This window comes from Streptomyces sp. NPDC058663 (assembly GCF_042716745.1).
Taxonomy (GTDB): domain Bacteria; phylum Actinomycetota; class Actinomycetes; order Streptomycetales; family Streptomycetaceae; genus Streptomyces.
On sequence record NZ_JBHXRV010000004.1, the window covers coordinates 1 to 57671 of the forward strand.

Sequence of the window (57671 nt, forward strand, 5' to 3'; positions counted from 1 at the left end):
GGGGAGGAGACGGGGGCCAGGGAGGAGACAGGGGCCGGGGAGGAGACGGAGGCCGGGGAGGAGGCGGAGGCATCGGAGGGTCGCGGGGGGGGGGCCGCCCGCGCGCGCCCCCCCCGCCTCACCACGCCGCCCCCCCCCCCCCGCGGCGGGGTATGGGGTGCCCCGGCCGGCGGGGGCCGCCGGGGGGAGACCCCGGCCGGCCACCGCCGTCTCCGTTCCCCGTGGCCCCGTTCCCTGCGGCCCCGCACATCCCGCACATCCCGCACAGGCCGCACCCCGCCTCCTGCGGACGTGCCCTGCATCCCGAGCCCCGTTCCCTGCACCCCGCGCCCCCACGCCCCACCCCGCGCCATCCCCACCCCTCGCCCCCGGCCCGCACCCCACATCCCGCCTCCTGCGGACCGTGCCCTGCATCCCGAGCTCCGAGCCCTGCGCCCTGCATCCCGAGCTCCGAGCCCTGCACCTCACCCCCGGCCACCCCACCCCTCACCCACCCACGTCCGCGATCGCCCATATCAGTCCGGCAACAACCAGCCCCGCCCCCGCGCCCCGCAGTACCACTTTCGGGTCGAGATCGTTGACCATTCCGGACACCCGCCGCCTGCCCCGTACACCCTGGTGTGTCGCCCCCGCGCCCGCACCTGCGAAGGACCCCGCATGAGCACCCCACCCCCAGTCCCGGGTCCGGACGCCCTCTCCGCCCCCGCACGCGGTACCGGCACGGGCCCCCTCCCGCCCGTCTCCGGCGGCGGAACGGGAGCAGCCCGTCTTCGTCCCCTCACCATCCCCGCCCCTACCGAAAGGTTCCTGCGATGACCGTCCCACCGCCTCCTCAGCCCCCACCGCCCCCGCAGGCCCCCCAGCCCGCACCGCACGACCTCGTCGGCATCGGCATCGGCCCCTTCAACCTCTCCCTCGCCGCCCTCGCCGACGGCATCCACGGCGGCCTCAAGACCGCCTTCTACGAACAGCGCCCCGCCTTCCACTGGCACCCCGGCCTCCTCATCGAAGGCGCCACCCTCCAAGTCCCCTTCCTCGCCGACCTCGTCACCCTCGCCGACCCCTCCAGCCCCTGGACCTTCCTCAACTACCTCCGCGACAGCGAACGCCTCTTCCCCTTCTACTTCGCCGAGCGCTTCCACATCCAGCGTTCCGAATACGACGCCTACTGCCGCTGGGTCAGCGGCCGCCTCACCGGACTCCACTTCGGCCACCAGGTCGACGCCGTCCGCTGGAACCCCGAACGCATCGCCTTCGAAGTCGACTTCACCCAGCTCGACCCCGAAGGCGAGGCCGAAGCCCTCGGCCGCACCTACACCCGCAACCTCGTCCTCGGCATCGGCACCGCCCCCTACATCCCCGAACCCCTCAAGCCCCTCGCCGAAGCCCCCGCCGTCCCCGTCATCCACTCCGCCGACTACCTCCACCACCGCGCCAACCTGCTCAAGGCGGACCACGTCACCGTCATCGGCAGCGGCCAGTCCGGCGCCGAGGTCTTCCTCGACCTCCTCCGCGCCCGCCCCACCGGCCGCGAGAAGCTCACCTGGCTCGCCCGCACCGAAGCCATCGCCCCCATGGAGTACTCCAAGCTCGGCCTGGAACACTTCACACCCGACTACACCCGCTATTTCCACGCCCTCCCCGAAGGCGTACGCGACGAACTCCTGCCCCGCCAGTGGCAACTGCACAAGGGCATCGACGCCGACACCATCGCCGCCATCCACGACGAGCTCTACCGCCGCACCCTCGACGGCGGCTGGCCCGACGTCACCATCACCCCCGGCGTCCACGTCCGCACCGCGGGCCGCGTCGCCACCACCAAGGTCGAACTCCACCTCGAACACACCCAGCAGGGCACCCGCTCCCGCCTCACCACCGACGCCGTCGTCCTCGCCACCGGCTACCGCGAACGCCCCGTCGACCGGCTGCTCGCCGCCCTCGACCCGTACATGAAGCGCGACTCCTCCCAGCGCCCCCGCATCGACGCACACCAACGCCTCCTCCTGGACCCCGTCGTCCAGGGCTCCGTGTACGTCCAGAACGCCGAACGCCACACCCACGGCGTCGGCGCCCCCGACCTCGGACTCGCCGCCTGGCGCAGCGCCGTCATCCTCAACTCCCTCACCGGCACGGACGCCTACCCCCTCCCCGCCCGCACCGCCTTCACCACCTTCGGCCTCGGCACCCCCACCCGCCCCCACCTCCCCACCCCGCGCGAAGACCTCGTACAGCTCAAGGTCTGACCAAGGCCCGGCGGCACAGCACAACGGGGTGACGCAAGCGGAACCCCGCCCACGCCACCCCGCACCACACACCGGCCACCGGATCACGACGGCCCACCCGATCACACCGGCCACCGGATCACGACGGCCCACCCGATCACGACGCCCACGGACCCGCTAGAACACCGGCTTACCGTCCCTGGTCAGCTTCCAGTCCACCGACGCGAACGCCTTCGGGTCCACCGTCCCCTTCGCCCGCACCCACGTGATGATCGTGTTCCGGATCTCCTCCGAATTCGCCCACAGCTGCCTGGCCCCCGCGATGTGCGGGAACGCCCCACCGCCCGACGCCCGGTAGTTGTTCACCGCGAACACGAACTGCGCCTTCGCCTCGACCGGCTTCCCCTCGAAAGCCAGGTTCACGATCCGCGCACCCTTCGGCTTCGCGATGTCCACCTCGTACGTCAGCCCCGACACCACGTCGTAGTTGTAGTCGGGGGTGCTCTCCGCGTTCGTCAGCTTCGCCGGGTCCACCGGGGCACCCGCCGGCGTCTGCACGTAGTACTTCGCGGAGTACTCCAGGTACTCCTTGAGCTGCGCGCCCGTGAGCAGCCGCGCCTCCAGGGTGTTCTCGAACGGGTACAGCCCCGCCGCGTCCTTGATCGTGATCTGCCCCGCCGGAACCTTCGCCGTCCGCGAGAAACAGGACGCCTGCGACAGCACCGGCAGCGCCGCGTACTCCCCGCCCGCCAGCGCCGCCTTCACCGTCTCCGTCTGCACCAGATTGATCAGGTCGATCAGCGGCTCGTCCTTCCACGCCGCCTCCGCCGTCGTCATCGCCGTCGTCGAGGTACCGATGACCTGGTTGACGTACGCCACGACCTTCTTGTGCTCATCACCCAGCATCCGCGTGATCCGCGGGTCCTCCGCCACCGTGTTCGAGTTCAGCACCCGCGACGACGCCTTCTCCACCGACCAGCGGCCCTTCGCCCACACCAGCTCGAAGTCGAACAGCGTCAGCCGCTGCCCCCACTTCAGCGGTTCCGACAGCAGGACCTTCTTCCCGGTCTGCTTGTTCTCGACGAAGTACTCCGGGATCTCCGTGTGCGCGTGCCCCACCAGAATCGCGTCGATGCCCGGCACCTGCTCGGCCACCAGCCCCGCCGCGTTCTCCACGTACGGAAGCTGGTCACCGTACGAAGACGTCCCACTGGAACCCGAGTGCGCCGACACCAGCACGACATCCGCACCCATCGACCGCAGCTTCGGCACCCACTTCGCCGCCTGCTCCTCAAGCCCCGGGAACACCATCTTCCCCTGCACATTCTGCTTGTCCCACAGCGCGATACCGGGATTCGTCAGCCCCAGCACCGCCACCTTCACATCCCGCCCGTGCGGGGTACGCAGCCGGTGCATGCTGTACGGACGGAACGCCGGCCGCAGCGTCTTCGCATCCAGCGCATTCGCACCCAGCAGCGGGAAATCGCACTGCTCCTCGAACTTCCGCAGCACCGGAATTCCGTAATTGAACTCGTGATTGCCGAGCGCCGCCGCGTCGTAGCCGATCCGGTTCATCGCCTGCGCCATCGGGTGCACCGGACCACGCTTCGCGGTGATCGGGTCGACCTTCGCGTAGTAGTACGAAAGCTGGGTGCCCTGAATCGTGTCACCCGCGTCTATCAGCAGGGTATTGCCGCGGCCCTTCTCCTTGCGCACCGCATTCACCAAAGTGGAGATCTTCGCCAGACCGACGTCGTTGTGGTCCTTGTCGTCGAACTCCTTGTCGGTGAAATAGTCCCAGTTGAAGACATTCCCGTGCAGATCGGTCGTCCCCATCACCGTGAACGCGTACCGCTTCGGGCCCCGCCCCTTCGCGACGCCCAGCTCCACGGCCTCCGCGGACCCCGCGACCCCGCCCACCAGCGCCGCACCGGCACCAGTAGCAGCCGCACTGCCCAGGAACTTCCGTCGATTCAGCGGCATTTGCACTCCTTCGTCCCCGCGCTGCCCTGCACAACGCGCGTAGATTCTGACCCAGTACCGCCCACCACGACACCCCCTACAGGTTTCGATCCGATGACTCCCCGATGTCGGACGCGGATGCCACAGTGGTCCGTACGGCACCCCACCGCACCCGCACACCACCCGCGCCCACATCCACACCCGCATGCCACCCAAGGAGCCCCACCCATGATCACCCCCACCACCCCCGCCCCCTACGGCACCCCCGACGCCCCCCGCGTCGCCGTCCGCGGCGTGGCCCGCCTCGAAGTCGACCCCGAAATCGCCCGCATCGGCATCACCGTCAGCGCCCGCGGCACCGATCGCCGCACCGCCCTCGAAGACCTCACCCGGCGCAACGCCGCCGCCCTCGAAATCGTCAAGACCTACGGCGACGCCGTCGAAAAACTCGAAACCGGCTCCTTCTCCATCAACCCCGAACTCACCCGCAAAGGCCGAGGCGAACACATCCGCGCCTACCACGGCCGCGTCCACCTCACCGCCGAACTCGCCGACTTCACCGCCCTCGGCGAACTCACCACGCGCCTCTCCGACCTCGAACTCACCCGCGTCGACGGCCCCTGGTGGGCACTGCGCCCCACCTCACCCGTCTACGGCCAGGCCCGCACCCAGGCAGTCCGCGAAGCCGTCGTCCGCGCCCGCGAATACGCCGAAGCCCTCGGCACCCACCTCGTCGCCCTCCTCGAACTCGCCGACGAAGGCAGCGAGAACACCGCCTCCTACGACTACCCCGCCGCCGCCGGATTCGGCGGCATGGCCCGCGGCGCCGCAGCCCCCGAATCCGCCCCCGCCCTCGACCTCGAACCCCAGCGCCAGACCGTCCACGCCCACGTCAACGCACGCTTCACGATGGCCCCGCCCACCCTCTGAACCCTCGGTCCACCCTCAGTCGAATTGCTCATCAGAGCACCCCCGCGCACAATTCAACACTTGTCAATAACCTTTCACCCAAAGGTTGTTGAGTAGTCATGCCCAGCCAATTACCTACCCATCGGTAAGCCCTAGGCTCGAACCATGCGCCGAGCAAAGATCGTTTGTACCCTGGGCCCCGCCACCGACACATACGACCAGATCAAGGCCCTGGTCGAAGCCGGAATGGACATCGCCCGCTTCAACCTCAGCCACGGCACCTACACCGAACACGAGGAGCGGTACGCCCACGTCCGCAAAGCCTCCGAAGAGACCGGCCGCAGCGTCGGCATCCTCGCCGACCTTCAAGGCCCGAAGATCCGCCTCGGACGCTTCCGCGAAGGCCCCGTACTCCTTGAACGCGGCGACGACTTCACCATCACCGCCGAACCCACCGAGGGCGACCGCCAGACCTGCGGCACCACCTACGAAGGACTCCCCACCGACGTCACCACCGGCGAACGCATCCTCGTCGACGACGGCAAGGTCACCCTCGAAGTCACCTCCGTCGACGGCCCCCGCGTCCACACCACCGTCATCGAAGGCGGCATGGTCTCCGACCACAAGGGCCTCAACCTCCCCGGCGTCGCCGTCTCCGTCCCCGCACTCTCGGAAAAGGACATCGAAGACCTCCGCTGGGCCCTGGGCATCGGGGCGGACATCATCGCCCTCTCCTTCGTCCGCAGCGGCCGCGACATCGAAGACGTCCACCGCATCATGAAGGAAGAGGGCCGCCGCCTCCCCGTCATCGCCAAGGTCGAAAAACCCCAGGCCGTCGACAACATCGACGACATCGTCGCCGCCTTCGACGGCATCATGGTCGCCCGCGGCGACCTCGGCGTCGAAATGCCGCTGGAGCAGGTCCCGATCGTCCAGAAGCGCGCCATCAAACTCGCCAAGCGCAACGCCAAGCCGGTCATCGTCGCCACCCAGATGCTCGACTCCATGATCGAGAACAGCCGGCCCACCCGCGCCGAAGCCTCCGACGTCGCCAACGCCGTCATCGACGGCACGGACGCCGTGATGCTCTCCGGCGAAACGAGCGTCGGCAAGTACCCCGTCGAAACGGTACGCACGATGTCCCGCATCGTCGAAGCGGCCGAGGAGGACATCCTCGCCAAGGGCCTGCCCCCGCTCACCGAACGCAACAAGCCCCGCACCCAGGGCGGAGCGGTAGCCAGGGCAGCCGCCGAAATGGGCGACTTCCTCGGCGCCAAGTTCCTGGTCGCCTTCACCCAGTCCGGCGACACCGTCAAGCGCCTCTCGCGCTACCGCTCGCCCATCCCGCTCCTGGCCTTCACCCCCGAGGAGTCCACCCGCTCCCAGCTGAACCTCACCTGGGGCGTGGAAACCTTCCTCGGCCCCAAGGTCGACTCCACGGACGAGATGGTCGCCCAGGTGGACGAGGAACTGCTCCGCATCGGCCGCTGCCAGAAGGGCGACGTGGTCGTCATCACGGCCGGCTCCCCGCCGGGAGTCGCGGGCTCCACGAACCTGGTCCGCATCCACCACATCGGCGAGGACGACAGCCCGAAGTAGGTTGTGCTGACTAGTACTTCGGCCCGACGTGGGCGTCCATGAGAGCTACGGACGCCCGTCGGGCCACGGAGATGTTGAACGGGTCGCTGCCTCGGGCGAGGGTCGTCCATTCCACGCCGACTCGTGTGAGGGCATCGGCGAAGAGCTTGCGGATGTCGTCCGACTTGTTGCTGAAGAAGTAGCGGGGGTACTCGTAGCGCTTGCGCTCGCCGGACACCATTTTGGTCGTCCAGTTGGTGATCCGGCATCCGTCGGAGTGGTAGAGGCCTCTGATGAATTCCCATGGGTACTCGTCCACGATGCCCTGCTGCCACGGCGCCAGGACGATGGACCGATCGTGCTTCCTGCCTGGACCGTGCTGCGGGAACAGGTGGGGCCAACTTTGGCTGTAGCTGGTTACGTTGACGCACCCCTGCCGCTGGAGGACGTACACCTTACTCTCGGGGTGAACTTCCAGGATTGCGGCCCGGCATGCCTTGATGAGGCCGGGCCAGGCGTCGGCGCATGCGATGCGTAGGTAGTAGCCCTTGCCACGCGGGTGCTCGCTGAGGCATCCGTCGCCCAGGTAGAGGCCGAGAAGGTATGAGTACGCAGCTGGGTCCGCCGGTGTGTGGCGAATCAGCGCACCCGTAATGCGCGGAAGGGGCTCGATGCGGGTTTGCCAGGAGCGGATGGCGTAACGGGATATCCCGGTTTCCTGGCTCACGGAGTTCAAGCTGCGCCCTTGGGCGACGAGGGAAAGTGCTCGCTTACGCGTTGCCATGTCGTACACGAGAGCGATGTTGCGAGTGATCCCGCCGCAGTGCATAAGAATGGCGACACGCTCACACGTTTGCGTGAAGTGTCGCCGAAATCACGTGACCTTGGAATCCAAGGAAAAGTGCCCCGAGTCGGATTCGAACCGACACTGTATGGGTTTTGAATCCATTGCCTGCTGCCAATTGGGCTACCGGGGCCTAACGAATCGAAGGTTTCCCTCGACCCGCTGCATGACCACCATACCGTAGCTAGGTACGCTCTTGGCAGCTGTATCTGCCCCGTATCAAGGAGCCCCGTGACCACCCCCGAGTCGCCCCAGCCGTCCGTCGCCGACGACGACAAGTCGCACGTTCCGCCGCTGACGACCCGCGTCGTCATCGCCGAGGACGAAGCCCTCATCCGGCTCGACCTCAAGGAGATGCTGGAGGAAGAGGGCTACTCGGTCGTGGGTGAGGCCGGGGACGGGCAGAAGGCCGTCGAGCTGGCCCGGGAGCACAAGCCGGACCTGGTGATCCTCGATGTGAAGATGCCGGTCCTCGACGGCATCTCCGCCGCCGAGCAGATCGCCGCCGAGTCCATCGCCCCGGTCCTGATGCTGACCGCGTTCTCGCAGCGTGACCTGGTCGAGCGGGCGCGGGACGCGGGGGCCATGGCGTACCTGGTGAAGCCGTTCAGTAAGAGCGACGTCGTCCCGGCCATCGAGATGGCCGTCTCACGGTTTGCCGAGCTGAAGACGCTGGAGAACGAGGTCGCTGACCTCACGCAGCGACTGGAGACGCGGAAGCTGGTGGACAGGGCGAAGTCGATCCTTCAGACGCAGTACGGGCTGACTGAGCCGGCCGCGTTCCGGTGGATCCAGAAGACGTCGATGGACCGCAGGCTGTCGATGCAGCAGGTGGCGGAGGCGGTCATCGAGGACGCCGAGGAGAAGAAGGCGGCGGCCAAGGAGCAGTAGGCCCGAGGTCTACGACAAGGGGCCCGGTCCGCGTGGTGAACGCGGGCCGGGCCCCTTCGTGTGCGTACGGGAGGGTCAGTCCTCGCCGAGGTAGGCCTTGCGGACGGATTCGTCGTGCAGGAGGTCCTGGCCGGTGCCGGAGAGGACGATCTTGCCGATTTCCATGACGTGGCCGTGGTCGGCGAGGGAGAGCGCCGCCTGGGCGTTCTGCTCGACGAGGAGGATCGTCGTGCCGCTGGAGCGGAGTTCGACGATGGTCTCCATGATCTTCTGCATCATGATCGGGGAGAGGCCCATGGAGGGTTCGTCGAGCATGAGGAGTTTGGGCTGGGACATCAGGGCGCGACCCATGGCGAGCATTTGCTGTTCGCCGCCGGAGAGGGTGCCCGCGGCCTGCTTCCGGCGTTCCCCGAGGATGGGGAAGAGGTCGTAGGCGCGCTGGATGTCCTTCTGGATGCCGTCTTTGTCGCTGCGGAGGAATGCTCCGAGCTGGAGGTTCTCGGTGATCGAGAGCCGGGGGAAGATGTGGCGTCCCTCGGGGGAGTGGGCGAGGCCGAGGGCGACGATCTTGTGGGCGGGGACTCCGTCGAGGGGTTTGCCGTCGAAGGTGATGCGGCCGCCGGAGGGCTTGAGGAGTCCGGAGAGGGTGCGCAGGGTGGTGGTTTTGCCGGCGCCGTTGGTGCCGATGAGGGTGACGACCTGTCCCTCTTCGACGCTGAAGGAGATGCCCTTGACGGCTTCGATCTTGCCGTAGGCGACGCGGAGGTCCTCCACCTCCAGGAGGGCGGTCACTGGGTGTCTCCTTCGGTGCGGTCCGTGCGGGTGGTGCTGGGTGCGTCGGCCTGGGGCTCGGAGGCTTGGCTCCCGGAGGCTTGGCCCTCGGCGGCGTGTGCCTCTGCCGCTTCGACTTCGGCGGCTTCTTCGGCGCCGGGGGCGCCTTCGAAGGGGGTGCCGAGGTAGGCGGCGACGACGCGTTCGTCGCTCTGGACCACGTCGGGGGTGCCTTCGACGAGTTTTTCGCCCTGGACGAGGCAGGCGACGCGGTCGCAGAGGTTGAAGATGAACCGCATGTCGTGCTCGATGACGAGTACGGCGATGCCCTGGTCGCGGATGGCGAAGATGAGCTCTTCGGCGGCGCGGGTTTCCTGGGGGTTCATGCCGGCGGTGGGCTCGTCGAGGAGGAGCAGGCCGGGGTCGCTCGCGAGGGCCCGGGCGATTTCGAGCTTGCGCTGCTCGCCGTAGGGGAGGTTGCGGGCGAGGTGGTCGGCCTTGGCTTCGAGGCCGATGAACTCCAGTAGTTCCATGGCGCGTTCGTGGGAGGCCTTTTCGGCTTTCTTGAAGCCGGGGCCGCGCAGGAGGGCGGACCAGAGGCCTTCTTTGGTGCGGGTGTGGCGGCCGACGAGGACGTTCTCCAGGACGGTCATGTTGGAGAAGAGCCGGATGTTCTGGAAGGTGCGGGCGATGCCTGCCTGGGTGACGAGGTGGGGCTTGGGCGGCAGGACGGTGCCCTTGTAGGTGACCTTGCCCTCGGTGGGGATGTAGAGGCCGGTGAGGCAGTTGAAGAAGGTGGTCTTTCCGGCACCGTTGGGGCCGATGAGGCCGACGATTTCGCCTGCGTTGACGGTGAGGTTCACGTTGCGGACGGCGGTGAGGCCGCCGAAGCGCATGGTGACGCCGCTCGCGTCGAGGACGGCCTGGCCGGTCGCTGCGGTGTCGGTGGTGGCTGTGGGAGTTGCCATGGGGTTCACGCCCCCGCCTTCGTGATGCCGACGCCGCCGGTGCCGACGGTGGGCTGGTCGGGTACGTCGAGTTGGTCGGTTTCGTGGTACTCGAGCTGGGCGCGCCGGTTGGCGATGAGGCCTTCGGGGCGGAAGCGCATCAGCAGGATGAGGGCGATGCCGAAGCCGAGGAGTTGGTATTCGGCGAGGAATTGCAGTTTGGCGGGGATGAGGTAGAGCAGTGAGGCGCCGAGGAGGGGGCCGCTGATGGTGCCCATGCCGCCGAGGATGACTGCGGCGAGGAGGAATGCGGAGTTGGGCGGAACGGGGCCGGCGAACTGGTAGCTCTCGGGTACGACGGTGGTGGTGACGTGCGCCTGGACGGAGCCGGCGAGGCCGGCGAGGGCTGCGCCGAGTGCGAAGGCGATGAGTTTGACGCGGAAGCCGTTGATGCCCATGGCGGTGGCGGCGGTTTCGTCTTCGCGGATGGCGACCCAGGCGCGGCCGATGCGGGAGTCTCCTGCCCTGCGGAAGACGAGGACGACGATGATGGTGGCGAGGAGCATCAGCAGGAAGTAGTTGGTGAATTTGCTGATCTCGATGCCGAAGACGGTGTGTGCTTCGCCGAAGTTGTAGCCGAGGATTTCGATCGGCGGGACGTTGGAGACACCGTTGGGGCCGTTGGTGACGCGGGGGCCCGATGTGCCGTCGAGGTTGTTGACGGTGATCCGGAAGATCTCGCCGAAGCCGAGGGTGACGATGGCGAGGTAGTCGCCGCGCAGCCGCAGGGTGGGGGCGCCGATGAGGACGCCGAAGATCAGCGAGACGAGTGCGCCCAGGAGTGCGGCGGCCCAGAAGGGGAACTGGATCTTGAAGACGGAGGAGCCGGCGCCGGAAACCAGGGCGGCGGTGTAGGCGCCGACGCCGAGGAAGGCGACGTATCCGAGGTCGAGGAGTCCGGCGAGGCCGACGACGATGTTCAGGCCCAGGGCGACGGTGGCGAAGATGAGGATGTTGACGCCGATGAGCGTGAAGGTGTCGGTGCTCTGGGTGAACGGGAATGCGGCGGCGGCGGCGAACGCGCCGGCCATGGTGACGTTGCGGTGCTTGTAGGTGAGTTCGGTGAGGCGTGCGAGGAGTCCGGCCTTGCCGATGGCGGCTGCGGCGAAGCCCGCGGTGATGAGGAAGCCGATGAAGAGTTCGGAGTAGTCGGTGTCGATGCCGTAGGCGATGACGCCAAGGCCGACTGCGAACACGGCGATGATGATGAGGATCTCTGCCCAGGAGGGGAGTTCCTTGGGGCGCTTGGCCTGGCGGGTGTCTTCGGGGAGTTTGAATGCCAGGAGCGGGAGCGCGGAGGCGACCGCGGCGATGAATCCGCCGGGGTCGAGGTGGTTGATGCCGCCGAGTTGTACGGCGATGGCGACGGCGGTGAACCAGGTGGTGCCGAACAGGCCGAGGGCCAGGAGGCGCAGGGCTTTGGTGGTGCCGGTGGGGGCGAGCCAGGTGAGGCCCTTGATGCCGAGTGCGCTCAGTGCGTAGAGCAGGACGAGCAGTCCGGCGACGAGGGTGAGGATCTGGAGGCCGCCGGGGTAGCCGGTGACGGTGAGGTTGCCGGGGAACTCGTCGGTGTAGGTCCAGTTGAGGAAGGTGCTGGCGATGCTGAGGGCGCCGCCTGCGGCGATGACGCGCCGGAACAGGGTGGCCTGGGCTCCGGCGGGTGCCTGGGAGGTGTTGGCGTTCTTCGTGAGGTCTGTGGTCATGGTGTTCACGCCCTGTCCGCGACGCGTTCGCCCAGCAGGCCTTGGGGCCTGAAGAGGAGGACGAGGATGAGGAGGGCGAAGGCCCAGACGTCTTTCCAGCTTCCTCCGCCGAGCAGCTGCATGCCGGGGATGTCGGCGATGTAGGCGGTGGCGAGGGATTCGGCGACGCCGAGGACGAGGCCGCCGACCATGGCTCCGTAGATGTTGCCGATGCCGCCGAGGACGGCCGCGGTGAAGGCCTTGAGGCCGAGGATGAAGCCCATGTTGAAGGTGAGCTGGCCCTTGCTGAGGCCGTCGGCGGTGGCTGCGACGGCGGCGAAGGCGGCTCCGATCGCGAAGGCCATCACGATGATGCGGTCGGTGTTGATTCCCATGAGTTTCGCGGTGTCGCGGTCCTGGGAGGTGGCCTGCATGGCGCGTCCGCTGCGGCTCTTGGAGACGAAGAGGCCGAGGATGAACATGCAGACGGGGGCTGCGATGAAGACGAAGAGGTCGGCCCGTTCGATGGCCAGGTTGTCGAAGATCTTGATGTTGGCGCCGGTGAACTCGGGGAAGTTCACCGCGGCCTTGGCGCCGGGGAAGAAGCCCCAGACGAGTTGCTGGAGGACGATCGAGAGTCCGATCGCGGTGATGAGGGGTGCGAGTCGCGGGGCGCCGCGCAGGGGTCGGTATGCGAAGCGTTCCGCGGCTGTGGCGACAGCCACGGAGACTATCGCTCCGCCTATGAGCATGAGGGGCAGGGCCACCACGAGAGATGTCCCGTCAGGGAGTATCTGGTACGTGGTGAGGGCGCCGAAGCCCCCGACCATGAAGATCTCGCCATGGGCGAAGTTGATGAGCTGGACGATGCCGTAGACCATGGTGTACCCGATGGCGATGAGGCCATACAGGGCACCGAGGGCCAGACCGTCGACCAGCTGTTGCGGCAGTTCGTGCACCGCAGGGCCTCCGATGAGCGTGTCGGATATGACACCGCGCGAGGGCGCTGTTTGCGCCCTCGCGCGGTTTGTTCGGTCAGTGCGGGGAGTGCTGGTGGGTCAGTCGTTGAACGTGTCGCTCTTGACGTCGGTCCAGGCGCCGTTCTTGACCGCGTACACGGTGAGCTGCTTGTTCGTGGTGTCGCCGTACTGGTCGAAGGCGACCTTGCCGGTCACACCGTCGAAGGAGACCTTGGACATGGCTTCGACGACCTTGGCGCGGGCGTCCTCGGGCAGCTTGCCGTTGTTGCCCTGCACGACTGCCTTGACGGCCTGGATGATGGCCCAGGCGGCGTCGTAGGAGTAGCCGCCGTAGGCCGCGTACGGGTCCTTGTAACCCTCGGCCTTGTAGTTGTCGATGAAGGTCTTGGCGGTGGGCAGCTTCTCGACGGGGAATCCGACGGAGGTCGCGAGGTCGCCGTCGTTGGCCTGGGCGGAGGCCTTGATGAAGGCGGGGTCGTAGATGCCGTCGCCGCCCATGAGTGGGATGTTGGCTCCGGCCTTTTTGACCTGGTCGGAGAGGAGGCCGCCCTCGGGGTACTGGCCGCCGAAGTAGACCGAGTCGGCGCCGGATCCCTTGATCTTGTTGGCGGTGGAGGAGAAGTCCTTCTCGTCCTTGGTGACGTGGTCGGTGTCGACGACCTGGCCGCCCAGGCGCTTGAATTCCGCGGAGAAGATGGCGGCGAGGCCGGCGCCGTAGGTCTGCTTGTCGTCGACGACGAAGACCTTCTTCTTCTTGGCGTCGTTGAACAGGTACTGGGCGGCGAACTTGCCCTGGATGACGTCGGTGGTGGCGGTGCGGAAGTAGGTCTTGAAGCCGCGCTTCTTCTCGCCCTTGCCCCAGTTGTCGCCCTGGCTGAGGGAGGGGTTGGTGTTGGCGGGGGAGACCTGGAGGAGGCCGCCGGACTCGAAGACGCCCTGCATGGACTGGGCGACGCCCGAGTTCAGCGGGCCGACGGCGCCGAGGACGTCCTTGTTGCCGACGAGCTTGGTGGCGTTGGCCTGGCCGGAGGCGGGGATCGCCTGGTCGTCGAGGGCTTCGATCTTGAACTCGACGCCGGGGACTTCCTTGTTCTTGTTGGCCGTCTTGGCCGCCAGGTCCACGGAGTTCTTGATGCCCTGGCCGAGGGCGGAGAGAGATCCGGTGAGCGGGGCATCGACACCGATGACAACGGTGGTGGTCTTGCCCGATCCGCCGTTGCTGCTGCCCTTGCCGCCTTCGTCGCGAGAGGAACAGGCGGTGAGGGTGAGTGCTCCGGTGGTGAGCACGGTGGTGAGTATGAGCAAGGAACGGTGTCGCACGGTGAATCCTTTCCCTGGCGCGGCCTCCTCTGCTGAGGTGCCGTGGCACTGGCCGGGCCGAACTGGGGCGTGGTGTTGGGGCGCTGAAATGACTGTTCCTGCCAGGTGCTGGCAGTCGCTTGCAGTCGTGCCCGACGGCGCGGTGACTGGCCGTGACTCTAAGCGCAGGTGAAGGACTCGGGGAGTCGGTAGAGGCAGGATGTGACTGTCTTGTTATGCCGTGGCGAGAGCTTGGTGCCCAAGTCGGGACAGAACGGCCTTTTGGGCCGGGTGTCTTTTTCTCGCATGCTGAGAACTGGCAGTTCCGCTAAGGGGCTTGAAGTGATCTTGGTGCTGACGCGGCGCGTGGTGCGGTTTGTGTGCGTTCGAGGTGTGCGGGCAGGCGGTGCGGAGAGCATGGGCGGCCGACCTTCCCGCTCGACCATTACTCAGCGTTACGTCGAGGCGTGGCGGGGAGGGGCCGGGTGCCGTCCAGGTGCGTAGCGGTGGTCGGTGCTTACGCGTAATGGCGTGCCCGTTCCGGGCCTCCGCTGCCGCTACGCGGGATCGCGCCAGTTCTCGGAGCTTCCGGTGGCACCGTTGGAGGCCTTGCACTCCTCACGGACCCTGCGGTCCGCGAGCTGTTCGGCGGCGGCCTTCCCGTTCCTCTTCTGCTCGGCGCGCGCCTCGGTGAGCACCTTCTCGTGTACGCCGAACTGCTCGTTGGAAAGGCCCTTCTGCTCCCAGTCGATGCCGGCCCACTTGTTGCCCCGCAGGGCTTCCTTCACCCAGTATCCGACGAGGGAGGTGCACACGTCGACGGGCGTGGTGGAGGCGGGGGCGGCTGAACTTGTGCTGGTCGGCGTGGGTGCCTTCGCGCTGCTGCACGCGGAGGTGCACAGGAGTGCGGCGACCAGCGCGAGGGTGCTCCTGGGCGTGGTCCGGTGAAGTAATGCACGACCTGAACTCACTGTGCCAGTCTACGTGTTGGGGCTTTCCCGGCTACCGGACGGTGGCCGGAACCGGGGGCTTGATTACCTGTGGTGCCGTTGCGGGTGGCGGGCTGTAATGGGCGCGCCGAGCGTAGACATTCGGCCGTGACCCCGCCTCTCTGGGGGCGGCCTGCCAGGGAGGAATCGCGAAGTGCGTATGCGTGCAGCAGTAGTGAGTGCGGGGGCGGCAGTCCTGGTGATCTGTGGAGCGAGCGTGCCCGCACAGGCGGCGGGCTCACTGTCCGGCGCGGCCAGTTCGCAGGTGAGCGCGGCCGCGTGGAAGTACATCGGTGATTACACATGGCAGCGGTGCGTCGACCTGGGACAACAGTACGTGCGCGAAGGCTTCCGTGAGTACAGGTGTCGCGCCAACAACACCGGCATGTACCCGCCCTACACCTTGTGGGTGAGGTAGCTGGCGCGCAGAGGGTGCGGTTCTCGGCTGCCTTAAAGAAGGCGCCTTCCCCCTGGTGCATCGGGGACCGGAGCGGTGGAATGTGCCGTGTGCTTTGCGTGTGACCGGCACATCCCCCGCGCCCCCGGAGGCAGGCACGATGACGAGAGCGAACGCACCACGTACGGCGCAACGGACGAGGGCATTACGCACGTGGGGGGTCGTGGCACTCGCCGCGTCCCTCCTTGTCGCGCTGCCTGCCCCGGCCGTCGCGCAGGATCCGCGGCCCGCACTGAAGATCGTCGGCAACGAGACGCAGCCGGTGTTCTCCCGCGCCGACGCCGTGTCCCAGCAGGTCGACGTCGAGACCGAGACGGACAGCGACCGCGACGGCAAGCGCGACACGGTACGGATGCGGATCCTGCGACCCAAGGAGACCGACGCCGGGCTGAAGGTGGCCACGATCATCGAGGCGAGCCCGTACTGGGGCGGTGGGCCCGACGTCCCGTTCCACAACGTCGACCTGGACGGCGACGGCCTGCCGCTGGGCAAGCGCCTGGGTGCGAGCCGGCAGCCGGCCCTCGCGGCGGCGGGCCCGGTGACGTACGGCGGCTACTACGACAATTACTACCTGCCGCGCGGTTACGCGGTCGCGGAGGTCGACAATGTCGGCTCCGGCAAGGCCACCGGCTGTTCGACCTCCGGCGGGCGCAATGAGACCCTCGGCGCGAAGGCCGCTGTGGACTGGCTGGCCGGGCGGGCCAGGGGCTGGGACGTGGACGGCAAGCCGGTCGAGGCGACCTGGTCGACGGGCAATTCGGCGATGATGGGCATCTCGTACAACGGGACCTTGCCCACCGCCGTCGCCTCGACCGGGGTGAAGGGCCTCAAGGCGATCGTGCCGATCTCGGGGATCTCGTCCTGGTACGACTACTACCGGGCGAACGGCGGTGTCGTCGCGCCGGGCGGTTACCAGGGCGAGGACACCGACATCCTGGCCAAGGGTGTCAACAGCCGCAGCAATCCGGAGGTGTGCGCCGCGGTTCATGACGAGCTGACGGCGGCGCAGGACCGGGAGACCGGTGACTACGGGCCGTTCTGGAAGGAGCGGGACTATCTGCCGGACGTCGGGAAGATCAAGGCCGGGGTCTTCGTCGTGCACGGTTTCAACGACTGGAACGTGAAGACCAAGCACTCCGTGCAGCTGTGGGACGCCCTGAGGAAGCACGGTGTGCCGCGCAAGATGTGGCTGCACCAGGCCGGGCACAGCAATCCGATGCCGTTGCGGATGGAGGAGTGGCTGCGGCAGACCCACCAGTGGTTCGACCACTGGCTGTACGGGCTGAAGAACGGTGCCCTGGACGAGCCGAAGGTGGACGTCGAGCAGGCGGACTTCACGTGGAAGCGGCAGTCGGAGTGGCCGGCGCGCGGCACACGGGAGCAGTCCCTGCGGCTGAATTCCGGGGGGCGGCTGGGGGCGTGGCCGGGGCTGCCCGTGAAGGAGACGCTGACGGACGCGGGCCGCACGGTGAAGGCGGAGCAGCTGGTGGCCTTGCCGGAGGCGGACAATCCGAACCGGCTGGCGTACACGACCGACGCCCTGAAGCGGGACGTGCGCATCAACGGGGTGCCGAAGCTGTCGGTGGTGGCGTCACTGAAGGGCACCTCGCCGTATGTGACGGCGCTCCTGGTGGACTACGGGAAGGATATGAGGGCGACGGCGGGCACGGCGGCCGACACTTCGCAGCCCCAGGTCTGCTACGGCCAGGGCATCCCGGGGGACACCGGTTGTGCCTACCGGACCCGGCACCGTACCGAGAGCGCCGACTTCAAAATCGTGTCGCGGGGCTGGCTGGACGTGCGCAACCGGAACTCCCTCTCCAGCCAGGACAAGGTCGTGGAGGGGCGGGAGTACGGCCTGAGGTGGGGTATGGAGCCGCAGGAGTATGTCTTCAAGAAGGGGCACCGGCTCGGTGTGGTGCTGGTGTCGACGGACTTCGACTACACCCTGCGCCACCCGGCCGGGACGAGGATGACGGTCCGGGCCGGGGTGAGCAGTGTGACGCTGCCGGTCAGCCCTTGACCGCGCCCGGGTCGACTTCGCGCAGCATGCAGGTCAGGCGGGCCGTGCAGACCCGCTTGTCCTGCTCGTCGGTGATGACGATCTCGTAGGTGGCGGTGGAGCGTCCGCGGTGGACGGGGGTGGCCACACCGGTCACCAGTCCGCTGCGGACGCCCCGGTGGTGGGTGCAGTTGAGGTCGACGCCGACGGCGAGCTTCTTGCTGCCGCCGTGCATCATCGCGCCGATCGAGCCGAGGGTCTCGGCGAGGACGGCCGAGGCGCCGCCGTGCAGCAGTCCGTACGGCTGGGTGTTGCCCTCGACGGGCATCGTGCCGACCACGCGGTCGGTGGACGCCTCGACGATCTCCACACCCATCCGCGTGCCGAGGTGTCCGGCGGAGAGGAGCGCGGGCAGGTCGACGCCGAGTGCGGCGTACTCGTCGACGACTTCCTGCGGGAACTTCGCGGGGGTCTGCTCACCCATGGGCCAGGCTCCGTTCGATGTACACGACCGTCGGTTTGCTAAGCGAACGCTCAGACGGTCGGTGATTGTTCCAGACGTACGATCACGGACTTGCTGGCGGGGGTGTTGCTGGTGTCGGCGGTGGCGTCGAGGGGGACCAGGACGTTGGTCTCCGGGTAGTAGGCGGCGGCGCAGCCGCGGGCGGTCGGGTAGTGGACGACGCGGAAGCCGGGGGCGCGCCGCTCGACGCCGTCCTTCCACTCGCTGACCAGGTCGGTGTACGTGCCGTCGGCCAGCCCGAGGGAGCGGGCGTCGTCCGGGTTGACGAGGACGACGCGGCGGCCGTCCTTGATGCCGCGGTAGCGGTCGTCGAGGCCGTAGATGGTGGTGTTGTACTGGTCGTGCGAGCGCAGGGTCTGCAACAGCAGCCGCCCGGGCGGGAGTTCGGGGTACTCGACGGGTGCGGCGGTGAAGTTGGCCTTGCCGGTGGCGGTGGGGAAGCGGCGTTCGTCGCGCGGGCCGTGCGGGAGGGTGAAGCCGCCGGGTGCGGCGACGCGGGCGTTGAAGTCCTCGAAGCCGGGGACGACGCGGGAGATCCGGTCGCGGATGGTGGAGTAGTCCCGCTCGAAGTCCTCCCAGGGGGTGGCGGACTCCTTGCCGAGGGTGGCACGGGCCAGGCGGGCGACGATGGCCGGCTCGGAGAGCAGGTGCTTGCTCGCGGGGGCGAGGTTGCCGCGGGAGGCGTGCACCATGCTCATGGAGTCCTCGACCGTCACGAACTGCTTTCCGCTCCTCTGGACGTCCTTGTCGGTGCGTCCGAGGGTGGGCAGGATCAGGGCGCGGGTGCCGGTGACGACGTGCGAGCGGTTGAGTTTGGTCGACACGTGGACGGTGAGGCGGGCCTTGCGCATGGCGGCCTCGGTGACGTGGGTGTCGGGGGTGGCGGAGACGAAGTTGCCGCCCATGGCGAAGAACACCTTGGCGTCGCCGTCGCGCAGGGCCCGGATGGCGCGGACCACGTCGTACCCGTGGTGGCGGGGCGAGGTGATGCCGAATTCCTTGTCGAGGGCGTCGAGGAAGGCGGGTGCGGGCCGCTCGAAGATGCCCATGGTGCGGTCGCCCTGGACGTTGGAGTGGCCGCGGACGGGGCAGACTCCGGCGCCGGTGCGGCCGATGTTGCCGCGCAGCAGGAGGAAGTTGACGACTTCGCGGATGGTCGGCACGGAGTGTTTGTGCTGGGTGAGGCCCATGGCCCAGCACACGATGACGCGCCGGGACTGAAGCACCATGCGCAGGGCGCGCTCGATGTCGGTGCGGTCCAGGCCGGTGGCGGTCAGCGTCTCGTCCCAGTCGGCGGCCTTCGCGGCGGCCGTGAACTCCTCGTACCCGTGGGTGTGTTCGCGGACGAACAGCTCGTCGACCGCGCCCGGGGTTTGAAGGATGAGCTTGTTGAGGAGGCGGAAGAGCGCCTGGTCGCCGCCGAGCCGGATCTGCAGGAAGAGGTCGGTGAGGGCGGTGCCCTTGAGCATGCCCAGGGGGGTCTGCGGATTCTTGAACTTCTCCAGGCCGGCCTCGGGCAGCGGATTCACCGAGATGATCTTCGCGCCGGCCTGTTTGGCCTTCTCCAGTGCGCTCAGCATGCGCGGGTGGTTGGTGCCCGGGTTCTGCCCGGCGACGATGATCAGGTCGGCCCGGTGCAGGTCTTCCAGCGAGACGCTGCCCTTGCCGATGCCGATGGTCTCCGTCAGCGCGGAGCCCGACGACTCGTGGCACATGTTGGAGCAGTCGGGCAGGTTGTTGGTGCCGAACTCGCGGGCGAAGAGCTGGAGCAGGAACGCCGCTTCGTTGCTGGTGCGGCCCGAGGTGTAGAAGACGGCCTCGTCGGGGGAGCCGAGCGCCTTCAGCTCGGCGGCGATCAGGGCGAAGGCGCGCTCCCAGGTCACCGGTTCGTACCGGTCGGAGCCCTCGGCCAGGTACATCGGCTCGGTGATCCGGCCCTGCTGCCCCAGCCAGTACCCGCTGCGTCCGGTGAGCTCGGAGACCGGGTGGGCGGCGAAGAACGCGGGGGTGACGCGGCGCAGGGTGGCTTCCTCGGCGACGGCCTTCGCGCCGTTCTCGCAGAACTCGGCGGTGTGCCGCTTGTCCTCCTCGGGCCAGGCGCAGCCGGGGCAGTCGAAGCCGTCCTTCTGGTTGACCTTGAGGAGGGTGCGCGCGGTGCGGGCCGTGCCCATCTGCTGGTGTGCGGCGCGCAGGGTGTGGGCGATGGCGGGCAGTCCGGCGGCGGCGTGCTGCGGGGAGGCGACCTGCGGCGCGTCCTGGACCGGGTCCCCTGCGGGCGGCTTCGCTGCCATGGCGCTCCCCTTCGAGCGGTGGTGGTGCTGCGGGCGTCTACTTCGGGTACGTGTCCGATCCTGTCACGGAGCACTGACAGTGAGTCTTCGGGGGAGGGACGGGATGCGGCGGGACGAGGATTGTCAGTGCGGCGGCCTAGGATCGGGGGCGTGGCAAAGACAGCAGCGAAGAAGACAGACAAGCCGACCGCCGAGACCTCGGGCGGACGTCCCCGCCTGCTCCTCATGGACGGGCACTCCCTGGCGTACCGGGCGTTCTTCGCGCTGCCCGCGGAGAACTTCACGACGGCGAGCGGCCAGCCGACCAACGCCATCTACGGTTTCGCGTCGATGCTGGCGAACACCCTGCGTGACGAGGCGCCCACGCATCTCGCCGTGGCGTTCGACGTGTCGCGCAAGACCTGGCGCTCGACGGAGTTCCCCGAGTACAAGGCGAACCGGTCCAAGACCCCCGACGAGTTCAAGGGGCAGGTCGAGCTGATCGGCGAGCTGCTCGACGCGATGCACGTCGACCGGTTCGCGATCGACGGGTTCGAGGCGGACGACGTGATCGCGACGCTCGCCACCCAGGCCGAGGAGGCCGGGTTCGACGTGCTGATCGTGACCGGCGACCGGGATTCCTTCCAGCTGATCACCGAGCACGTCACGGTGCTCTACCCGACCAAGGGCGTCTCCGAGCTGACCCGATTCACCCCGGAAAAGGTGGAGGAGAAGTACGGGCTGACTCCGCAGCAGTACCCGGACTTCGCGGCGCTGCGCGGCGACCCGTCCGACAACCTGCCCGGCATTCCCGGTGTCGGGGAGAAGACCGCCGCGAAGTGGATCAACCAGTTCGGTTCGTTCGCCGAGCTGGTGGAGCGCGCCGAGGAGGTCAAGGGCAAGGCCGGGCAGAACTTCCGGGACCACCTGGACGCGGTGAAGCTGAACCGCAAGCTCACCGAGATGGTGCGCGACGTGGAGCTGGCCAAGGGGCCCGCGGACCTGGCGCGCGCCCCCTACGACCGGGAGGCGGTGGCCGGCGTCCTGGACGTGCTGGAGATCCGCAACCCGTCGCTGCGTGAGCGGCTGTACGCGGTGGACCCCGGTGCCGCCGAGCAGGAGACGGCGGCCCCGGCCGCCGGTATCGCGCTGGACGGGACGGTGCTCGCGGCCGGTGAGCTCGCACCGTGGCTGGCCGAGCACGGGGCGCGGCCGCTGGGTGTGGCCACCGTCGACACCTGGGCGCTGGGCACCGGCAATGTCACCGAGGTCGCCCTCGCGGCCGCCGACGGGAAGGCGGCCTGGTTCGACCCGGCCGAGATCGACGAGGCCGACGAGAAGGCGTTCGCCGGCTGGATCGCGGACCCGGAGCGCTCCAAGGTGCTGCACAACGCCAAGGGCGTGATGCGGGTCTTCCCCGAGCACGGCTGGCAGGTCGACGGGGTCTCCATGGACACCGCCCTGGCCGCTTACCTGGTGAAGCCGGGCCGCCGCTCCTTCGCGCTGGACGCGCTGTCGGTGGAGTACCTGGGCCGTGAGCTCGCCCCGGCGGCGGTCGCCGACGGACAGCTGGCGTTCGGGTCCGAGGACGACGACCATGCGGGCGCGGACGCGCTGATGACGCAGGCGCGCGCCGTCCTCGACCTCGGCGACGCCCTCGGCACGAAGCTGGAGGAGGTCGGCGCGCACGGGCTGCTGCACGACGTGGAGCTGCCCACCTCGATCCTGCTCGCCCGCCTGGAACGGCACGGGATCGCGGCCGACCAGGCCCACCTGCAGTCCATGGAGCAGCAGTTCGCGGGCGCGGTGCAGCAGGCGGTCGGCGAGGCGCACGACGCGGCGGGCCGCGAGTTCAACCTCGGCTCGCCCAAGCAGCTCCAGGAGATCCTCTTCGGCGAGCTGGCCCTGCCCAAGACGAAGAAGACCAAGACCGGGTACACCACGGACGCGGACGCGCTGGCCTGGCTGGCGGCGCAGACCGAGCACGAACTGCCGGTGATCATGCTGCGCCACCGGGAGCAGGCCAAGCTGCGCGTCACCGTCGAGGGCCTGATCAAGACGGTGGGCGCCGACGGCCGGATCCACACCACCTTCAACCAGACGGTGGCGGCCACCGGACGCCTGTCCTCCACCGACCCCAACCTGCAGAACATTCCGGTCCGCACCGACGAGGGGCGTGCCATCCGCCGCGGGTTCGTCGTTGGCGAGGGCTACGAATGCCTGATGACGGCCGACTACAGCCAGATCGAACTGCGGGTGATGGCCCACCTCTCCGAGGACGCGGGCCTGATCGAGGCGTTCAAGTCCGGCGAGGACCTGCACACGACCGTCGCCTCCCAGGTGTTCGGGGTGGAGCGCTCCGCGGTCGACCCGGAGATGCGCCGCAAGATCAAGGCGATGTCGTACGGGCTGGCCTACGGGCTCTCCGCGTTCGGCCTCTCCCAGCAGCTGAACATCGACGCGGGCGAGGCCCGCGGTCTGATGAACACCTTCTTCGAGCGGTTCGGCGGGGTGCAGGACTACCTCCAGCGCGCCGTGGAGGAGGCCAGGGCGACCGGGTACACGGAGACGATGCTCGGCCGCCGCCGCTACCTGCCCGACCTCAACAGCGACAACCGGCAGCGCCGCGAGATGGCCGAGCGGATGGCACTCAACGCCCCCATCCAGGGCACCGCCGCCGACATCGTCAAGGTGGCGATGCTGAACGTGGACGCCGCGCTGGAGAAGGCCGGGATGACCTCGCGGATGCTGCTCCAGGTGCACGACGAAATCGTGCTGGAGATCGCGAAGGGCGAGCGGAAGCAGGTCGAGGAGATCGTCCGCCACGAGATGGCCTCGGCGGTCGAACTGCGGGCGCCACTGGACGTGTCGGTGGGCGTCGGCGCGGACTGGGAGTCGGCCGCGCACTGAGCGGGACAGGGGCGGGGGCCGGAGAGCGGCCCCCGCCGCCCGTGGGGCGCCGGCGCCACGGGGGACGCCTCTACGGGTGAGCCCCGGGGGCCTTGCGGGACGGGGACGCCTCTGCGGGACGGGGCCCGGGGTTCTGCGGGACGGTAACCCCTCTGCGGGACGGGGGCCCGGGGTTGCGCGGGACGGCAATCCCGCTACGGGACGGGGACCCGGGGTGCTTCCGCTGCGGACCGCCGCCACCGGTCCACCAGTACCGCGTACAGCACCAGCGCCACCAGCAGCCCGGCGCCCGCACCGAAGCAGATCGTCGGGATGTAGTCGAAGGGGCGCAGCGGCACGGTCTGATGGGCGGCCCAGCGCACGCACCGCTGCACCGCGCCGAGCACCGCACACCCCAGGAGCAGCGCGCCACCTGCCACCCGCTGCCCCCTCGACAGCGGCGGCACCTCGCCCGGGGCGGCGACCGGGCCGCTCTGCCGCCGCAGTGCCGTCACCAGGAACCAGCCGAGGCCGGCGGCGGCCAGTGCCGAAGTCCCGTACTGCGCATAGGTGTAGAGGGGGAATCCCGCGTACACCTGGCCGAGCACGGGGAACAGTTCCATGCCGAGCCGCCCGGGGTGGGTGAAGAGGTCCCATCCCACATGGGTCAGCGCCCCCACCACCGCCGACAGCACGAACCTGCCCGCCAGCGACGCGGACACGCCCTCCCAGCGGGCCCCGCGCACGACCCCGTACACCCGCCCCTGCCAGCGGCGGGGCAGCAGCGCCACCAGGGGAGCGCGCACCAGCAGCCACAGCCCCACCAGCAGTGCCGTGCACAGGACGTCGACGGTGAGGATGCCGGGCAGGGAGTGGGTGAGGCCGCCGAACTCCATGCCGCCGGGGACGCCGGACGCGAGGTAGTACGTCAGGTCGGGGGCGAAGGACCCGGCGACCAGTGCCGAGGCGAGGAAGGGGCCGCGTGCGGTGCCGTCCCGGCGGATCGCAGGCAGGACGGCTGCGGCATGGCTGAGTGTGAACGGCACCCTTGGCCCCCAGGTGAGGTCTGCTGAACTCTTGACCGTCTGTGATCAATAACGCTCAGTATGCGGGACCTTCGAGCCTCGTCTCTCAGGAGTTTCTCAGGTGTCGAACTGGTGAAAACCACCCAGAACCCTGTGCCCGGACGTCGAGAGGTGTCGTAGTGTCACGTGGGTCGTCGCGCTGGGGAGCGCGCACTGCCGCCAATGGGGAGGGACCAGTCGCATGGCTGCACAGTTCGGTCGTCGTTTGCGCAAGGGGGCGACCACGACAGCGGTCGCGGCGATAGCCGTGGCCGCCCTGTCCGCGTCGCAGGCCCCCGGAGCCACGGGAACCCCGTACGACGGTCAGGCGGCCGGCGCGAAGCCGGGGTCCGGGTCCGCGGCCACGGGCAACTCCCCCTACTACACCGACCTCCCGCCGCTGACCACCCCCGCCCCGGCCACCGGCGCCCCCGGCACCGGGGACGGCACCGTCGCCGCGGGCGCGGCGGAAGCGGGCCTTCCGGCGACCGTCCTGGACGCGTACAAGAAGGCGCAGGCGGCCGTCGAGGCGGCCGACCCGTCCTGCCGGCTGCCGTGGCAACTCCTGGCCGCGATAGGCAAGGTGGAGTCCGGCCAGGCGCGCGGCGGGCAGGTCGACGCCCAGGGCACCACCCTCAAGCCGATCCGCGGACCGGAGCTCAACGGTGTCGGCTTCGCGCACATAGCGGACACCGACAAGGGTGAGTTCGACGGCGACGCCACGTACGACCGGGCGATAGGCCCGATGCAGTTCATCCCGTCGACCTGGGCCAACAGCGGCAAGGACGGCAACGGCGACGGCCGCAAGGACCCGAACAACATCTACGACGCCGCCCTCGCCGCCGGTCACTACCTCTGCGCCGGTTCCCGCGACATGACGGACGCGAACGACCGCGAGAAGGCGATCCTCAGCTACAACCAGTCGCGGGAGTACCTGCGGACGGTCCTGTCCTGGTACGAGTTCTACAACCGCGGCACCCACCAGGTCCCGGACGGCAGCGGAGTCCAGCCGTCCGCCCCCGAGCCCAACAGCCCGCCCACCACCGGGCCCGGCGCGGGCGGCGGAGCCATCACACCGACCGCCCCGGCACTCCCGGCCCCGACCACCCCGGCCCCGGGCCCCACCCCGCCCGCCACCAAGCCGGCCACCCCCACCACCAAGCCGCCCACCACTCCGGCCAAGCCGCCGACGACGACTCCGGCGGGGGTCGGCCGACTGGCGGTGACGGCCGGGCAGAAGCTCACCGCCGTCGCGGGCAAGAACTTCGCCGGCCGCCCCGCGGTGCGGGCCCTGTCCGCGACGGGCAAGCCGGTGGCCGGGGCCGAGGTCGGCTTCACCGTGGTCGGTGCCACCGGTGCCCGCTTCCCGGGCAACGCGCTGCGCGCCACCGTGACCACAGGCAAGGACGGCATCGCGACCGCGCCGGTCCTCGCGGCGGGCGAGAAGGCGGGCTCCTTCGTGATCCGGGCGACCGCGCCCGGCGCGCCCGCCGCCGAGTTCTGGGCGTCCGTCACCGCCCGCCCCGCTCCGGCACCGAAGGCCGACGCGCTCGTGCGCACGACGGACACCGTGCTCAAGGCCGAGACCGGGGACGCCTTCGAGGAGCGGGTCGAGGTCAAGGCCACCGACGGAGGCAAGGCCCTGGCCGGGGCGAAGGTCTCCGCCGTGGTCGTCGGCACCAAGGGCCCGTACTTCAAGGCCGAGGACGGCACGGCGGTACGCACCGCGAGCGGGCTCGTCACGGGCGCCGACGGCACGGTGAAGCTGCCGGAGCTGTACGCGGACGGCCCGGCGGGCACCTACGTCCTGCGCATCGTCGCGGACGGCGTCGTACTGAACGTGCAGCTGACGGTCACCGCGGCGCCGACCACCCCGCCCACCACTCCGCCGACGACCCCGACGACCCCGACGAAGCCGCCCACGACGACACCGACCACACCGTCGAGCCCCTCGGGCACCGCGTCGCCGACGGGGACGGCGAAGCCCTAGCGGCCGGCCCACGGCGGGCGGCACACACACGGCACGGGCCGGGGACTGGATCCCCGGCCCGTGCCGTGTGTGCGCCGCGTCCGTGCCGCGTTCGTGCCGCGCGATCTGTTCCCCTCTCGTGTCCCCGTTGCTACCGTGCCCCATCTCTGACGGGACGTCAGAAACCGTACAACGGGAGGGAGTCGGCCCATGCGCGCAGTCATCGCCGCAGCCGTCGGACTGGCCGCGGCGTTCGCCCTGGTCCTCGCCGTCACGGCCGTCGGCACACCGCCCGGCGAGACCTCGCCGAAGCCCCTGCTGACCACCGTCCCCGGCCCGAAGAAGTAGGGGGGCGAGCCCGCACATGCGACGCAAAGCCAGCCTGGTCCTGCTCGCCCTCGCGGTCTTCTTCGCCGCGCTCTCCCCGCTGCTGCGCTGGTACGCGTTCCCGAGGCTGGCCAAGGTCCCGCCGGGCCAGTACCAGGAAGCAGTCCTGGAGGCCAAGCCCGCCATCCTCGTCGACTACAGCACCATGCAGCCCAAGAAGGTCGAGAAGCTGACCGTCGTGCAGACCCTCAAGGGCAACGTCGAGGAGTCCGAGAAGATCGAGGCAACGGCCGGCCGCGACGTCGTCGTGTGGGACACCCTCTCCTACGTCGTGGGCCCCGACGGCAAGATGGTCTCCGCCATTCCCGAGCGGTACGTCTTCGACGCCCACACCCAGGACCCGGTGCACGCCACCGGCGAAATGGTCGACGGCGACCCGGTGCGGCGCAGCGGCATCGAGTACAAATGGCCCTTCCTCACCGAGAAGCGGGACTACGACTACTACGACTACCGCGCGCTGAAGGCCGCTCCCATCCGTTACCGGGGCACCCGGACCTTCCACGGCCTGGAGGTCTACTACTTCGAGCAGACCATCCCCTGGACCAAGGTGCGCTACCCCAAGAAGATGCCGATGCCGGGCATCGACTCCACCCGGCTGGAGAAGCAGACCGGTACGAGCATGTGGTACACGACCAAGCGGATGTTCTGGGTCGACCCCGTGACCGGAGCCCCCGTCAACGGCGAGGAGATCCACCAGGAAGAGATGCGCGGCGGCAGCCTGCTGGGAGGCCGCGACAAGGTCACCGCGTTCTCCGGCCACGTCAAGATGCGCGCCGACTACGTCGACTCGACCGTCGCCCTCGTCAAGTCCCAGCGCACCCTGATCCTCCTGCTCACCTCCTACCTCCCCTGGGGCTTCCTCACCCTGGGCGTGGCCCTGCTGGCGCTCTCCCTGTGGCTGGAGGGAAGGAGCCGGAGGCAGGGGGCGGGCAGGCGGGCGGCACGGGAGCGTGAGGCGGCGGTGACGACACCGGCGTAGGCGTGCCCGGCCGGGCGGTTCGTACCGCCGCGGTCCGGAGCGGCTGGGTGAGGGGCCGCATCGCAGTGATGCGGTGTGCCTGGGCGCGGGCAGGACGGGCACAGGCGTGGGTGGCGGACGCGGGAGTACCGACCCGGGCCGGGTGCCGGGCGTGCCGACCCGGGCCTGGCGTCGGGCCGTCGCGGACCGTACCGCTGCGCGTCTGCGGCCCCGTGCCGGGCGCCGGGCCGTACCGCTCAGGGCGGGGTGCCGGGCCGTACGGCCCCGTGCCGCCGTTCTCCGGCTGGCGTAGCCCCTGCCGGGCGTCGGGCCGTACCGCCCCGGCCTGGGTGTCGGGCCGTACCGCCCCGAGCCGCCGCTCGACCGCTACCGCAGCCTCGCGTTCGTGCGGCGGGTCGCTGCCGTCGCCCCGGGGTCCTCCGGCCAGGGGTGCTTCGGATAGCGGCCCCGCAGTTCCGCGCGGACCGCCCGGTACCCCTCCCGCCAGAACGACGCCAGATCCGCGGTCACCGCCGCGGGCCGGCCCGCCGGCGACAGCAGGTGCACCAGCACGGGCACCCCGGGCTCCCCGCCCACCCGGGGCGTCCGCGCCAGGCCGAACATCTCCTGCAGCTTCACCGCCAGCACCGGCTGCGGGCCCCCGTAGTCCACCCGGATCCGCGACCCGCTCGGCACCTCGATCCGCTCCGGCGCCAGCTCGTCCAGCCGGGCCGCGTCCCCGGTCGTCCACGGCAGCAGCCGCCGCAGTGCCTGCCCGGCGTCGATCCGCCCCAGGTCGGCCTTCCGCCGGGCCCGCGACAGTTCGGGCTCCAGCCACTCCTCCGCCCGCCCGGCCAGCGCCTCGTCCGAGACGTCGGGCCAGGGCGCTCCGAGCTCACGGTGCAGGAAGGCCAGCCGCTCCCGCAGCGCCGCCCCGTCCGCCGTCCAGCGCAGCAGCCCGAGCCCCTCCCGCCGGAGCCCCTCGCGCAGCGCCTCCCGCACCCGCGCACGGGGCGGGTCCTTCAGCGGCCGTACGGTCAACTCGACGGCGCCCAGCCGCTCCACCCGCCGGGCGACGACGTCCCCGCCCTCCCAGCGCACCTCCTCACCCGAGGCGTGCAGATGCGCGGCCGCCAGGCGCGCGGTGCCCTCGTCGATCTCGGCGGCCAGCCGTACGCGCGCGGACGCCGAGTGCGAGGGCCGGTCCGCGACGGCCACCGCCAGCCACCCCGCACCGCGCAGCCGCGACCCGTCCGACACCTCCGCCCCCGTGCCCGACACCATCAGGAACGCCCCGCCGCCCCGTGCCCCGGCCACCCGCTCGGGGAACGCCAGCGCGGCCACCAGCCCCGCGGCCGCATCGTCGGACCGGCCACCGGCCGCCCCGCCCCCAGCATCCGCCGACCTCCCGCCCCCGCCGGGCCCCGGACCGGAACCGGCCGCACCGGACCCGTCGCGTGCGTCCGCCTGCGAGGCCAGCCGCCGTGCCTCCTGCTTCCAGCGGGCCCCGTACCCGTCGGTGCCGCGACGGGCCGCCCGCCAGGCCGCCGCCAGGTCGTCGCCGTACTCCCGCGGCGGTTCCTCGCTCAGCAGCGCCACCACCTCGGCCGCCCGCCGCGCACCCACCTCGCGGGCACCGTCCAGCAGGGCGCGTCCCAGCCGCGGGTGCAGGCCGAGCCGGGACAGGCGTACACCGCGCCCGGTCGCCCGGCCGTCCGCATCCACCGCGCCGACCGCCCTCAGCACCTCCCGCGTCGCCGCCATCGCCCCGGCCGGGGGCGCGTCGAGCAGCGCCAGCCCCGAGGCGTCAGGATCGCCCCAGCAGGCAGCCTGGAGGGCGAAGGCGGTGAGGTCGGCAACCTTGATCTCCGGGTTCGGGAAGGCCGGCAGCCGCACCTCCTCCGCCTCGTCCCAGCAGCGGTACGCCGCTCCCGGGGCCTCGCGCCCGGCCCGGCCCGCCCGCTGCCGGGCCGCCGCCCGGGACGCCCGTACCGTCGTCAGCGCGCTCAGTCCGCGCGCGTGGTCGGTGCGCGGTTCGCGCGCGAGCCCCGAGTCCACGACCACCCGCACACCCGGCACCGTCAGGCTCGACTCGGCGACCGACGTCGTCAGGACCACCCGGCGGCCCGTCGAGGAGCCCGCGAGCACCGCGTCCTGGACCGCGGCGGGCGCGCGCCCGTGCACCTGCAGCACCTCCGCGTCCACGCCGCCCAGCTGCCCCGCCACGCGGGAGATCTCCCCCACCCCGGGCAGGAAGCACAGCACGTCGCCCGACCGCTCCGACAGCGCCCGGCGCACCACCGACGCCACATGCGTGAGCTGGGCCGGATCCACCCGCATCCCGTGCGGCGGGCGGACCGGGCGGGCCGGCGGCGCCCACACCGTCTCCACCGGGTACGAGACCCCCTGGGCCTCCACCACCGGTGCGCCGCCCAGCAGCGCCGCCCAGCCGGCCGCGTCCGTCGTCGCCGACGCCGCGACCAGGTGCAGCTCGGGCCGCAGGGTCTCCCGTACGTCGACGAGGAAGGCCGCCGCGGTGTCCGCGTCCAGGTGCCGCTCGTGGCACTCGTCGAGCACGACGGTGTCGACGCCGGCCAGCTCCTGGTCGCGCTGGAGGCGCTGGAGCAGTACGCCCGTGGTGACGACCTCGACGACCGTCCGGGGGCCCACCCGGCGCTCACCGCGCACGGTGAACCCGACGCGGTCGCCGACCTGCTCGCCCAGCAGCCAGGCCATCCGGTGGGCGGCGGCGCGGGCGGCGATCCTGCGCGGCTCTGCCACCACCACCCGGCGGGCCGGACCCCCGCCCACGAGTCCGGCGAGGACCAGCGGCACCAGGGTCGTCTTGCCGGTGCCGGGCGGCGCGCAGAGCACGGCGGTGCCGTGCGAGGCGAGGGCGGCGGTGAGGTGGGGGAGGGCGGTGCGGACGGGGAGCCGGTCGAGGGCGTCGGTGCGGATCACGGGTTCAGTGTCGTACGGGTGGGGGCCGGGTCGGGCGGTGGTGCGGGGGTGGGGGCTCGGGTGAGGCGGGGTGCAGGGGTTCGGCTCCGCCGGGGGGCCGCCCCCTTGCCGGCCCGTTCCGCCCCCGGGGGCGGCCCCGCAGCCCAAGGGGGCTGGGGGCGGGGAGGGGCAGGGCGGCCCCGCCGCCCAAGGGGGCGGAACGGGGGGAGATGAGGGGCGGGGTCAGGGGCGTTGGCAGAGGAAGATGGCGGTGCCGGGGATGAGGTTGCCGCGGAGGGGGGACCAGCCGCCCCATTCCGCGTGGTTCCAGGCGGGCCACTCCGGCTCCACCAGGTCCAGCAGGTGGAAACCGCCCGCGACCACGTCACGGACGCGGTCGCCGAGGGTGCGGTGGTGCTCGACGTACACCGCGTTCCCCTGCTCGTCCTGTTCCACGTAGGGCACGCGGTCGAAGTAGGAGGCGGAGACGGAGAGGCCCTCGGGGCCCGGCTCGTCCGGGAACGCCCAGCGGATCGGGTGGGTCACCGAGAACACCCAGCGCCCGCCGGGCCGCAGCACCCGGTGCACCTCGCGGAACACCTTCACCGGGTCCGCGACGAACGGCACCGCGCCGTACGCGGAGCACGCCAGGTCGAAGGAGCCGTCCGCGAACGGCAGCGCCCCCGCGTCCGCCTGCACCAGGCCCACTCCGTCCTCGCCACCGCCGATCCGCAGCGCGTGCTGGAGCTGGCGGTGCGAGAGGTCCAGGGCGACCGGGCGGGCGCCCTGTGCGGCCAGCCAGCGGGCGCACTGCGCGGCACCCGCGCCGATCTCCAGTACGTCCAGCCCCCTGAGGGAGGCGGCGGGGCCCAGCAGCTCCGCCTCCGCCTCGTCGAGCCCCTCGGGCCCCCACACGAAGCGGTCGTCGCCCAGGAAGGTGCCGTGGTCCTGCTGGTACTCGTCCGCGTTGCGGTCCCACCAGCCCCTGCTGGCCCGGCTGCTCTCGTCGTCTCCGGCCTCGCGCCGGGTCGCCGCCGGTTCGGAGTCGTCCGGCTCGGCGGAGTCACCGAACACGTCAAGGGCCTCGAAAGCGTCGTCCTCGTGGATCATTGCGCCCGTCTGAATCGTCTGAGTAGGCTCCGCCCGCGGCGTCCGCGGGCGGCTTCGCCGCGGTCACGGAAGTGGGCGGAAGGGCCACGGTGGCCTCGCCGAACCTGAGTTGTGCCGGGTATGGGGCGTTCCGCCCCTGGTGTGTGGCTTCGCGCATTGACCCTGCCCGGCAGCCCCCGTATGCTACAAGTTGCGCTGCGAGCCTGCGCGCCTCAGACCTAGCAGGCCGCGCTCGTATCTGTATGTATGTCCCCTCGGTTTTCGAGGCGCCTCCGGCAAAATTTTCGGTGGTGCTTCTTCGGCTGTCCGGTCGCTGCAGAACGAAGGGCTCACGGCGTAGCAGTACCTACGACTTCTGTCCGTACCGGAGCCCTTTCCCACATGACGAGCAGCACCGAGACCACCGCCACCACGCCGCAGGTTGCGGTCAACGACATCGGCGACGCGGACGCGTTCCTCGCGGCGATCGACGAGACGATCAAGTACTTCAACGATGGCGACATCGTTGACGGCGTCATCGTCAAGGTCGACCGCGACGAGGTTCTCCTCGACATCGGCTACAAGACCGAAGGCGTGATCCCGAGCCGCGAGCTCTCGATCAAGCACGACGTCGACCCGAACGAGGTCGTCAAGGTCGGCGACGAGATCGAGGCCCTGGTTCTCCAGAAGGAGGACAAGGAAGGCCGCCTGATCCTCTCGAAGAAGCGCGCACAGTACGAGCGCGCCTGGGGCACGATCGAGAAGATCAAGGAAGAGGACGGGATCGTCACCGGCACCGTCATCGAGGTCGTCAAGGGTGGTCTCATCCTCGACATCGGCCTCCGTGGCTTCCTGCCTGCCTCCCTCGTCGAGATGCGCCGCGTCCGCGACCTCCAGCCCTACGTGGGCAAGGAGCTCGAGGCCAAGATCATCGAGCTGGACAAGAACCGCAACAACGTGGTCCTGTCCCGCCGTGCCTGGCTCGAGCAGACCCAGTCCGAGGTGCGTCAGACGTTCCTCACGACCCTCCAGAAGGGTCAGGTCCGCTCCGGCGTCGTTTCCTCGATCGTCAACTTCGGTGCCTTCGTGGACCTGGGTGGCGTCGACGGTCTCGTGCACGTCTCCGAGCTGTCCTGGAAGCACATCGACCACCCGTCCGAGGTTGTCGAGGTCGGCCAGGAAGTCACCGTCGAGGTTCTCGACGTCGACATGGACCGCGAGCGTGTCTCCCTGTCGCTGAAGGCGACGCAGGAAGACCCGTGGCAGCAGTTCGCCCGTACGCACCAGATCGGCCAGGTCGTTCCCGGCAAGGTCACGAAGCTGGTTCCGTTCGGTGCGTTCGTGCGCGTCGACGAGGGCATCGAGGGCCTGGTCCACATCTCCGAGCTGGCCGAGCGCCACGTGGAGATCCCGGAGCAGGTCGTCCAGGTCAACGACGAGATCTTCGTCAAGGTCATCGACATCGACCTCGAGCGTCGCCGGATCTCGCTGTCGCTGAAGCAGGCCAACGAGTCCTTCGGCTCCGACCCGGCCTCGGTCGAGTTCGACCCGACCCTCTACGGCATGGCCGCGTCGTACGACGACCAGGGCAACTACATCTACCCCGAGGGCTTCGACCCCGAGACGAACGACTGGCTCGAGGGCTTCGAGACCCAGCGTGAGGCTTGGGAGGGTCAGTACGCCGAGGCGCAGCAGCGCTTCGAGCAGCACCAGGCCCAGGTCATCAAGTCCCGCGAGGCCGACGAGGCCGCCGCTGCCGAGGGCGCTGCCGCTCCGGCCGCCACCGGTGGCAACGCCGGCGCGAGCATCTCGGGTGGTTCGTACTCCTCGGAGTCGGACGACAACTCCGGCGCCCTGGCGTCGGACGAGGCCCTGGCTGCCCTGCGCGAGAAGCTGGCGGGCGGCCAGAGCTGAAGCTCCGACCCCCTCCGGTCCGCGCGACCGTGACCGCCCGATGACGGCGGTCGGCAGCTGAACCGGCTGTAGAGCGAGGCCCGCTCCCCCTCGGGGGAGCGGGCCTCGCCGCGTGTCGGGGCCACCTGCCCGAGCGAAGGAGGGCGCGGCGGGAATGCCCGGGCCGCCGAGCACGTTCTTCCCTGTGAACCACGAGGAGGTAGCGGTAATCGTGCTTGATCCGCAGGGTTTGTACGCATGGGAGCCGAAGGGGCTGGCAGTCGTCGACATGGCGCTCGCCCAGGAGTCGGCCGGACTTGTCATGCTCTACCACTTCGACGGGTATATCGACGCGGGGGAGACCGGCGACCAGATCGTCGAGAAGCTGCTGGACACCCTGCCGCACCAGGTCGTGGCGCGCTTCGACCACGACCGGCTGGTGGACTACCGGGCCCGCAGGCCCCTGCTGACGTTCCGTCGCGACAAGTGGACGGACTACGAGACCCCGTCCCTGGAAGTGCACCTGGTGCAGGACGCCACGGGCGCCCCGTTCCTGCTGCTCGCCGGGCCGGAGCCGGACGTCGAATGGGAGCGGTTCTCCGCGGCGGTCCGGCAGATCGTGGAGCGCCTCGGCGTGCGGCTGGCGGTGAACTTCCACGGCATACCGATGGGTGTCCCGCACACCCGTCCGGTCGGGCTGACCCCGCACGGCAACCGTACGGACCTGGTGCCCGGGCACCGCAGCCCGTTCGACGAGGCGCAGGTACCCGGCTCGGCGGCATCGCTGCTGGAGTTCCGGCTGGTGGAGTCGGGGCACGACGTGCTCGGCGTCGCCGCCCACGTACCGCACTACGTGGCGCGCTCCGCCTACCCCGACTCGGCGCTGACCGTGCTGGAGGCGATCACCGCGGCGACCGGTCTGGTCCTGCCCTCGGTGGCGCACTCCCTGCGCTCGGAGGCGCGGCGCACCCAGGATGAGATCGATCGGCAGGTCGGCGAGGGCGACGAGGAACTGGTCGCACTGGTCCAGGGACTTGAGCACCAGTACGACGCGATGGCCGGCGCGGAGACCCGCGGCAGCCTCGTCGCCGAGGCCAAGGACCTGCCCTCGGCGGACGAGATCGGCCTGGAATTCGAGAAGTTCCTCGCCGAGCGGGAGGGCGACCTGTAGGGCCGTGCCGTGCAGGGCCGGCCTACCGGCCGGGAGCGGCCAGGGCTCCGGGACGGGGCGGCAAGGGTTCCGGGACGGGAGCGGCAAGGATTCCAGGAGGGGACGATTCCGGGACGGGACGGGACGCACCGCTTAGGCTGCGGGGCATGCTGAAAGTGGGCCTGACCGGCGGTATCGGCGCCGGCAAGAGTGAAGTGTCGCGGCTGCTCGCGTCGTACGGCGCGGTCGTCGTCGACGCGGACAAGATCGCACGTGAGGTCGTCGAGCCCGGGACTCCCGGGCTCGACGCCGTGGTGGCGGAGTTCGGCGAGGGCGTCCTCACGGCGGACGGCACGCTGGACCGGCCCGCGCTGGGCGCGATCGTCTTCGCCGATCCCGGGAAGCTCAAGAGGCTCAACGGGATCGTGCACCCGCTGGTCGGGGCGCGGTCGGCCGAACTGGAGCGGGCAGCGGACGACGACGCGGTCGTCGTCCACGACGTACCGCTGCTCACCGAGAACGCGCTGGCCCCGCTCTACGACCTCGTCGTGGTCGTGGACGCCTCGCCCGCGACACAGCTGGACCGGCTGGTCCGGCTGCGCGGCACGACCGAGGCGGATGCGCGCGGGCGGATGGCGGCCCAGGCCACCCGGGAGCAGCGGCTCGCCGTCGCGGACCTGGTGATCGACAACGACGGACCGCTGGAAGCGCTGGAGCCCCAGGTGCGCAAGGTGTGGCACGAGCTGCGGGAGCGGGCGGGACTGGTGACCTAGGGCCGGTGCGGCGGGCGGCGGAGCGGTGGCCTGAAACCACGGCGGCGGGCAGTGGGGCCGGTGGCCTGAAACCGGTCCGGGGGGCAGTGAGGCCGGTGGCCTGAAACCGGTCCGGTGGGCGTGGGGAGCCTACGCGGTGCGAGGAAGATGGGGACTCCGGGCAGCGACGACGAGGGGTGGCGCGCATGGTGGCCGTACGGGAAGTGCTCCGGGCGGACGCGGAGTTGGCGAAGTGGCTGACGGAACTGGAGGGGCTGGAGGGGCCCGAGCCGGATGCCGTACTGCCGACGGCCGACGAACTCCCCGCCGTACTGCTGGATCTCGCGGTGCCGCACGAGGACATCAACCCACTGGCCGCCCTGCTGGCCCGGGTGGCGGACGATCCGCAGTGGGGGCTCCTGCGGGAGCAGTGCGTCCGGGGGCTGATGCAGGACATCGGTATCCCGGGTGGCGGGGTGCGGATTCCGCAGCTGCCCGCGGAACTCGGCGAGGCCGGGCGCTATTTCGCGGTCACCGTGTTCCTCGCGCTGCTTCCCCGGGTGCGGGCCCAGCACCGTGCACTCGGCATTCCTCAGGAGGTCTCCCGGCGGACCCTCGCCGATCTGGGCCGCAACATGGCGGTGTGCCGCAGGCAGACGGGGAGGGGCGGTCTTGTGGCGCCCCAGTGGCTCGGCCTGCACTTCCGGGGGGAGATCTACCAGTTGGGCCGGCTCCAGTTCCAGCTGGGCCGGGTGCAGGAGGCGGACGTGGCCTCCCTGACTGAGGCGGGGTGGCCCGAGCGGGCGGGAGACCCCTGCCTGAACATCCACATTCCGGACTTCTCCGGTCCGCTCACCGCGCGTGCGTGCGCGGACTCCCTGGCCCGGGCGCGCGACTTCTTCCCGCGCCACTTCCCCGGGGTGCGGTTCGCGGTGGCGCTGTGCGAGTCCTGGCTGCTCGACCCGCAGCTGCGGGAGCACCTTCCCGCACACTCCCGCATCCTCGGCTTCCAGGACCTCTTCGAGCGGATCACCGCAGGCAAGGAGGAGTACGACAAGGACACCGTCCGCTTCGTCTACGGCGACCCCGATCTCCCGGTCGCGCAACTGCCCCGCCGCACCTCCTTGGAGCGCGCGGTCGCGGGACACCTGCGGGCAGGCGGGCACTGGTACGGCGGAGTGGGCTGGCTCGCCCTCTGAGACGGCCGTGGGCGGGGGCCGCCGTGTGGGTGAAGCCGGTGAACGGGGTGCTCCGGGGCCGAGGCGGATCTACGGTGGTCGACAGGGGGCGGGCCCGTTCGCGGACATCCGCCCGAATCCGACGAAGGGGGCCCGGTGGAACCGGAATTGATTGCGCTGGCCACGGCGGGAGCGACCACGCTGGTGACGCAGATGACGACCGACGGCTGGGCGCAGGCACGCTCCCGGCTCGGCCGGTTCTTCGCGCGTGGGAACGGACCGGACGAGCTGGAGACGGTCGAGGCCGAACTGGAGGTCTCCCGGGCCGAACTCACCGAGGCCCAGGCAGCCGCGGACCACGAGATGGAGGCGGCGCTGCGGGGAGAGTGGCTGATGCGCATCCGCCGCGTGCTGACGTCGGATCCGCAGGCGGCCGGGCAACTCCGCTCGCTCGTCGCGGAACTGAGGCCGCCGGAGGACGCGGGCGGGGTGCACGTGCGCGACGTGCACAACGAGATGTCAGGAACGGTGAATGGCGGAACGACGCTCCAGGTGGGGGTGGTGGGGCGCATGAGCAACAGGGATGTGGGGCGCGGCTGAGGCAGAGGCTCGGGTGCGGGTGCGGGCCCCGGTGCGGGCGCGGGGGGGGGGGGGGGGGGGCCGCCCCCCCCCGCCCCCCCGGGGGGGGGTGGGGCTATCGTCCAAGTGGGTGGGGGGGCGCGGCTGTGCCCGTGGCTGGGGTGGGGGGGGGGGCCCGGGGGGGGCGGGGGGCGCGGGGCGGGCGCGCGCACGCCCTGCGCCCGGGGGTGTGTGCGTCAGCGTGGCTGTACGGCGCGTGGTGGTACGGCCGTACGGGCGCGCGCCCCGGCGGCTCCGGCGCCCGAGCCGTCCGGACAGATGGCTGTGCGCTGTATGGCCACACCTCCGGCGGTCCCCGCGGCCGAGCCGCGACAGCCCACGGCCCCGCCCGGACGCCGGTCCGCACCGCGGTCGTCCGCTCGGGCGGGGCGCCGACCCGGTGAGGCGGGTGGCTGCCCCGGCCGATGAGAGCTACGACGGCCCCGTTCCGCTCCCGCCTGCCTCGCCACCTCCCCCGGCCCCGGCCTGCCCGCCTCGGCTTTCCTCACCCTGGCCCGCCCCGACCCCGCCCCGGCCTGCGCCACCCCGACCCCGCCCCACCCCTTCCGCCCTCGCGTCGGTCCGGGTTGTCAGACCTCGGCCGTAGACTTTCAGGTCCAGTAAGCATCCCTGCGCTCACCTGCGCAGATCCGGACCCCGAAGGGAGGTGTGGGCGCGATGGCCTTGGCGCGGGCACCGCATGCGACGCAGTACCGGCTGCCCTCGGGCGCGGCCGTCCTCTACCTTCCCGCCGCACTGCCCCGCGACGCCCGCATCGCCCTCTGGAGCCCCGACGGGGATCCGCTCCAGGGCGGCGGCGCGCCCGGCACCGACGGTGAGGTGACCGTCGTGCGACAGCACGGGGCGGTCCTGCGGTCCCGTACCGTCCCCGCCCGGCTCCTGTCCCTGCCCGAGGCACTGCCCCTCCTCGCCGCCGCCGGGCACGACCCTGCCGCGCACCCGGCCGCCCGCTGCTGGGGCGCCGCCGCCCTGCACGCCCTGCATCTCGTCGCGCGCGGCCTGCTGCTGCCCGGACTCACCGCAACCGACCACGACGCCTGGCGGGCCGGGCCGCCGGACGCCGCCGACATCGCGCAGCTGCGGGCCATCGCCGCCGCTCTGCCCGTCGAGGCGTACGCCGTCCCGGTCCCGGACCGCACCCCGCTCCAGGTCCCCGACCCGGCGCACCTGGTGCGGTCGTTCGTCGACGCCGTCGCCGACACCCTGCCCCGTACGCCCGCCGCCGCCCTCGCACTCGGTGCGCCGTTCGCCGCGCGCGAGGCACAGCAGCTGCCGGGGCTGCGCGAGTGGGCCGCCGAAGTGGCGGCGGGCGCGGACGCCGGAGTGCGGGTCTCCCTGCGGCTGGACCTGCCCGTGTACGGACTCTTCGACAGCCGGGAGGACGAGGACGGCGGAGGTGAAGGCCCGCGCAGGGCGGGGGCCGCCGTCGTGCAGGTGCACAGCCTCGCCGACCCGACCCATCTGGTGGACGTGGCCGACCTCTGGGCAGGCGACGGCGGCGAGCACTTCGGGCCGCGGGCCCGCATCGACACCGTGCTGGCGCTGCGCCGCGCGGGCCGGGTCTGGCCGCCGCTCAGCCGGCTCCTGGAGCAACCGGTCCCCGACGTACTGCCGCTCTCCGACGAGGAGTTGTACGACCTGCTGGGTGCCGCGGCGCACCGGCTGGAAGCGGCCGGGGTGCGCGTGCACTGGCCGCGCGACCTCGCCCGCTCGCTCACCGCCACCGCCGTGGTCCGCCCCGCACCCGGCTCGGCGACCGACGGCACCCCGTTCTTCGAGGCGGACCAGCTCTTCGACTTCAGCTGGCAGCTGGCGCTCGGCGGCGAGGAGCTGACCGAGGCCGAGATGGACGCCCTGGTGGCGGAACACCGCCCGGTGGTCCGGCTGCGCGACCAGTGGGTGGTGGTCGACCCCGCACTCGTGCGCAAGGCACGCAAGCGGCAGCTGGGGCTGCTGGATCCCGCCGACGCGCTCACCGTCGCGCTGACCGGGACGGCGGAGATCGACGGCGAACAGGTCGAAGCGGTGCCTGCCGGTGCGCTGGCCGCTCTGCGGGACCGGCTCGCCCAGGGCGGTGCCGACGCCGTACCGCAGCCCGCCGCGCTGCAGGCCACCCTGCGCGACTACCAGCTGCGCGGACTCGCCTGGCTCGACCTGATGACCTCGCTCGGCCTCGGCGGCTGCCTCGCCGATGACATGGGCCTCGGCAAGACCATCACCGTCATCGCCCTGCACCTGCACCGTGCCCGCCCGGCCCCCACACTGGTGGTCTGCCCCGCCTCGCTCCTGGGCAACTGGCAGCGCGAGATCGAGAGGTTCGCACCCGGGGTGCCCGTCCGCCGCTTCCACGGCGCCGGCCGCCACCTCGAGGGACTGGACGGCGGCTTCGTCCTCACCACGTACGGCACCATGCGCACCAGCGCCCCCGAACTCGCCACGTACGACTGGAACATGATCGTCGCCGACGAGGCCCAGCACCTGAAGAACCCCCGCTCCACCACCGCCAGGGCCCTGCGCACCCTCCCCGCCCCCGCCCGGGTCGCCCTCACCGGCACCCCCGTCGAGAACAACCTCTCCGAGCTGTGGGCCCTCCTGGACTGGACCACCCCCGGGCTCCTCGGGCCGCTCACCACCTTCCGCGCCCGGCACGCCCGCGCCGTCGAGGGCGGCGAGGACCCGGAAGCGGTGGAGCGGCTGTCACGTCTCGTACGCCCGTTCCTGCTGCGCCGCAAGAAGTCCGACCCGGGCATCGCCCCCGAGCTGCCGCCCAAGACCGAGACCGACCACCCGGTACCGCTGACCCGCGAGCAGGCCGCCCTCTACCAGGCCGCCGTGCAGGAGACGATGGCCGCCATCGAGGCCTCCGAGGGCATCGCCAGGCGCGGCCTGATCATGAAGTTGCTGACCTCGCTCAAGCAGATCTGCAACCACCCCGCGCAGTACCTCAAGGAGGGGACGGCGGGCGAGGGTCCGGCACGGCTCACCGCTCGTTCGGGCAAGCTGGCCCTCCTCGACGAACTCCTCGACACGATCCTCGCCGAGGAGCAGTCGGTCCTGATCTTCACGCAGTACGTGACCATGGCCCGGCTCCTCCAGCAGTACCTGTCCGCCCGCGCGATCCCCGCCCAGCTCCTGCACGGGGGGACGCCGGTGGCGCAGCGCGAGGAGATGGTCGACCGGTTCCAGTCCGGCGAGGTCCCGGTGTTCCTGCTGTCCCTCAAGGCGGCGGGCACCGGCCTCAACCTCACCCGCGCCTCGCACGTCGTCCACTTCGACCGCTGGTGGAACCCGGCCGTCGAGGAACAGGCCACCGACCGCGCCTACCGCATCGGCCAGACCCAGCCGGTCCAGGTCCACCGGCTGATCGCGGAAGGCACCGTCGAGGACCGCATCGCCGAACTCCTCGCCGCCAAGCGCTCGCTGGCCGACGCGATCCTGGGCGGCGGCGAGGCGGCCCTGACCGAGCTGAGCGACCGCGAACTCGCGGACCTGGTGTCGCTGCGGAGGCCGTCATGACCCCCCGGACGCCACCGCCCGCGCCCGCCGCCGACCGACGCCGCACCTTTCCGCCGTCGCCAAAGACCACGGGCCCGGCCACCACCTGGTGGGGCAAAGCCTGGGTGGACGCCCTCGAAGCGCTCTCCCTCGATCCGGCCCGGCTCGCCCGCGGCAGGGCGTACGCCGACGCGGGCCACGTCGACACGATCACGGTCACCCCGGGCCGGGTCGTGGCGTACGTACGGGGCAGCCGGGCCCGGCCCTACCGTGCGGACATCAGGCTGCGCACCCTCCCCGACGAGGACTGGGACACGTTCCTGGACGAGGCCGCCGAGCAACCCGCCCATCTGGAAGCGCTCCTCGCCAAGACCCTGCCGTACGCCCTCCTCGACCCGGATTCGCCCCTCTCGGCCATCCCTCTGCTGCCCGCCGCGGCCGGCGACCTCCTGCCCACCTGCACCTGCCCGGACGCCGGCCGCCCCTGCAAGCACGCCGCGGCCCTCTGCTACCAGGTGGCCCGCCTCCTCGACGAGGACCCCTTCGTCGTCTTCCTGCTGCGCGGCCGGGACGAGCGGGAAATTCTCGACGCCCTCTCCCGACGCAACGCCGCCCGCGCCGCGAGCAGCACCCGCCGCACCCCGACCGTCCCGGCACTGAAGGCGCGGGACGCCTTCGGCCGCGCACCGGGGCCGCTGCCCGCACCGTTCGCCCCGCCGCGGCACCCCGGCACCCCGCCCTCGTACCCCGGCGGCCGGCAGGCCCCCGACCCGCTCACCCTCGACCACCTGGCCACGGACGCGGCGAACCGCGCCCACACCCTGCTCACCACGCACACCGACCCGATCGGCGACCTCAGCCCCTGGCAGGACGCCGTCCGGATCGCCGCGGCCCAGCCAGGATCCGGCCTGACAGCGGCCACCCGCTCCCTGTACACCTCGCTCACCCGCGCCCTGGGCCGCACCCCCTCCGAGCTCGCGCGCGCCGTCTCGGCCTGGCGGCTGGGCGGCCCCACCGCCCTCGCGGTCCTCGACGAACCCTGGGACCCGCCCGCGGGCCCCTTCGACCGCGCCCGCTCCACCCTGCACGCCCTGGGCCGCCACGACTTCCGCCCCTGGCGCAACCGTCTGACCGCCGACCGCTTCCAGCTCCGCTACGGCCAGGACGGACTCTGGTACGGATACGAGTCGGACAGCGGCAACGACGACTGGTGGCCCAGCGGCCCGGCCGGCAACGACCCCGTCGACGTCCTCACCGCCCTGTTGACCAGCTGACCGGTCTGCGGTGACAGGAGCCGGCCCCGCCCGCACGACCCCCGCCCCCGGCTCCCGGCCACGCTCCTCACGCCCCGTCAAGTAGCTTGTGCGGGAGGGCTGTCGACGGGGGAGGGTGCGCGCATGGGCGGGGAGACGAGCAGGGTGCGTAACGACATCTCGGGAGTGGTGAACGGGGATGTCGCACAGATCGGAACGGTCCAGGGGGACTTCCATCTGCATCCGGCAGCGGCACGGCCCGAAGCGGAGTGCCCGCGTCAGATCCCGCTGCACACCCGGCCGTTCGTCGGCAGGGACGACCTCCTCCGGGTGCTCGACGAATGGCTCGAAGCGAGCAGTGGCGGCGTGGGGCTGGGCTGTGTGCACGCGCTCACCGGCATGGGGAAGAGCCAGCTGATCAGCCGGTGGGCGGAAGGGGTGCGCGCCCGCTTCCCCGGAGGTGACCTCTATGTCGACTTCGCCGAGCTGCGGGGGCGGCAGGCCGGCGGCGATGTCGGGGAGGCGCTGCGGGCCTGCCTGCGGGCGACGGGGGTCGACGACGTCTACCTGCCCGCGGGTCTGCGCGAGCTGGAGGCGAGGTTCCGCAGCCGTACGGCCGAGCGCGGGGCCGTGCTCGTGGTGCTGGAGAACGTCACGCACGACGCACAGGTCGCCTCCTTCACCCCGGGCGCCCCGGGCAGCCTCGTCCTGGCCACCAGCCACGGCCCGCTGGGCAGGCTCCGCACCAGGGGTGCCCGGCTGAAGTTCCTGGAACCGCTCTCCGCCGAGGAGGGCCTGCGCGTGCTCAAGTGGCACTGCGAGCCCCACCCGGAACGGGTCACGGACGAGCCGCACGCGGCCGCCCGCATCGTCGCCGCGTGCGCGGGGATGCCGGTCGCGCTCCAGGTCGCGGGGGCACTGCTGGCCGAGCGGCCGCAGCGCTCCCTGGCCGGGCTGGCCGACGAGCTCGACGACGAAGCCAACCGGCTGTACGTCCTCTCCCTGGAAGGGGACCGCGTGGTGGCGACCTCGTTCGAGCTGGCCTCCGCGGGGCTTCCCGCCGAGGCCGCCCGCCTCTACCGGCTGCTCAGCCTCTGCCCCGCACCGCGCTGGGACGCCCCGCTCGCCGCCGCCGTGGCCGGCACGGACCGCACTCGGGCCGCGGACCTGCTGGTCGTCCTCCGCCGGGCCGGGCTCCTCGTCGAGTACTCCGACGGCCGGTACGGATTCCACGACCTGGTCCGCCTGCACGCCCGCGCACAGGCGGACATGGCGGACGAGGGACCGGTGGTCGCACGGGTGGCGGACCACCTGCTGGAACTCGCCGCGCACGCCGACCGGACGATCACGGGCAGACGGCTGCGGGCAGGCGCGCACGTGGAGCGGCTGGGCGACGCCCCCGGACCCTTCGCGGACAAGGCGGCGGCACTCGACTGGCTGGACAGCAGACGTGCCGAACTGATCGAAGTGGCGAAGGCCGCCCACGTGCATCAACTGCACGGAACGGCACAGGAGTTGGCCGAGGCGCTCACCGCACTCTTCCTGACCCGCAGGTATCTGGCGGACTGGCTGGTGTCCGGCGAGGTCGGAGTCCGCGCGGCGGCCGCCGGGGGTGACGCGCGCGCCGAGGCGCGGATGCGCACCCTGCTGTCCCGGCCCCTGCTCGACCTCGGTGAGCGCGAGCGGGCCCGGCAGGAGCTGGAGCAGGCGGTCGTACGGGCGGACGAGGACGGCAACGTACTGCTGCGGGCCTCGGTCAGGGAGTTCTACGGGCGTTACTTCGACGCGTACGAGCCGGCGCGGGCGGTCGGCGTCCACCGGGAAGCGGTGGCGCTCTACGAGCAGGCGCTCGCCGAGGACCCGCGCGGACTGCCCATCGGCCTCTACTTCCTCGGCTGCGCGCAGAGCGCCGCGAAGCAGTACCGGGAGGCGCGGGCCACGCTTCAGGACGCCCTCGACCGGTTCGACGTACTGAAGGACGACCGGATGGGCGCGCGGGCACTGGCCGCCCTGGGCGTGGTACGAGGGCACCTGGGGGAGACGCGAGAGGGAGCAGCTGACCTGGAGCGGGCCGCCGACGCACTGCGGAACATCGGGGCGAACCACTACGAGGCCCAGGCGCGCGAAGCGCTGGCCGAGCTGCACGCGCTCCGGGGGGACCCTCGGTCCTGCGGGCGCGAGCTGACCCGGGCGCTGGAGATCTACGCGGCCGGCGGCAGCCCCCGGGCCGGAGAACTGCGACGGAGGCTGGAGCGGGGGGACGTGCGCGACACGTCAGACGGCGGCGGCGCGTAGGACGACCTCCTCCTCGCGGGGCCCCACCGCCAGTACGAAACGCCCGGCCAGCGGGGCCCCGGCATCCAGCAGTGCGTGCACGACGGCACAGAGCAGCGCCGGGTCGGCCGGCCTGCCGGAGAGGGAGGCATCCAGGGCGCGGCCGTCGTCGAGCAGGATCCGGCAGCGGCCGTCGGCCACCGGGCCGACCGCCAGCCGGGCACGTGGATGCCGGGCCAGTGCGCGCGCCGGATCCCTGGACGACAGGGAGGCCGCACGCTGCCGCAGTCCGAGGTCCAGCTCCTCGTCGTCGCAGTGCAGAGAGGAGAAATCGGCGCCCCACGTGTCGATGCGGTCGCCGAAGCCGGTGTCCCGTGCGCCGGCGCTGACGCAGGGTTCGCCGTTGTTGCCGTTGTTGCCGTTGCTGGCGTTGCTGAGAGGGGCGAAGTCGGCCACGGCTGCCGGATGGCGCCGTACCGTCACCCGGCCTGCGGCCAGGTCGGCATGGGTGGTGAGGTGCACGGCGGTCTGGGCGGGCCAGGGGTACGGCACCGGGTCCGCCGGAGCGAGCAGCGGGATCCGGCGCTGCGGCGCGGGCAGCATCAGCGCGTCGTACACCAGGGCGCGCAGCCGTTGCAGCGCACGCCCCGGCGCGATCAGGGCGCTCGCGCCCACCTTGCGGAAGAGCGCGGGGTCGTGCTCGGCGACAGCCCGCTCGATCTGGGGCAGGAGCGGGGCCGCGGGGTCGAGCCGCGGGGCGATCCGGCCCAGTTCGGCCATGGGCGTCCCGGCCACCACCTCGTCGTCGGCGAACGCCCCCAGCAGCAGCGGAGTCCCCAGGGCCGCACCGTAGAACGTCACCGAACCGTGGTCGCCGACGACCACGTCCGCAGCGCAGAGCACCGCCTGCCAGCCCTGTTCTGCCGGTATCCGCAGCAGGCCCGCGTCGAGCGCGGAGGCGAGCACCGTGTCCAGCTGGTAGGAGCCGTGGGCGGCAGGGATGTTGGGGTGGGTGACGAGGGCCACCGCGTACTCGTCCAGGGGGAGCTGCGCCAGGAGGCGGGCGGGCAGCGTGGTGTCCTGGCCCAGTACGGAGCGGTCGCGCCAGGTGGAGCTGATGACGACCAGGCGCCGGCCGTCGCGGATGCCGAGGGCGCGACGGTAGCGGTCGCGGAGGTCCTGGCCGGCGACGAGCATGTCGTGGCAGGGGTCGCCGACCAGCACGGTACGGCCCGCCGTCGCCGGGCAGAACTCCCGCAGCTGGTCCGCCTGGCCGGGATGGGAGAGGGCCAGCAGGGTGCGGGGCAGGAGAGCTTCGGGGACCATTCCGGCGAGCCGTTCACCCGGGCCGCGGGCGTCGGGGACCTGCTTGTGGAAGCCGACCCCGTGGAGCAGGGCCAGCACCGGGGTGGTGCAGGCGCCGCTCGGGTCCACCAGACCGGCGTTCTCGGTGGCGGTGACGATCAGGTCCGGCGCGGGGGACAGGGCGCGGAACTGCTCCCAGGGCAGCGTACGTATGCCCAGCGAGTCGAGGAGTTCCCGCACGCCGGCGCTGAACGCGGAGGTGGCGTCGTACGCGAAGAGGAGGTCCACCCGGTCGTCGTCACGCAGGACGGGGCGCAGGACATCGAGCACGCGGACCGTGGACGTGACGGTACGGGCGACGGCGACCAAGGTGCGGCGACCGGGAAGGGTGCGCCAGCGGCCGGCGTCGGGGCCGACGGGTACGCGGAGACGGGGGAAGGGGGAGAAGGCGGTGCCGGGCTCGGGGGCGGAATCCGCAGCGAACCCGGACCGCGCGTCCTTCGCGGTTCGCGGTTCGCGGTTCGCGGTTCGCGGTTCGCGGTTCGCGGTTCGCGGTTCGCGGTTCGCGGTCATGGTCGGGTTAGCTGGTTTCACCCCGTCCCACAACCCCTCGGCGTTTGATCGTCTGCGCCGTCCCCGGCCCCGACACCGTACGACAGGCACCGGCGCCCGGGAAACCGCCGCGGGCTTCCCTCCCGGGGCAGTTAGCACCCCTCGCGCCACCCCTCCAGCACCGCCTCGATCGTCTCCGCCACCCGTGCCCGCGCCTCCTGCCGGGGGACGCCCGCCATGAGCAGGCTGTCGTACGGGGTGTCCTCGTGCCGGACCGATGCGCGTACCGCCGCCGTGACGGCGCCCCGGTCCAGAGCGCGCCCCGCGGCGCTGCGGCCGACCCGGCCGCTGCCGCGCACCGAGGTGTGGGCGGCGACGGTATGGGCGCGCTCCTGCGGACAGCCGGGGAAGAAGGTGCCGATGGCGGCGGCGAAAGCGGCGGTGAAGAGGGTGTCGTCGGCGGCCCGGCGGGCTGCGTCCCTGACCCGGCGCCGCTCCCGTGCGTCGGCGTCGGCCAGGCACGCGGACTCGGCGCGGGCCAGGGCCGCCTCCTCGACCAACAGGCCCTGGCGCTCGTACCGTTTGCGGCGCTTGTGGAAGCGGACGACCACCGCCCACAGCGAACTGCCCTCCCGGGCCCGGCGGGTGAGGGCGGTGTTCCCGCGGGGGAGCAGGACGAGGTGGCCCAGGTCGGCGCAGTCCAGGCAGCGCGGCGCGTTGAACTCCAGGATGTGCAGGGGCAACGGACCCCGCCGGCACTCCGCGCAGCGACGGCGTCTCAGCGGCTCGATGACGACGAGGTTCCCCTCGGGGCAGGAGGTCTGCGCCGGGCCGGGTGAAGCCGTGGAGTCCGTGTCGTCGTCCCTGGCTTCCGCCGGCAGAGAGGTCATGCCAAGGTCGTACCGCTGTCCGCGGAGCGGTAATCGCGGGAAACGCGGGTTGCGGGGCGGGGTCAGTGAACCGTCGCCGCCGCCAGCTCCAGTGCCCGCGCCAGCCTTTCCCGTGCAGCCGTCTGTGCCGCGATCCGTGCGTCCAGGACGGCCAGCCGCTCCCTGGCGATGCCGAGCGCCCCCGGCGAGGGCGAAGCGCCCATGACGTCCCCGTCCAGACATGGACCGAACGCCCTTACGTCATCCAGGGTCAGTCCCACTTCGAGGAGCTGGCGGATGTTGCGTACGCGGACCACGGCCGCGTCGGCGTCGAACTCCCGGTAGCCGTTCGCCGACCGGTGGGAGGTGAGCAGGCCCACCTGCTCGTAATGGCGCAGCGCGCGCGGGGTGCATCCCGTCGCCCGTGCGAGTTCCCCGATGCGCACTTCCGCCCCCGTACCCCATTCACTTGCGGTGCCGGGAAATTCGTATCACGTACGGGCGTACGGTCGGCGCACGTCCTCACGCGACCACCGCGCCCCCGTCCACCGGCAGCACGACGCCCGTCACGAACGACGCCTGAGGCGAGGCGAGCCGGGTGATCGCCCAGGCGACCTCCTCCGGGCGCCCGATCCGGCCCAGCGGAGTGTGTGCGACCTGCCAGCCCCGGACGGCAGCCAGCTCCTTCGGTGTCAGCCCCCGGTGCTCGCCGATCGGGGTGTCGATCGCGCCGGGGGCGACCGCCACCACGCGGACGCCGCGCGGTGCGAGCTCCACCGCCCAGCTGCGGGTGAGGAGTTCCAGCGCGGCCTTCGACGCGGCGTAGACCCCGTTGCCGGGCCAGGCGCGCAGACCGACGGACGTGGTGACGTTCACCACCACGCCGCTGTGCTCTTCGAGGGCGGGCAGCAGGGCCTGCGTGAGGAGCACCGGGGCGAGGAGGTTCGTCGCGAGTTGCGCCTCGATGCCGGTCCTGGTGTAGGTGCCGAGAGCTCCCTCACCGACGATGCCGGCGTTGTTGACCAGTACGTCCAGCCGTCCGTACATGTCGGTCACCTGGCGTGCGAGGGCCTCGGCGGCGCCGTCCTCGGTGACGTCGGCGGCGAACGGGGTGAGGTACGAGGGGTGCTCGGCAGCCGTCGCCGCCAGGGGCCCCGGCCTGCGCCCCACGGCGATCACCCGCGCCCCTTCGGCGGCGAAGGCGAGGGCGGTGGCCCGGCCGATGCCGGTGCCCGCTCCGGTCACGAGGACGACGCGGCCCTCCACAGGGGTGTCCGATGTGGTGTTCATGCGGCTGATGCTCCGACCCTGCCGCCAGTGACAAGGTCAAGCGGGAGCCCCGGGAAGGGGCATCGGAGACAGGGCCGCGCCGGGGCACACAGGGGAGGTCGCACGGCTGCGTACCGGCGATGATGGCCGGGTGCAGCTGCTACCGATCACCTGGGGACGCCTCGCCGGCCGCCTGGCCCGCCACCTCGACACGCTCGCTCCGGCCGACGGCAGTCCCTGGCTGAAAGTCGGTGTGGACGGAGCGCCCGCCGCCCGCACCGAGGAGCCGGCCGCGCTGATCGCCGAAGCGTTGAGGGCGCGTGGGCGCGTCGTCCACGAGGTCGGGACCGAGGGCTTCCTACGGCCCGCCTCCCTGCGGTTCGAGTACGGGAAGCAGGACCCGGACACCTACTTCGACGGCTGGTTCGACACGGGGGCCCTGTGGCGCGAGGTCTTCGGACCGCTGGAGGCAGGGGGCACGGGACGGGTGCTGCCCGACCTCTGGGACCCGGCGACCGACCGCGCCACCCGCAGCCCGTACGTCCGGCTCCCGCCCGGCGGCGTACTGCTGGTGCACGGTCCGCTGCTGCTCGGGCGGTGGTTCCCGTTCGACCTTACGGTGCACGTCAGGCTGTCGTCCGGGGCGCTGGCCCGCCGTACCGACGAGGACCAGCGGTGGATGCTGCCCGCCTTCGCCCGGTACGAGGCCGAAGTCGCGCCCTCGGATGTCGCTGACATCGTCGTACGGGCCGACGACGCGCGGCACCCGGCGTGGACCGGCTTGCCGGGCGGCGGGGAGTGAGGCCCCGCTGCCCGGAACCGGTGCCGGGTTCACCTGTGACGTACAGGCCGGAGAGGCCCGGTGCGCCGCCCGCCCCGGTCTGCTCCCGCAGGCGCAAACGATGGCTGCTGCCCAGCAGAGGGGCAGCAGTGACGGCGCGAGGCCGACCGGGCCGGCCCCGGCGACGTACACCTTGGACCGGCCCCCCGCCGTCCGGCTAACGGCGGCTGCGGCCGCTGCGGCTGCCGGATTTGATGCTGGCCAGGGCCACGACGCCGATCGCCGCGAGGGCGATCTGGATGAGCCACTCGATCCAGTCGATCCCGTTGGTGTCCTTCACACCGAACGCCTTGGCGATCGCCGCACCCGCCAGGGCCGCGAGGATGCCCACGACGATGGTCCACAGGACGCCGATCTTCTGGCGCCCCGGGACCACGAGTCGGCCGAGGACGCCGATGATGATGCCGATCACGATCGCGCTGATGATGCCGGAAATCTCCATGGCAGCAACTCCCTGGCTGTAGCTCCCTGTAGGGGCTTGTGCCGTTACCTGTGCCCCTCGTACGCCGGGGCACGCGCCCTTTCCCACGCCGGTTTCCGCCGCCTTGTTTCGAGGCCTGGCCGGAGAGTTGTGTGGTGGTATCGCTAAGGTGACCGGCCATGACGACAATTGATCAGGTTGCGGCCGCTTCCGACGTTGGTCCCGCCTCCTTCGCCGTGCACATTCCGGACGCCGAGCTGGTGGCCGAGCCGCTCGACCCGGGGCAGATCGTCTCCGGCTCCCCGGAGGTCACCGGCAAGGTGCTGTGGGAGTCCCTGGACGGCAAGCAGCTGCGCGGTATCTGGCAGATCACGCCCGGCGTGGTGACCGACACCGAGGCCAATGAGCTGTTCGTGGTGGTCAGCGGTCGCGCCACCGTCGAGGTGGAGGGCGGCGCGACCCTGGAGATCGGACCCGGCGACGCCTGTGTGCTGCGCGAGGGCGACCGGACCACCTGGACCGTGCACGAGACGCTGCGCAAGGCGTACCACATCAGCCTCTGAAGCCCCGGCGGTCCCGTCGGCCCAGCAGGTCTTCCGTCCTGGCCGGCTCAGCCGGTTTTCTCCGCCGGTGCGGTACGCGCGGTGAACAGGGCCAGCGCGGCCATCGGCACCAGCAGGAGGGCGCCGGCCGCGTTGAGCCAGCCGTAGCCCGCCTGGGCGACGATCAGCCCGGCGGCGGCACCGCCGACACCGGCCGCCGAGTTCATCGTCAGGTCGGACAGCCCCTGCACGGCGGCGCGGGCGGGCTGCGGCACCGAGTCCGTGAGCAGTGCGGAACCCGAGACCAGCCCGGCCGACCAGCCGAGACCGAGGACGAACAGTCCGGCGGCGGTCTGCCCGTGGCTGCCGCCTGCCGTGCCCGCCAGCAGGGCGGCGAAGGACAGCAGCCCCGCCGCCAGTCCGATCACCGACAGCCGGCCCAGCCGGTCCGCCAGCCAGCCCATCACCGGCGAGAACGCGTACATCCCCGCGATGTGGCCGCTGATGACCAGCCCGACCAGTTCCAGCCCGGCACCGTGGTGGCCCAGGTGGACGGGGGTCATGGTCATGATCGACACCATGGCGGTGTGCGTGACGGCCACTGTGACCAGGGCCAGCCTGGCGCGCGGAGAGGCCTTCACCGCGGCGATGCCCGCCCGCAGTGAACGCCCCGCGGCCGACTGCTCCTCGCGGGGCGCCAGGGCCCGCGCCGTGAGCAGCGGGTCGGGGCGCAGCAGCACCGCGACGATGACGCCCGTGACCAGGAAGATGACGGCGGCCCAAAGGAACGGGGCCGCCGTCAGGGGTATCGAGGTGCCGTCGAAGGCACGCCCCGCCGGGGCCGCGATGTTGGGTCCGAGCACCGCACCGATGGTGGTCGCCCAGACCACCGTCGAGATGGCGCGGGCGCGGCGGTCGGGCGCCGCCAGGTCGGCCGCGGCGAAGCGGGCCTGGAGGTTGGCGGAGGACGCGGCGCCGAACCCGGCCATGCCGATGAGCAGCAGCGGGAAATTGTCCATGAGGGCCGCGACCACCACGAGCCCCGCTCCCAGCGCGCCGATCAGGTACGCCAGGACCAGTCCTGGCCGCCGTCCGCGCGAGGTCATCAGCGAGGCGAGCGGAACCGAGAGCAGCGCCGTGCCCACCACGGAAGCGGTCGGCGCCAGTCCGGAGACGGCCTCGGTGCCACTGATCTCGGTGGCCAGAACGGGCGCCAGCGCGATGCCGATCGGTACTCCGAGCCCGCCGAGGATCTGGCTCACGACGAGCACGGCGGTGGTACGCCGCTGGAGGGCGGGCAGCGCCTCGGCGGTGACGGGGACGTCCGCGAGGTCCGTCGCGAGGGCGGCGGCGTCGGGGGCCGGCACGGCGGCGTCCTCGGGCGCGGTCGGCCGGGCGGGGCGGTCCGCACCCCTCCGCCCGTCGTGGGCGAGGTGGTCCGCGCCGCCCCGGCCGTCGCTGTCGTGGGGGTCCGTGGTGCTCACTTCGCGTACGCCTTTCCGCCGTCGGCCGCGCTCAGCGGCCCTGTGTCGTCGGGAACTTTCCCCGCGCCACCGAGCGGCAGCGGGGCCGGAGCGGCGTCGGGGTCGTGGGAGGCGGCGGCGCCGGAAGGGGGCGCGCCGGGCGTCGGAGGGGTGTCGGAAGGAGTCGTCACGGCCGCAGTGTGCCAGCACAGCTGGGACGCCGACACGGGGTTTACCGCAGGCCGCGGGCTCACCGTCCGCCCGGCGGCCGTCTCCTGACCGCGTGGACATTGCGCTCGGCGTCCACCCGGCGGCGGGCTCCCGACCGCGCGGACCATGCGCTTGGCGTCCGCCCGGCGGCGGGGCACCGGTCAGAAAAGCGGCTGAGGCAGCACCCCTTCCAGCGCCAGCAGCACCCGCTTGGTCTCCAGGCCGCCGCCGAAACCGCCGAGTCCGCCGTCGCTCTCCACCACGCGGTGGCACGCCACGACGACCGGCAGCGGATTGGACCCCATGGCCGCGCCGACCGCCTGGGCGGCCCCCGGCTGGCCGACGCGCCTGGCCAGGTCGCCGTACCCGACGACGCTTCCGTACGGTACGGAGTCGCTCAGCTCGCGCAGCACCTGGCGGTTGAAACCGGAGGTCAGCGACCAGTCCAGGGGGAGCGAGAACTCCCGGAGCCGGCCCGCGAAGTAGTCGGCGAACTGCCGGACGGGCGCGGTCAGCAGCCCGGGCTCGGCCAGCGGGTCCGGTATCTCGACGGGCTCGGCTCCGAGGCGGGCGGCCAACTGCCCGACGGCCTTCTCGCGGACCCGGGCGTCCGCGTGGAAGACCACGCTCACCAGGCCCGCCTCGGTGGCGGCCAGCAGGAGCGGGCCGAGGTCACTGTCGACGACGGCCCACTCGACACGGCTGCTCCGCACCACGTTGTTGTCCACGCCCCCACGCTACGACCCACCACTGACAATGCCGCTGCCGCAGCGGTGCGAGGGGGCCGTGCGAGCAACTGCGGCGGCGCCTCTCTCCGCGCGCGGCGCCCCCTTCCGCGCTCGGGCGCCTTCCCTGCACGGGCCGCCCCTTTCCCGTGGGCGGGGCACCCGTGCGGGAGCGAGACAGGCCCTACCAGGTGCGCACGGCCGTCCGCACCACGTCGGGCCGGTTGGTGATGATGCCGTCGACCCCGAAGCCCCGCACCTTCTTGGCGTTCACCGCGTCGTCCACCGTCCAGGTGTTCACCTTCAGACGCTTGCCGTGTGCACCCCTCAGGCGGTGCACCGACGCCACGTAGGACGCGTTGATCGTGCCGTGCTGCGGATTGATCTGGTCGGTGAACGCCGCGTACTTGGGCAGGTCGGCGACCGCGGGGGTGCCGAGGAAGCCGGTGGTGACGGCCGGGGCCAGCGAGTGCACGGACCGCAGTGTGTCCGCGCCGAAGCTCTGCACGACCAGCCTGCCCTGCACATGGGCGGCGTCCAGCCAGCCCTCGTTGCGCAGCACCCCGACGATGTCCTGCTCGATGCCCGGGTAGAGGGCCGGGTTCTTGACCTCCATCAGGAGCTTCTGCCGGTTCTCGTCGACCCGGTCCAGGTACTGCTTCAGCGTCGGCACGCGCGCGCCCGCGAACGCCGGGCCGAACCAGCTGCCCGCGTCCAGCGTGCTGATCTCCGCCGCGGTGAAGTCCTTGACCTTCCACGGAGAGCGCCCGGGGAAGACCTGCTCCACGTCCGTCGTCCGGGCCAGGGAGTCGTCGTGGACGATCACCAGCTCGCCGTCCTTGGTGCGCTGCACGTCGTTCTCCACCCAGGCGACACCCATCCGGGCCGCCCGGTCCACCGCGGCGAGGGTGTTCTCCGGGGCCTGGGCAGAGGCACCTCGGTGCGCGATCACGGTCGGCCCCGCGGCCGCCACGGCGGCCCGCGCCGCCGCGTCCGCGGGCGACCCGGCAGGTCCGGCAACCGGAGCGGGGGCCGCTCCAGCGGTCGCCGGCAGGGCCAGGGCGGCGGCCCCGCCCAGCAGCAGGGTGAGGGAGGCGGCGGCAGCTCGGGGCAGAGTGCGTACGGGCACTGTTGATCTCCTGGCGCGAGGAAACGGGAGGACAGGGACGACCGGAGCGTGACAGCCGGGAACCAACGGGCAGCACGCGAGGAATGGCCTCGCGGTGAACCCTGCGGTGCACCTTGTGGTGGGCGACGTGTCACGGGGCACGGATCGTACCCCGTGACCACCTGGACACGGAGGGTGGACCCCGCCGTCGGGCCCGTGCCTGACCTGCACGCCCCCTCCCGCCCGCGCCCCCGCCCGGCCGTCGTCCGCCGTCGCCGCCCCCCGGCGGAGGGCCGGTCACCCGGTGAGTGTCAGTGGTGGGTCGTACGGTGGTTCCATGCGGCCCGTTTCCAAGATCGAACGTACGGTGGCGCCCTTCGAGGTCGTCAGTCCCTACCAGCCCAGCGGTGACCAGCCGGCGGCCATCGCCGAGCTGGAGAAGCGCATTCGCGCGGGGGAGAAGGACGTCGTCCTGCTGGGTGCCACCGGCACCGGCAAGTCCGCGACGACCGCCTGGATGATCGAGAAGCTCCAGCGCCCCACGCTCGTCATGGCCCCGAACAAGACCCTCGCCGCCCAGCTGGCGAACGAGTTCCGCGAGCTCCTGCCGAACAACGCGGTCGAGTACTTCGTCTCGTACTACGACTACTACCAGCCCGAGGCGTACGTCCCCCAGTCGGACACCTACATCGAGAAGGACTCCTCGATCAACGAGGAGGTCGAGCGGCTGCGCCACTCCGCGACCAACTCGCTGCTCACCCGCCGCGACGTGGTCGTGGTCGCCTCCGTGTCCTGCATCTACGGCCTCGGTACGCCCCAGGAGTACGTGGACCGCATGGTCACGCTCAAGGTGGGCGAGGAGATCGACCGGGACGCCCTGCTGCGCCGCTTCGTCGACATCCAGTACAACCGCAACGACATGGCGTTCCAGCGCGGCACCTTCCGGGTGCGCGGCGACACCATCGAGATCTTCCCGGTGTACGAGGAACTGGCCGTCCGCATCGAGATGTTCGGCGACGAGATCGAGGCGCTGTCCACGCTGCACCCGCTCACCGGTGAGGTCATCAGCGAGGAGAGCAGCCTGTACGTCTTCCCCGCCAGCCACTACGTCGCGGGCCCCGAGCGCATGGAGAAGGCGGTCAACGGCATCGAGAAGGAGCTGGAGGGCCGCCTCGCCGAGCTGGAGAAGCAGGGCAAGATGCTGGAGGCCCAGCGGCTGCGCATGCGCACCACGTACGACCTGGAGATGCTCCGGCAGATCGGCAGCTGCTCCGGCATCGAGAACTACTCGATGCACTTCGACGGCCGCGAGCCGGGCACCGCCCCGCACACCCTCCTCGACTACTTCCCCGAGGACTTCCTCCTCGTCCTCGACGAGTCGCACGTCACCGTCCCGCAGATCGGCGCGATGTACGAGGGCGACGCCTCCCGCAAGCGCACCCTCGTCGACCACGGCTTCCGGCTGCCGTCCGCGATGGACAACCGCCCGCTGAAGTGGGAGGAGTTCCAGCAGCGGATCGGCCAGACCGTCTATCTGTCCGCCACCCCGGGGACCTACGAACTCTCCCGCGGCGACGGCTTCGTCGAGCAGATCATCCGTCCCACAGGACTCGTCGACCCGGAGGTCGTCGTCAAGCCGACCGAGGGGCAGATCGACGACCTGGTGCACGAGATCCGGCTGCGCACCGAGCGCGACGAGCGCGTGCTGGTCACCACCCTCACCAAGAAGATGTCCGAGGACCTCACCGAGTACTTCCTCGAACTGGGCATCCAGGTGCGGTACCTGCACAGCGACGTCGACACCCTGCGCCGCATCGAGCTGCTGCGCGAGCTGCGCGCCGGCGAGTACGACGTCCTGGTCGGCATCAACCTGCTCCGCGAGGGCCTCGACCTGCCGGAAGTGTCCCTGGTCGCGATCCTCGACGCCGACAAGCAGGGCTTCCTGCGCTCCGGCACCTCGCTCATCCAGACCATCGGCCGCGCGGCGCGCAACGTCTCCGGCCAGGTGCACATGTACGCCGACACGGTGACCCCCGCCATGGCCAAGGCCATCGACGAGACCAACCGCCGCCGCGAGAAGCAGGTCGCGTACAACAAGGAGCGCGGCATCGACCCGCAGCCGCTCCGCAAGAAGATCAACGACATCGTCGCGACGATCGCCCGCGAGGAGGTCGACACCGAGCAGCTGCTGGGCACCGATTACCGGAAGCCGAAAACCGGCAAGGACGCCAAGGCCCCCGTCCCCGCTCTCGGCGGCAAGGCCACGAAGGCGGCCAAGGGGAAGGCGAAGGGCACCGAGGTCCTCACCGACCGCCCGGCGGCCCAACTGGCCGAGCAGATCGAGGAGATGACCGCCCGGATGCGGGCGGCCGCCGCCGAGCTCCAGTTCGAGGTGGCGGCCCGGCTGCGCGACGAGGTCGGGGAGCTCAAGAAGGAGCTGCGGCAGATGAGGGAGGCGGGACAGGCGTAACAGGTGGGGGACGGGCCCCGGTGCGCGTGACGGCGGGGAAGCGTCGCGGAGTGTTGCAGGACCGACACAAAACGCACCGGGGTTGCGACCGCCTGCCGGGATTTGCGTAGGGTGCTGCTCATCCGCACATACGGGCGGTGGTGGGGCATGTGGAGAGGGGTAGCGCGTGACGGTCAACATGACCAAGGGCCAGGCCATCAGCCTGCAGAAGAGCGATGGGGGAACCCTGACCGCGGTGCGGATGGGGCTCGGCTGGCAGGCGGCGCCGCGCCGTGGTCTGTTCGGCTCGCGCACCCGCGAGGTCGACCTCGACGCATCGGCGGTGCTGTTCGCGGACAAGCAGCCGGTGGACGTGGTCTTCTTCCGCCACCTGGTCAGCGACGACGGTTCCGTCAAGCACACCGGTGACAACCTGGTCGGCGGCGCGGGCCAGGGCGGCGACGACGAGTCGATCCTCGTCGACCTCCAGCGCGTCCCGGTGCACATCGACCAGATCGTCTTCACGGTGAACTCCTTCACCGGTCAGACCTTCCAGGAAGTGCAGAACGCGTTCTGCCGCATCGTCGACGAGACCAACGGGCAGGAGATGGCCCGCTTCACGCTCGACGGCGGCGGCCAGTACACCGCCCAGATCATGGCCAAGGTGCACCGCGCGGGCGCGGGCTGGCAGATGACGGCGCTCGGCAACCCGGCCAACGGGCGCACCTTCCAGGACCTGATGCCTTCGATCCTGCCGCACCTGTAGGCGCCGGGCACGCCCCGCAGGCACCGGCCACCAAAGGCCCGGAGGCACACGCGGGCCCGAAGTCACCGCAGTACGCACGGCACCGCAGCACCGCACCACCGCAGCTCCCGGAGGCACCAGGCCGCCGGGAGCTGCGACCGACCGGGGGAGAGACGATGACGGCCGAGCTGGTCCGGGGGCAGAACCACCCCTTGCCCCAGGCCCGTTGGGAGATCCGGGTCTCGGCCGGCCAGCCGGTCGTCGCCGGAGCCACCCTCGGCGACGAACGGGGCACCGTACGGGGCGTCGAATGGGTGGCCCACCCGGGCACCCCCCAGCTGCCCGGCCTCGAAGTGTCCCGGCAGGCCGCGGCCGACCACCGGCTCGCCGTCGACCTGGGCGCACTGCCCGAGGCGGTGCACCGGGTGCACGTGCTGCTCGCCCTGCCGGCCGCGACCGGCGCCCCCGCCCGCTTCGGCGCGGTCGCCGCTCCCTTCGTCGCGGTGACCACCCCCGAGGGCGACGAGGTCGTCACCTTCACGCTCACCGGACTGGACGCCGAGTCCGCCGTCGTCGCGCTGGAGATCTACCGGCGCGGCGACGCCTGGAAGGTGCGGGCCGTCGGCCAGGGGTACGCGGGCGGACTCGCCGAGATGCTCGCCGACCAGGGGCTCGGCCAGGCGCACGAGCTGGCCGCCACCATCCAGGAGGCCGTCGGCCGGGGCCTGGCCCGTTCGGTGGCGCCGTCCCCGCCCCGTACCGCGGAGGGCGACCGCACCCGCCACCCGGCGACCGCCGCCCGCCAGGAAGCGGCCCGCCAGGAAGCGGCCCGCCAGGACGCCGCCCGCCGTGACGC

45 protein-coding genes and 1 tRNA gene (1 of these 46 running past the window's edge) are annotated in these 57671 nt (G+C 71.4%); 23 read left to right on the forward strand and 23 right to left on the reverse strand.

The window, feature by feature from the left end; all coding sequences use genetic code 11:
* Window positions 1-812: 812 nt before the first annotated feature.
* Entirely contained in the window at window positions 813-2243 is a 1431-nt protein-coding gene (locus tag ACFWVV_RS03890; protein WP_384347111.1) for a lysine N(6)-hydroxylase/L-ornithine N(5)-oxygenase family protein, read from the forward strand.
* A 156-nt stretch (window positions 2244-2399) separates the two neighbouring features.
* Here the strand turns inward: ACFWVV_RS03890 and ACFWVV_RS03895 are convergent, their stop codons facing one another.
* Window positions 2400-4205, reverse strand: coding sequence for a bifunctional metallophosphatase/5'-nucleotidase (locus tag ACFWVV_RS03895; RefSeq protein WP_384347113.1), 1806 nt, complete (start codon window positions 4203-4205; stop codon window positions 2400-2402).
* Between the two features lie 207 nt (window positions 4206-4412).
* On the opposite strand from ACFWVV_RS03895, the gene ACFWVV_RS03900 reads away from it, so the two are divergent.
* Window positions 4413-5114 (forward strand): SIMPL domain-containing protein, encoded by a 702-nt coding sequence (locus ACFWVV_RS03900; protein ID WP_384347116.1) that lies wholly within the window; start codon window positions 4413-4415, stop codon window positions 5112-5114.
* A gap of 144 nt (window positions 5115-5258) precedes the next feature.
* On the forward strand, window positions 5259-6692 hold the full coding sequence (pyk, locus tag ACFWVV_RS03905) for a pyruvate kinase (RefSeq protein WP_384347118.1): 1434 nt from the start codon (window positions 5259-5261) through the stop codon (window positions 6690-6692).
* A gap of 10 nt (window positions 6693-6702) precedes the next feature.
* Here the strand turns inward: pyk and ACFWVV_RS03910 are convergent, their stop codons facing one another.
* Both ACFWVV_RS03910 and ACFWVV_RS03915 read right to left on the reverse strand, forming a co-directional pair.
* Window positions 6703-7464, reverse strand: coding sequence for a transcriptional regulator (locus tag ACFWVV_RS03910; protein ID WP_384347120.1), 762 nt, complete (start codon window positions 7462-7464; stop codon window positions 6703-6705).
* A gap of 109 nt (window positions 7465-7573) precedes the next feature.
* A tRNA-Leu gene (locus tag ACFWVV_RS03915) sits at window positions 7574-7648 on the reverse strand.
* A 98-nt stretch (window positions 7649-7746) separates the two neighbouring features.
* Between ACFWVV_RS03915 and ACFWVV_RS03920 the strand changes: the two genes are divergently transcribed.
* Complete coding sequence (locus tag ACFWVV_RS03920; RefSeq protein WP_384347122.1) at window positions 7747-8406, forward strand: ANTAR domain-containing response regulator; 660 nt, start codon at window positions 7747-7749, stop codon at window positions 8404-8406.
* A gap of 75 nt (window positions 8407-8481) precedes the next feature.
* Here ACFWVV_RS03920 and ACFWVV_RS03925 read toward each other — a convergent pair whose 3' ends face one another.
* From ACFWVV_RS03925 to ACFWVV_RS03950, 6 genes are all read right to left on the reverse strand, one after another.
* Entirely contained in the window at window positions 8482-9198 is a 717-nt protein-coding gene (locus ACFWVV_RS03925) for an ABC transporter ATP-binding protein (RefSeq protein WP_384347125.1), read from the reverse strand.
* Window positions 9195-10145 (reverse strand): ABC transporter ATP-binding protein, encoded by a 951-nt coding sequence (locus tag ACFWVV_RS03930; RefSeq protein ID WP_384347128.1) that lies wholly within the window; start codon window positions 10143-10145, stop codon window positions 9195-9197. The genes ACFWVV_RS03925 and ACFWVV_RS03930 overlap by 4 nt, the downstream gene beginning before the upstream one ends.
* Window positions 10146-10150: 5 nt before the next feature.
* Window positions 10151-11887, reverse strand: a complete 1737-nt coding sequence (locus ACFWVV_RS03935) for a branched-chain amino acid ABC transporter permease (protein WP_384347130.1) — start codon at window positions 11885-11887, stop codon at window positions 10151-10153.
* A 5-nt stretch (window positions 11888-11892) separates the two neighbouring features.
* A complete protein-coding gene (locus tag ACFWVV_RS03940) occupies window positions 11893-12825 on the reverse strand; it encodes a branched-chain amino acid ABC transporter permease (RefSeq protein WP_384347133.1) in 933 nt (310 codons plus the stop codon).
* A gap of 99 nt (window positions 12826-12924) precedes the next feature.
* Window positions 12925-14166 carry a branched-chain amino acid ABC transporter substrate-binding protein gene (locus ACFWVV_RS03945; protein ID WP_384347136.1) on the reverse strand — a complete coding sequence of 414 codons (1242 nt, stop codon included), beginning with the start codon at window positions 14164-14166 and terminating at the stop codon, window positions 12925-12927.
* A gap of 536 nt (window positions 14167-14702) precedes the next feature.
* A complete protein-coding gene (locus ACFWVV_RS03950; RefSeq protein ID WP_384347139.1) occupies window positions 14703-15116 on the reverse strand; it encodes a hypothetical protein in 414 nt (137 codons plus the stop codon).
* Between the two features lie 178 nt (window positions 15117-15294).
* On the opposite strand from ACFWVV_RS03950, the gene ACFWVV_RS03955 reads away from it, so the two are divergent.
* Together ACFWVV_RS03955 and ACFWVV_RS03960 are read left to right on the forward strand one after the other, a co-directional pair.
* Window positions 15295-15552, forward strand: a complete 258-nt coding sequence (locus tag ACFWVV_RS03955; RefSeq protein ID WP_384347141.1) for a hypothetical protein — start codon at window positions 15295-15297, stop codon at window positions 15550-15552.
* A 202-nt stretch (window positions 15553-15754) separates the two neighbouring features.
* On the forward strand, window positions 15755-17614 hold the full coding sequence (locus ACFWVV_RS03960) for a Xaa-Pro dipeptidyl-peptidase (RefSeq protein ID WP_384347143.1): 1860 nt from the start codon (window positions 15755-15757) through the stop codon (window positions 17612-17614).
* On the opposite strand, the gene ACFWVV_RS03965 is transcribed toward ACFWVV_RS03960, so the two are convergent.
* Both ACFWVV_RS03965 and ACFWVV_RS03970 read right to left on the reverse strand, forming a co-directional pair.
* The gene (locus ACFWVV_RS03965) at window positions 17604-18077 is read right to left on the reverse strand and encodes a PaaI family thioesterase (protein ID WP_384347145.1); all 474 of its coding nucleotides are present in this window, start codon (window positions 18075-18077) and stop codon (window positions 17604-17606) included. The genes ACFWVV_RS03960 and ACFWVV_RS03965 overlap by 11 nt on opposite strands.
* A 50-nt stretch (window positions 18078-18127) precedes the next feature.
* Window positions 18128-20407: an FdhF/YdeP family oxidoreductase gene (locus tag ACFWVV_RS03970; RefSeq protein WP_384347148.1), complete on the reverse strand. Its 2280-nt coding sequence runs from the start codon at window positions 20405-20407 to the stop codon at window positions 18128-18130.
* A gap of 150 nt (window positions 20408-20557) precedes the next feature.
* On the opposite strand from ACFWVV_RS03970, the gene polA reads away from it, so the two are divergent.
* Window positions 20558-23296, forward strand: coding sequence for a DNA polymerase I (polA, locus tag ACFWVV_RS03975; protein ID WP_384347151.1), 2739 nt, complete (start codon window positions 20558-20560; stop codon window positions 23294-23296).
* Window positions 23297-23490: 194 nt separating this feature from the next.
* Here polA and ACFWVV_RS03980 read toward each other — a convergent pair whose 3' ends face one another.
* A complete protein-coding gene (locus tag ACFWVV_RS03980; RefSeq protein WP_384347154.1) occupies window positions 23491-24321 on the reverse strand; it encodes a DUF4184 family protein in 831 nt (276 codons plus the stop codon).
* Window positions 24322-24541: 220 nt separating this feature from the next.
* Between ACFWVV_RS03980 and ACFWVV_RS03985 the strand changes: the two genes are divergently transcribed.
* From ACFWVV_RS03985 to ACFWVV_RS03995, 3 genes are all read left to right on the forward strand, one after another.
* Window positions 24542-26329: a lytic murein transglycosylase gene (locus tag ACFWVV_RS03985; protein ID WP_384347157.1), complete on the forward strand. Its 1788-nt coding sequence runs from the start codon at window positions 24542-24544 to the stop codon at window positions 26327-26329.
* Between the two features lie 189 nt (window positions 26330-26518).
* Window positions 26519-26656: an SPW_0924 family protein gene (locus tag ACFWVV_RS03990; protein ID WP_384347160.1), complete on the forward strand. Its 138-nt coding sequence runs from the start codon at window positions 26519-26521 to the stop codon at window positions 26654-26656.
* A 16-nt stretch (window positions 26657-26672) separates the two neighbouring features.
* Window positions 26673-27674 (forward strand): DUF3068 domain-containing protein, encoded by a 1002-nt coding sequence (locus ACFWVV_RS03995; RefSeq protein WP_384347163.1) that lies wholly within the window; start codon window positions 26673-26675, stop codon window positions 27672-27674.
* Between the two features lie 366 nt (window positions 27675-28040).
* Here ACFWVV_RS03995 and hrpB read toward each other — a convergent pair whose 3' ends face one another.
* Together hrpB and ACFWVV_RS04005 are read right to left on the reverse strand one after the other, a co-directional pair.
* Entirely contained in the window at window positions 28041-30614 is a 2574-nt protein-coding gene (gene hrpB, locus ACFWVV_RS04000) for an ATP-dependent helicase HrpB (RefSeq protein ID WP_384347166.1), read from the reverse strand.
* A 222-nt stretch (window positions 30615-30836) separates the two neighbouring features.
* The gene (locus ACFWVV_RS04005) at window positions 30837-31703 is read right to left on the reverse strand and encodes a class I SAM-dependent methyltransferase (RefSeq protein WP_384347169.1); all 867 of its coding nucleotides are present in this window, start codon (window positions 31701-31703) and stop codon (window positions 30837-30839) included.
* A 381-nt stretch (window positions 31704-32084) separates the two neighbouring features.
* Between ACFWVV_RS04005 and rpsA the strand changes: the two genes are divergently transcribed.
* The 8 genes from rpsA to ACFWVV_RS04045 all read left to right on the forward strand — a co-directional run bounded on the left by rpsA (window position 32085) and on the right by ACFWVV_RS04045 (window position 44337).
* Complete coding sequence (gene rpsA / locus ACFWVV_RS04010) at window positions 32085-33596, forward strand: 30S ribosomal protein S1 (protein WP_384347171.1); 1512 nt, start codon at window positions 32085-32087, stop codon at window positions 33594-33596.
* A gap of 211 nt (window positions 33597-33807) precedes the next feature.
* The gene (locus tag ACFWVV_RS04015; protein ID WP_384347175.1) at window positions 33808-34746 is read left to right on the forward strand and encodes a PAC2 family protein; all 939 of its coding nucleotides are present in this window, start codon (window positions 33808-33810) and stop codon (window positions 34744-34746) included.
* Between the two features lie 146 nt (window positions 34747-34892).
* Window positions 34893-35498, forward strand: coding sequence for a dephospho-CoA kinase (gene coaE / locus ACFWVV_RS04020; RefSeq protein WP_384347178.1), 606 nt, complete (start codon window positions 34893-34895; stop codon window positions 35496-35498).
* Between the two features lie 185 nt (window positions 35499-35683).
* Window positions 35684-36676 carry an acyltransferase domain-containing protein gene (locus ACFWVV_RS04025; protein WP_384347181.1) on the forward strand — a complete coding sequence of 331 codons (993 nt, stop codon included), beginning with the start codon at window positions 35684-35686 and terminating at the stop codon, window positions 36674-36676.
* Window positions 36677-36811: 135 nt separating this feature from the next.
* A complete protein-coding gene (locus ACFWVV_RS04030; protein ID WP_384347184.1) occupies window positions 36812-37255 on the forward strand; it encodes a hypothetical protein in 444 nt (147 codons plus the stop codon).
* Between the two features lie 696 nt (window positions 37256-37951).
* The gene (locus ACFWVV_RS04035; protein WP_384349492.1) at window positions 37952-40810 is read left to right on the forward strand and encodes a DEAD/DEAH box helicase; all 2859 of its coding nucleotides are present in this window, start codon (window positions 37952-37954) and stop codon (window positions 40808-40810) included.
* Entirely contained in the window at window positions 40807-42063 is a 1257-nt protein-coding gene (locus tag ACFWVV_RS04040) for an SWIM zinc finger family protein (RefSeq protein ID WP_384349495.1), read from the forward strand. The genes ACFWVV_RS04035 and ACFWVV_RS04040 overlap by 4 nt, the downstream gene beginning before the upstream one ends.
* A 123-nt stretch (window positions 42064-42186) precedes the next feature.
* The gene (locus ACFWVV_RS04045) at window positions 42187-44337 is read left to right on the forward strand and encodes a hypothetical protein (protein WP_384349498.1); all 2151 of its coding nucleotides are present in this window, start codon (window positions 42187-42189) and stop codon (window positions 44335-44337) included.
* Here the strand turns inward: ACFWVV_RS04045 and ACFWVV_RS04050 are convergent.
* The 4 genes from ACFWVV_RS04050 to ACFWVV_RS04065 all read right to left on the reverse strand — a co-directional run bounded on the left by ACFWVV_RS04050 (window position 44317) and on the right by ACFWVV_RS04065 (window position 48332).
* Window positions 44317-46194 (reverse strand): CDP-glycerol glycerophosphotransferase family protein, encoded by a 1878-nt coding sequence (locus ACFWVV_RS04050; protein WP_384349500.1) that lies wholly within the window; start codon window positions 46192-46194, stop codon window positions 44317-44319. The genes ACFWVV_RS04045 and ACFWVV_RS04050 overlap by 21 nt on opposite strands.
* 131 nt (window positions 46195-46325) lie before the next feature.
* Entirely contained in the window at window positions 46326-47063 is a 738-nt protein-coding gene (locus ACFWVV_RS04055; protein WP_384349503.1) for a DUF2293 domain-containing protein, read from the reverse strand.
* Window positions 47064-47125: 62 nt separating this feature from the next.
* On the reverse strand, window positions 47126-47488 hold the full coding sequence (locus ACFWVV_RS04060) for a MerR family transcriptional regulator (protein ID WP_384349506.1): 363 nt from the start codon (window positions 47486-47488) through the stop codon (window positions 47126-47128).
* A gap of 76 nt (window positions 47489-47564) precedes the next feature.
* Window positions 47565-48332 carry an SDR family NAD(P)-dependent oxidoreductase gene (locus ACFWVV_RS04065; protein ID WP_384349509.1) on the reverse strand — a complete coding sequence of 256 codons (768 nt, stop codon included), beginning with the start codon at window positions 48330-48332 and terminating at the stop codon, window positions 47565-47567.
* Window positions 48333-48462: 130 nt separating this feature from the next.
* On the opposite strand from ACFWVV_RS04065, the gene ACFWVV_RS04070 reads away from it, so the two are divergent.
* Complete coding sequence (locus tag ACFWVV_RS04070; protein ID WP_384349512.1) at window positions 48463-49113, forward strand: uridine kinase; 651 nt, start codon at window positions 48463-48465, stop codon at window positions 49111-49113.
* A 196-nt stretch (window positions 49114-49309) separates the two neighbouring features.
* Here ACFWVV_RS04070 and ACFWVV_RS04075 read toward each other — a convergent pair whose 3' ends face one another.
* Window positions 49310-49594: a GlsB/YeaQ/YmgE family stress response membrane protein gene (locus tag ACFWVV_RS04075; protein ID WP_384349515.1), complete on the reverse strand. Its 285-nt coding sequence runs from the start codon at window positions 49592-49594 to the stop codon at window positions 49310-49312.
* Between the two features lie 158 nt (window positions 49595-49752).
* On the opposite strand from ACFWVV_RS04075, the gene ACFWVV_RS04080 reads away from it, so the two are divergent.
* Window positions 49753-50136, forward strand: a complete 384-nt coding sequence (locus ACFWVV_RS04080; RefSeq protein WP_384349517.1) for a cupin domain-containing protein — start codon at window positions 49753-49755, stop codon at window positions 50134-50136.
* Between the two features lie 47 nt (window positions 50137-50183).
* On the opposite strand, the gene ACFWVV_RS04085 is transcribed toward ACFWVV_RS04080, so the two are convergent.
* The 4 genes from ACFWVV_RS04085 to ACFWVV_RS04100 all read right to left on the reverse strand — a co-directional run bounded on the left by ACFWVV_RS04085 (window position 50184) and on the right by ACFWVV_RS04100 (window position 53597).
* Entirely contained in the window at window positions 50184-51482 is a 1299-nt protein-coding gene (locus tag ACFWVV_RS04085) for an MFS transporter (RefSeq protein ID WP_384349827.1), read from the reverse strand.
* A 113-nt stretch (window positions 51483-51595) separates the two neighbouring features.
* On the reverse strand, window positions 51596-51769 hold the full coding sequence (locus ACFWVV_RS04090) for a hypothetical protein (protein ID WP_384349520.1): 174 nt from the start codon (window positions 51767-51769) through the stop codon (window positions 51596-51598).
* Between the two features lie 180 nt (window positions 51770-51949).
* Window positions 51950-52516, reverse strand: a complete 567-nt coding sequence (locus ACFWVV_RS04095; protein ID WP_384349523.1) for a methylated-DNA--[protein]-cysteine S-methyltransferase — start codon at window positions 52514-52516, stop codon at window positions 51950-51952.
* 181 nt (window positions 52517-52697) lie between these two features.
* The gene (locus ACFWVV_RS04100; protein WP_384349830.1) at window positions 52698-53597 is read right to left on the reverse strand and encodes a glycerophosphodiester phosphodiesterase; all 900 of its coding nucleotides are present in this window, start codon (window positions 53595-53597) and stop codon (window positions 52698-52700) included.
* Between the two features lie 361 nt (window positions 53598-53958).
* Here ACFWVV_RS04100 and uvrB point away from each other — a divergent pair, with 361 nt between their 5' ends.
* From uvrB to ACFWVV_RS04115, 3 genes are all read left to right on the forward strand, one after another.
* Window positions 53959-56091: an excinuclease ABC subunit UvrB gene (uvrB, locus tag ACFWVV_RS04105; protein ID WP_384349526.1), complete on the forward strand. Its 2133-nt coding sequence runs from the start codon at window positions 53959-53961 to the stop codon at window positions 56089-56091.
* Window positions 56092-56257: 166 nt separating this feature from the next.
* Window positions 56258-56836 carry a TerD family protein gene (locus tag ACFWVV_RS04110; protein ID WP_384349529.1) on the forward strand — a complete coding sequence of 193 codons (579 nt, stop codon included), beginning with the start codon at window positions 56258-56260 and terminating at the stop codon, window positions 56834-56836.
* Window positions 56837-56991: 155 nt separating this feature from the next.
* On the forward strand, window positions 56992-57671 hold the 5' portion of the coding sequence (locus tag ACFWVV_RS04115; protein WP_384349532.1) for a TerD family protein. Its footprint extends 1423 nt past the window's final position; 680 of the gene's 2103 nt are visible here — the first part of the coding sequence; its start codon is at window positions 56992-56994; its stop codon lies beyond the right edge, outside the window.

What these genes read in the sequence shown, in the direction of transcription:
- ACFWVV_RS03890 (WP_384347111.1), top strand. Translation starts at nt 813, where the DNA reads ATGACCGTCCCACCGCCTCCTCAGCCCCCACCGCCCCCGCAGGCCCCC.
- ACFWVV_RS03895 (WP_384347113.1), bottom strand. Translation starts at nt 4,205, where the DNA reads ATGCCGCTGAATCGACGGAAGTTCCTGGGCAGTGCGGCTGCTACTGGT.
- ACFWVV_RS03900 (WP_384347116.1), top strand. Translation starts at nt 4,413, where the DNA reads ATGATCACCCCCACCACCCCCGCCCCCTACGGCACCCCCGACGCCCCC.
- pyk (WP_384347118.1), top strand. Translation starts at nt 5,259, where the DNA reads ATGCGCCGAGCAAAGATCGTTTGTACCCTGGGCCCCGCCACCGACACA.
- ACFWVV_RS03930 (WP_384347128.1), bottom strand. Translation starts at nt 10,145, where the DNA reads ATGGCAACTCCCACAGCCACCACCGACACCGCAGCGACCGGCCAGGCC.
- ACFWVV_RS03935 (WP_384347130.1), bottom strand. Translation starts at nt 11,887, where the DNA reads ATGACCACAGACCTCACGAAGAACGCCAACACCTCCCAGGCACCCGCC.
- ACFWVV_RS03955 (WP_384347141.1), top strand. Translation starts at nt 15,295, where the DNA reads ATGCGTGCAGCAGTAGTGAGTGCGGGGGCGGCAGTCCTGGTGATCTGT.
- ACFWVV_RS03965 (WP_384347145.1), bottom strand. Translation starts at nt 18,077, where the DNA reads ATGGGTGAGCAGACCCCCGCGAAGTTCCCGCAGGAAGTCGTCGACGAG.
- ACFWVV_RS03970 (WP_384347148.1), bottom strand. Translation starts at nt 20,407, where the DNA reads ATGGCAGCGAAGCCGCCCGCAGGGGACCCGGTCCAGGACGCGCCGCAG.
- ACFWVV_RS03985 (WP_384347157.1), top strand. Translation starts at nt 24,542, where the DNA reads ATGGCTGCACAGTTCGGTCGTCGTTTGCGCAAGGGGGCGACCACGACA.
- ACFWVV_RS03990 (WP_384347160.1), top strand. Translation starts at nt 26,519, where the DNA reads ATGCGCGCAGTCATCGCCGCAGCCGTCGGACTGGCCGCGGCGTTCGCC.
- ACFWVV_RS03995 (WP_384347163.1), top strand. Translation starts at nt 26,673, where the DNA reads ATGCGACGCAAAGCCAGCCTGGTCCTGCTCGCCCTCGCGGTCTTCTTC.
- ACFWVV_RS04005 (WP_384347169.1), bottom strand. Translation starts at nt 31,703, where the DNA reads ATGATCCACGAGGACGACGCTTTCGAGGCCCTTGACGTGTTCGGTGAC.
- rpsA (WP_384347171.1), top strand. Translation starts at nt 32,085, where the DNA reads ATGACGAGCAGCACCGAGACCACCGCCACCACGCCGCAGGTTGCGGTC.
- coaE (WP_384347178.1), top strand. Translation starts at nt 34,893, where the DNA reads ATGCTGAAAGTGGGCCTGACCGGCGGTATCGGCGCCGGCAAGAGTGAA.
- ACFWVV_RS04025 (WP_384347181.1), top strand. Translation starts at nt 35,684, where the DNA reads ATGGTGGCCGTACGGGAAGTGCTCCGGGCGGACGCGGAGTTGGCGAAG.
- ACFWVV_RS04035 (WP_384349492.1), top strand. Translation starts at nt 37,952, where the DNA reads ATGGCCTTGGCGCGGGCACCGCATGCGACGCAGTACCGGCTGCCCTCG.
- ACFWVV_RS04040 (WP_384349495.1), top strand. Translation starts at nt 40,807, where the DNA reads ATGACCCCCCGGACGCCACCGCCCGCGCCCGCCGCCGACCGACGCCGC.
- ACFWVV_RS04045 (WP_384349498.1), top strand. Translation starts at nt 42,187, where the DNA reads ATGGGCGGGGAGACGAGCAGGGTGCGTAACGACATCTCGGGAGTGGTG.
- ACFWVV_RS04050 (WP_384349500.1), bottom strand. Translation starts at nt 46,194, where the DNA reads ATGACCGCGAACCGCGAACCGCGAACCGCGAACCGCGAACCGCGAACC.
- ACFWVV_RS04055 (WP_384349503.1), bottom strand. Translation starts at nt 47,063, where the DNA reads ATGACCTCTCTGCCGGCGGAAGCCAGGGACGACGACACGGACTCCACG.
- ACFWVV_RS04065 (WP_384349509.1), bottom strand. Translation starts at nt 48,332, where the DNA reads ATGAACACCACATCGGACACCCCTGTGGAGGGCCGCGTCGTCCTCGTG.
- ACFWVV_RS04075 (WP_384349515.1), bottom strand. Translation starts at nt 49,594, where the DNA reads ATGGAGATTTCCGGCATCATCAGCGCGATCGTGATCGGCATCATCATC.
- ACFWVV_RS04080 (WP_384349517.1), top strand. Translation starts at nt 49,753, where the DNA reads ATGACGACAATTGATCAGGTTGCGGCCGCTTCCGACGTTGGTCCCGCC.
- uvrB (WP_384349526.1), top strand. Translation starts at nt 53,959, where the DNA reads ATGCGGCCCGTTTCCAAGATCGAACGTACGGTGGCGCCCTTCGAGGTC.